Below are 54,729 nucleotides of genomic sequence, written 5' to 3'. Positions count from 1 at the left end.
CGGCTGCTGCCGGGCGGGGCGCTGGCCCGGCTGAGCACCGCCGGCCGCGGACGGCGGCGCGTCCTGGGCGCGGCCCCGGGTGCTGTTGGCGGTCCGGCCGCGCACGATGCCGATCATCTCCTCGACCAGGTCGGTGTGCCGGTCGCGGACCCAGACCAGCGCCACCGAGGACTGGGGCGCGTCGGTGACGACCCGGTACGTCAGGTCCTTGCGGTGGTGCGCCCGGGCCAGCGACTGCGGCACGACCAGCACGCCGACCTCGGCCGCGACCCACTCGACCGCCGCGGCCGTGGTCGCGGGGCGCTCCGCCAGCACCGCGGCCGGGGCGGCGGGCCAGGCCAGCACGTCGTCGAGCGGGCTGAGCAGGGTCTCGTCGGCCAGGTCGGCGACCGTGAGCTCGTCGGCGGCCGCCAGCAGGTGCTCCTTGGGCACGATCGCGACGGTGGCCTCGGTGTACAGGGGAATCGCGTGGAACTCGGTGGTGTCGACCGGCAGCCGAATCAGCCCGGCGTCGGCGCCCGCGGACAGCAGCGCCGGCGCGGCGGCGGCCTCCGCCGGCTCCAGCCGCAGCTCGACGTCCGGCAGCCGCTCCGACCAGACCCGGGTCCACTTGTCGGGGGTGACGCCGGGGACGACGAGCAGACGGAACGTCTCGGGACGGCGGTCCTCGGGCACGGCACCTCCGAAGCAGCGGGCTGACCGGATCGGGGCCGGACCTGGTCAGGGTACCCGCCGCGGGGGTGCGGGCACTGTGACGGCGGCACCGCGGCACGGCGATGTGCCTGCCCGCTCACCGGGTCGCTACCCTGACCCGGTGAGCAAGCCGAAGAAGTCCCAGGTGATGAAGCCCTCCACGGCGGCGCTGAAGCTTGACGTGTATCTGCCCGCGACACCACAGGAGTTCCAGGACGGGATGGTGTCCCGCGAGGAGCTCGACGAGATGCAGCGCAACCCCCCGCAGTGGCTGGCGGACCTGCGCCGCGACGGGCCGCACCCGCGCAACGTCGTCGCCGCCCGGCTGCGGGTGTCCAACAGCGGGCTGGCGCGCGGCGGGATCACCGAGCCGCTCACGACCGCGCAGATCGCCGAGCTGGCCGCAGACCCGCCGCAGTGGCTGGTGCGGGAGCGCGAGACGCACGCGGAGAACAAGCGCGAGGAGCGCCGGCTGCAGGCGCAGCGCGAGGAGGCCGCGGCGGCCGCCGCCGCACCCGCGCCCGCGAAGCGCGCCGCGAAGGCGCAGCCAGCCGCCGGCCAGCGCAAGAAGGCCCAGCCAGCCGCCGGCCAGCGCAAGAAGGCCCAGCCGGCGCAGCGCAAGAAGGCCCAGCCCAACAGCAAGCGGGCCGCTAACCGCTGAGCACCTGCTCGCGCAGGATGTCTGCGTGGCCGCAGTGCTGGGCGAGCTCGCGCAGCACGTGCAGGTAGACCCAGCGCAGCGGCAGCGCCCCGCGGCGGTTGCCCGGCAACAGGTCGTCCAGGCCGAGCGGAGCCGTCGCCCGGCGGGAGGCGTCGCAGGCGTCCCGGTACGCACGCCGTACCGACGCGATCGTGTCCTCGGCGGTCAGCACGAACGACTCGTCGGGCGTCGCCGGGATGCCGATGTGCGCGCGTGAGCGGCCGGTGACGGCCTCGTCGAACCAGACTTGCTCCACGAACGTCGCGTGCTTCACCAAGCCGAGCAGCGTGGTGCGGGACGGCACGAGCGAGCGGCGGGCCTGCTCCTCAGTGAGCCCGTCGAGGGACGCCGCCAGCGCGGCGCGGTGCTCATCGATGAACGCCTCGAGCTGCACCCGCATCGGCGCGGCGTAGTTCGCGTGACGGTGCGGCATCAGGCGACCGTCAGCTCGTACATGGCCGCGACGCGGAACCCGTGCCCGTCGGTGCCGGTGAACCGCACCCGGTGCGCTCCCGGGGGCAGCGGGTCCACGCTCGCCCACAGGCCCCAGACGCGCACGGGGACCGGGCCCCGGCTGCGGGTGACGGGGTTCAGCAGGGCGCCGCGCACCTCGAACGGCTCCGACGCGTCGACCGGCTCGACGGGGTGCCGGACGTCGTCGACGTACGCGTCACCGGTCGTCTCCGGGATCGGCCCGGCGTCGGGGCCCCAGATGTTGAACGCGGGGAAGAACAGCGGGCGGCCAGCCGGGACGGTGCAGTGTTGCTCGACCGCCCCGCCGAAACAGCCGGCGAGGAACCACACGTCGGCGGGCTGCCGGCGGTGCGCGTGCGCGCCGGTGTCGTCGGAGACCGGGTTGCGCAGCGGCCCGGTCGCGGCGACCCACTGCACCCATCGGGCGGCGAGGGCCTCCGGACTTCCGGGCCGGTACGGAAAACTTGTCACGCGACAAGATCGTACTGCGCACCCCCGGACCGCGCTGTCCCCCACCGACCGGCCCTCTCGCGCGCCCGCGGACGGCGCTCCTGCCGCGGCTGCGGGTGCGTCCGGCCGCGGTTACTCAATGTGGCGGTCGACACCGCGGGTTTGTCACCCTGTCCGCTACTTCACCTGCAGTAGACCTTGACTCTTCGCGGCGCTGAGCAGAGATCCGGCGTCATAGCATGCAGATGCACGTGCATCCGGATGCAGGGAGGTGTTCTCGTGACCGATATCGACCAGTTGCTGCTGGCAGGTGCGCCAGCGCTGTTCGGCATCGTCGCCGACCCCGAGGACGACGGCCACCCGTGCGTCGTCGCGTGGGGCCACCAGCTCGCCGACCAGGCCGTGACCAGCTGGTTCCTCGCCGACGGCAGCCTCGAGGTCGCCGTGTTCGGCTCCGCCGAGGCGGCACTGGAGACCGCCGAGACGCTGTATCCGGCGCGTCTCGTCTGGGTGCCACCAGGGTGCTCCGTGTCCTGACCGCTCATGCCCTCCCGGCCGCGGCCGATGGTCCGTCGTGGCTCCGCCTGGGCCACATCGGAGCACGCCGGCGCACAGCCGGTGGTGGCGTGAGGGGAGCGGCACATGCGGGACCGTGCGCTGCTGCGCGACCCGGTGCTGCTCGGCCTCGTCGGGCTGACCGTCGCAGCGGTGCTGTGGTTCCTGCTCGGGCCCGGCGGCACCCGGTCCTCCTGGCTGATCCAGACCGGTCTGGACGTCGCCAGGGTCGCCGCCCTCTCCGGCCAGATCATGGCCGCCCTGTCGGCCCCGGTCGACCTGGACGGCCGGGAGCTGCGCATCGGCGGCAGCGTGGGCGTCGCCACCGGCCCGGCCGGCGATCCCGACCGGCTGCTGCGTGACGCCGACGCCGCGATGTACCGCGTCAAACAGGACCGCAAGGCCGCCGTCTGAGCGCCCGCCGACTGGTCTGCGCCGGTCAGGCGGCCTTCGCGGTGAGGCGGACCAGGCGGTCGCCGTCGCGGGCGTCGACGGTGAGCTCGTCGGACAGCTGCTTGGCCAGCCACAGGCCGCGCCCGTGGACCTGGTCCGGTGGGGGAGGCGCGGCCGGCACGGTGAACTGCCACGGTGCGGTGCCGTGGTCGACGACCTCGACGACGAGCCGGCGGGCCCACATCATGAGCGTCACCACGGCCGTGCCGCCGCCGTGCTCGACGGCGTTGATGACGATCTCGTTCACGGCGACGGTGAACGACGCCACCCGTTCGGGCGACAGGCCGACCTTGCGGGCCGCCTCGCTCACCCGGCGCCGGACCTCGGCGACGCCGGCCACGGTCACCGGAGGCAGCGCCACCAGCACCGGTGCCGTGTCAGAGTCATCCCGCATGTCACATCCACAACGTCGCGCATGGCCTGCGGCGGCGTCGCAAGCGTCCATATTGCGCCGACGCCGCCACTGCGTCCTCGTCGAGTCACCATATAGGGTCGGCTGGCGCTTGTCGTTTTGCGCAAGGGAGGGACCATGGCACTGTCGCTGTCCACCACCCGCGACGATGACACGGTCGTCGTCAGCGTTGCCGGTGACGTTGACCTGTCGACCGCCGCCGAGCTGGACGGTGCGGTGGCCGCCGCGGTCGTCGGCGCCACGGGAAGCGTGGTCGTCGACCTCGCCGGTGTGACGTTCATCGACTCCGCCGGCATCAACGCCCTGCTCAAGGGGCGGCGCCTGGCCGACGACCGGGGGCAGCGCTTCCGGGTCGCCAACCCGGCCGGGGTGGTCCGTGACGTGCTCGAGCTGACCGGGGTCCTGGCTCACTTGTCCGGCTGACAACGAAAGCGACGCAGGCGCCCGCCGGGCATCAGGGCCGGTGCGGCGTGGGGTGCGACACTTACCGTGCGGCTGACAGCCCGGAGCAGGAGGACAGGGACAGGTGCCGATGCGCGGCGGAAAGGCGATGGCCGACAGCGTGGAGAAGCTGCGCCGGCTGCAGGCGGTGACCGACGCCGCACTGTCGCAGCTCGGGCTGGAGGACCTGCTCCAGGAACTGCTGGAGCGGACCCTGGACATCCTGCGCGTCGACAGCGCCGCCGTGCTGCTGCTCGACGAGGGCGGCACCGACCTGGTCGCCACCGCCGCCGCCGGCCTCGGCCGGGAGCTGCAGCACATCCAGCGGATCCCCGTCGGTGCCGGCTTCGCCGGCGGCGTCGCCGTGCGCGGCGAGCCCGTCGCCGTGGAGCGCATCGACCAAGCCGGCGCCCTCGACGCGGCGCTGTTGCCGACGCACACCACCTCCGTCCTCGGGGTGCCGATGCTCAGCAGCGGCCGGGCCATCGGCGTGCTGTACGTCGGCGCCGTGCAGCCGCGGTCGTTCACCACCGACGACATCGAGCTGCTGCAGCTCGTCGCCGACCGGGCCAGCCTCGCCACCCAGGCCCGCCGGTCACGCCTGGACCGCGCCGCGGCCGTGGCGCTGCAACGCAGCCTGCTGCCGGCCCGGCCACCCGCCATCCCCGGCCTGGACGTGGCGGTGCGTTACGTGCCGGGCGCCCAGGTCGGCGTCGGCGGCGACTGGTACGACGTGTTCGACCTGCCCTCCGGCCACGTCGGCATCGTCATCGGCGATGTGGCCGGCAGCGGGCTGCACGCCGCTGTGGTCATGGGCCGGATCCGTAGCGCGCTTCGGGCGTACGCGATGGAGACCGACGACCCGGCGGACGTGCTGACCCGGCTGGACCGCAAGGTGCAGCGCTTCGAGCCGGACGCGATGGCCACCGCCATCTACGCCGTCCTGGACCCGACCCTGAGCACGGTCACGCTGTCCAACGCCGGCCACCTGCCACCGGTGCTGACCGGCCAGGACGCGCCGGGCACGCTGCTCAAACTCAGCCCGGACCTGCCGCTGGGCGCGTTCCGCGACGCGGTACGGCGTGAAAGCCGGTTTCCGCTGGAGCCCGGCCAGGGCCTGTTCCTCTACACCGACGGCCTCGTCGAGCGCCGGGGCCGGCGCCTCATCACCGGCCTGCAGCGGATGGTCGACACGCTGGCACCGGGCAGCGCCGACGCCACCTGCAACGCGGCGATGACCCTGCTGGACAACACCGCCCCGACCGACGACGTCGCCGTCCTCGCCGTGCGCCGCTACTGACTCCCGCCGCGGCTTTATGGCGTGGCGTGGCTGACTGCTCACCGCGGGTGTGCGGCCGTTCACTCGGCGTCGACCGCCACTCGCCGGCCTCAGCGGCTGCTGGCGCCGGAGCGACGCCAGGCACCCCGTACGACGTGCGGCGTGCGTTACCGACTGTGACGGAGCGAGCCGGCTCCACCACTGCACCCACTCATTGGGACTCGGTCCGATCCGTCAGGCGGCTCGGCCGTGATCGTCACGCTGTGTACGCCGTTCCCGCCGACATGCTCTGCGGACCCATGCGCTCTCGCGCCGGAAGCGGATGACATGCGGAGCCCTTCCCGTAGGCGCCGGACGGACCGGGGCGACCCTATGAGATCTTGGTACGGTCGGCACCTGCGCGGAGGTAGGGTGTGACCGAGGTTGCTGTTGTGGGGCCTTGTCGCACGTATGCGGCGGTCGTCGCAACTGCGGCGGTCGCGCTGGGGCTGCTCGCGTTCGCCGCCGACTTTGTCGATGGCGTCGCGGGCCAGGTCATGATCGCGCTCACCAGCAGCGGCTTCGCGTGGGGCCTGGCGGCTTTCCTGGCCGGCCGTTGGGCTGCCGGTGCCCGACGAGCCGCGGTGGGTGCCACTGGGCTGTTGGTGTTGGCGACGCTGCTCTACTACGTGCTGGTGCTGGTGATCAGCCGCCGATGGAGTGGAGCCACCCTGGAGGACGGCACGTCGGCCGATCTGTACGGCCTGCGCTCGGTTGCCGTCATGACCGCGGTATGGCTGATCGGCTCTCTCGTCGCGGGACCGATGCTCGGGCTGCTCGGCCATGCCGTACGAGTCGGCGATGTGTCGCGCGCGGCGCTGGCCGCTGGGGTCGCCTGTGGCCTGCTGTCCGGTGAAGGTTGGCACGCGATGGCGGCGGCACCACTCTGGCAGTTGCTGCCGGTGCCCGACCCGGACCGGGCTGACTTCGTCCGAGGCGTTGTGGTCTCGGAACTGGTCAAGATCCTCCTTCCTCTCGCCGTTCTGTCCGGGCTGGCCACAGCGCACCGTCTCTGGCGCGCATGGCCCATGCTGCTCACCGCGGCCGTCTCGAGCGGCGCGCTGAGTGCACTGCTGTGGTACGTGCTCGCCGCGGCCGCTAACAGTTTTTGAGGCTGGCGCTGCAGACGACACGGAAGTCGTGGGCGCACTGAGCTGCCGCCGATCCGCGCGGTCGGCGTTCAGCGCCCGCGTCTGCCAGCACGCCAGGAAGCAACGAAGCTGATTGGCACGGGCGGAGGTGGCTAGCATGATCATGCGACCCGGCCGGCGACCGGCATCGCCCTCGGCTGGACCGCTGCCGCGTCCCTGGCCAGAGAAGCCGGCCACCAGAGCTGAGTGAGCACCGAGATCAGGCGCACGCGTAGCCGCTGGTCGCTCACCGGGGGCGCGTCGGGTGCGTGCTTTCATGGCAGGGTGGACGACCCGGAGCAGTGGTTTCGGCGTGGCAGTGAGCTCGCCGACGAGGGCGGAGCGGTCGAGGCCGAAGCGCTGGCGTTGCTGAGCGCGGCGGTGGCGGCCGGATACGGACCGGCCAAGGTCCGGCTGGCCGAGTTCCTGCTGCATCAGTGTTCGACGGCCGACGCGGCGTCCCGCACGGAGGCACTGCAGCTGCTGCGGGAGGCCGTGACGGCCGGCGTACCAGGTGCGCGGCACATGCTGGGCGTCACCCTCTGGGATGACGGTGCGCTGGACGAGGCCGAGAACCTGCTGCGGGCCGCGCTCGCGGACGGGGAGCTCGACGTGCAGATGAACCTGGCTGGACTGCTGCATCACAAGGGCGATGACGCCGCGGCGTTTGCCCTGCTGCGCCAGGCGGCGGAGCGCGGCGGCGGCCCGGCCTACTGGATCGTCATGCGGCTGCTGCCTCCAGCCAGCCGGGCCGCGCGGGAGGTGACCATGGCCTACGAGTCGGCGACCCCACCCGAGGAGCGGCCGGTGTGCGTCCTGCTGATCCCTGGCGCATGGGAACTCGACCCGTCGGTGCTACCTGTCGACTGAAATCTCGGTGCTCAGGTATCCGCTCAGGCCGCCGGTCGCGCGCGGCATGTGGACGATGACCGTCGCGCGGGTGTCGTCGCTGTAGCCCAGCATCCCGCTGAACAAGATTCCGAACGGGCATGATGGTGGCGTGCCGGACGAGGGCGTACCACTGCACGACGCGAAACCGGACCTCTCGCACGGACGGTCCGGCTGCTGGACGGGCTCGGCGAGCGCGAAATGGCGCCTGCCCTGGAAGAGCAGGCGTACTACGGCGATTGCCGGTGCCTGAGCGCCGACCGCACCGTGGTCACAGCTGTCGAACTGGACGGCTGACGGTTGACGACTCGCGACTACAACTCCTGGTCGTCTCGTCCTTCCCTTACGAATACGATCGTGCCGCCTGACCTGCCCGGATGACATTCTCGGCAGGTACAAGGTCACCAGGTCTCGATGGCGCCGAGGTGTTCGCCCGCGAAGTGCTCCGGCCGGGGACGCACGTCCGCGATCAGGCAGGCGATCTCCACCGATGGCGGCAGGAAATGGTCGTCATCACGGGTGTCCCGATAGCGTCCGAGTCCGATGGCGCGCATGAACGGCACGATTGCGTCCGGGCTTTCGCCCGCGTCGGCCGGACCGCCGAGCTCCAGCGCCTCATTTCCCGAGTCCCATTCGTACAGCGCGGAGGGTGTGCCGTCGGCAGACCAGCCGAGAAACTCCTCGCCGTCGTAATTCTTGGCGCAGACGACCGCCTGGGTGCCCCGCGACATCGGCGCGAGCCGGTCGACGCCGTCCGTGGCGTCGAGTTCGACGAGCATCACCCAATCATCGATCTGGGCCGTGAACACCCGTTTCGGCAAGTCATCGTTCAGGTCCTGAACCGTCGCGAGGTCCGCGTACCTCATCGGTGCGGTCCGTGCGGCGTCGACGCCCAGCCGCAGCAACGCCTCCCTGGCAGAGATACCCTGCGCCAGCGTGATCGAGTAGTTCTCGTCGACATCGAGCAGGCGGAACCAGTCGGCTGGCAAGCCGCTTCTACGCGGCCGTCGCGGCTTCGCGCGATCCTTCCGCTCACGACGGGCGTACTTCTGCTCCAACTGGTCGAGCCGTGCTTCCTCGGCAGCGGTGCCGCTGCGGTACACCTCCGAGCCGTCGTCCGCGAACAGCACGACGTCGCCGTCGTCGCCGACGACCAGAGCGGAAACCGCGTACGCCACCGGATCCAGGCGCCTGCCGGTCCACTTGGCCAGCACCGTGGAGTCGGTACCGGTCCGCAGAACGCCATCGTGCCCGAGTGTCAGCTCCGCGCCGGCCACCCCGGTACACCGCCAGACCGTCCCGCCCCGAGAGCGGACGAGCACGGTCTCTCCGGCCGGAGTGTGCGACAGGTGATATTTGCCGTTGGAAGACGTGAGCGGTCCGACGAGACGCTGCCCGCGGGTCATCCGGTCACCGGAGGCCGGCTGGTAACTCGCGACGTCGGCGTCCGTCACAGGATCCCGGCTCCAGCGCTGGAAGCCGTCCGGATCCACCAGTACCAGCCGCCCGCTATCGGTCACCACCGCAGCGCTCACCCGCCGGTCGACGCCACCCGAGCGCCAGAGCGGGCGGCCGCTCCCGTCCTCGAGCACGAGATATCCCTCGGGCACGAGAACCAGGCGGCCCGAGCCGTTCCGGGCAGCGCCAGCCCCACCGAGGTGCTGGCCGAACTCCTCGCTACCTACCAGGAGTCCTACGGGCACTGCACTCGTAAAGACCTGGCCGGCAACTCCGCCCCAGCTTTGGAGATCCAGCTCAGCCTCAAGCCCTCGGACGCTCCAGAGGTCACCGGTACGTGTCCGGTTCCGCAACGCCAGTTCCCCGCCGCTGCGGTGCTCCAGCGCAAAAGTACCGTTGACCGACACGAGCGACCCTAGCGAGAGGGCCTCCCCGGCTCGCAGAACGGTCCGATCATCAGTAGACACGTCTCGTATGATGTGCCGACCGGCCCCGCGATTCAAACTCCCATGGCACGGCCCGACGACAGGGCCGTCATGCATGTCTGCTGGCACACGGGTGTGCGTTCGCCTGATTGAACCGGCCCGGCCCTTCATGCGTACCTGTACGAAGGCATCGTCTGCGCATCGTGGACACAAGGGGAGAACACCGTGACGGATGCGAATCAGAGCGTGAAAGGACCGGCCGCGACCAGGAGCGGCGGTGGCTCTGCCCTCGCACATCCGCGGGTCCAGGCCATGGCGGCGTTGTGGGGGGCGGTGATCCTCAACCTGATCATCATTGAGGTGCTGTTCTTCGCCACCGACCCGGCGAAGAACGCGCTGCACGCGACCGGGAAATTCCTCGGCCTGCATGCGGCTCTCGCCATGCTGCTGCAGCTGTTGCTCATCGCCCGGCTGCCGTGGCTCGACCGCCGGCTCGGCATGGACCGGCTGACCTCCTGGCACCGGTGGACCGGCTTCTCGCTGTTCTGGCTGGTGCTGCTGCACCCCACGTTCGTGATGCTCGGTTACGCCCAGGCGTACAACAGCACCTTCCTGAAGCAGGCGGCCAACCTCATCGGCATGGGCCCGACCATGATCGGCTTCATCGCCGTCGGCATCATCGCGGTCGCCGCCGGCGTCTCAGTGCGTCTCGCCCGCCGCAAGCTCTCCTACGAGACCTGGCACGCCGTGCACGTGCTGCTCTACGTGGCGATCGTGCTGGCGCTGATCCACCAGATGTACGAGGCCTCCACGTTCACCGCCACCACCGTGTCCACCGTGTACTGGTGGAGCCTCTGGGCCTTCGCCGGCCTCTCCCTGATCATCGGTCGGATCATCATGCCGCTGCGCCGCAACGCCGGGATGCAGCTGCGAGTCGCCGCGGTCGTGCCCGAAGCGGATAACGTCGTCTCCGTCCACATGACCGGCAAAAACCTCGACAAGCTGGGTGCGCGCGCCGGGCAGTTCTTCATCTGGCGGTTCGTCGGGTACAACTGCTGGTGGAAGGCCAACCCGTTCTCGCTGTCGACGGCGCCCGGCCACAACGCGCTGCGCCTCACCGCGAAGGCCGTCGGCGAGACCAGTGCCGGGCTGCGTAACGTGCCGGTCGGGACGCGGGTCTTCGCCGAGGGGCCGTATGGTGCCTTCACCAGCATCCACAAGACCCGCGAAGGCACGGTGCTGATCGCCGGTGGAGTCGGGGTCACGCCGATCCGGTCGCTGCTCGAGGAGCTTTCCGGGCCGATTGCGGTGCTGTACCGCGTGCAGAGCCCTGCCGACGCGGTGCTGCTCACGGAGATGGAGCATCTCGCACGGATGAAGGGCGCGCAGATCCACGTGCTCTCGGGCCGCACCAGCGCGGGCAACCCGCCGAACATCCCGTTCGCCCCGGAGAACCTGGTGCGCCTCGTCCCGGACATCCTGGAGCGAGACGTGTTCGTATGCGGCCCGCCAGCGATGACCGACGCGGTGCTGAAGAGCCTGCGTCAGCTCAAGGTGCCGGCGCTGCAGATCCACGCGGAGCGGTTCGCGCTGGCGAGCTGAGCCCTTCTTCTCGCAGACCTGCCGCCATCGGCCGCCGTCAGCCACGGCGGCGGTAGGGGCGGTGGACCGGTGCCGCCGCCAGGAGCGTTCCCAGCGTCAGCCTCGTCCACCACCACCAGGCACGAGTGCGGCAAAGGTCGGCGCGCTGCTCGCGGGCGGCCACGGCTGCACAACGATGTATGCCGCCGTCGCGGCAATCGGCGACGCGGAAGCGAGCCGCCGAACGAGTACTCGCGATGCTGACAGTACCGGTACCGGTACCGGTACCGGTTGCGGTCGAAACCGCCTACCTCGGGCGCCAGGAGCGGCACGAGGACGGCACTGCGCAATCATCGATGGTCCGTGACCTCATGCCGTGCGGCCTGGCGCGGTCGGAGCTGCCGACGGCGCTCGCACCAGGATGCGGGCGCCGCCGGGCAGGTGGCTCAGCCGTTGAAGATGTCGTACACGTTGGCCGGCGCCTCGATCACCGCCTTGCCAGTGGGCTTGGCCGGCATCGTGACGGTGCCATAGTTGGTGACGGTCAGCTTGAGCTGGTGCGCCTTCTTGTCGCCCGCGGCCGGCACGTCGATGAGCAGCTCGGTGAACCGCCCTTCGGCGTCGAGGGTAGCGGTGAACGGCACGCTGGCCGCCTTGTCTCCCAGCGCCTTGACGACGTCCTCATCGGTCATCGGCGAGTCTTCGCCCTTGGCGAGGTCGAGCGTGCCGCTGTACTTGTGGTCGCCGGCCGGCTGCACCGACTGCGCGCTCTGCAGCAGTACCTTGAGGTCCAGCATGTCGGTCTCGTCGGCGGCGAGGCCCAGGCTCCCGGCGTCCTTGACCTTGGAACGATCGATGTGCATCCACGTCTTGCCGTTCAGTTGCTGCATCCCCGGCAGCTTGGCCAGCTCGCCCATGTTCATCTTCACGTAGGCGTCCGGCTCGATCAGCAGCACCTCCATCGTAAACTCCGCGTCCGGGTCGGTGGAGACCATCTTGACGTACGCCTGCTTCTTGGGCGCGTCGATCGCGGCCTGCCCGGAGCCGTCGAGCGCGGTGTAGTCCACCGCGTACACGCCCTTGTCGTACTCCGACAGCGAGCCCAGCAACACATCCTTCGCCGCGGGCGCCTTGGAGCTGGTCGCCGCGGCGCCGGGCGTACCGCTGCCGTCGCTGCTGCTGCCGCAGGCGCCCGTCCCGAACATCACCGAGGCCGCGACGATCAGCGCCGCGGCCCGTTCCCATGCAAGTCTCATTGAGCTCTTCCTCGGAGGGGTGTAGACGGCAGATGCTACTGCGCGACGCCCTTGCCGGTCGCCCGGTTTTGATCACCTGTTGGTCACACTGTGCGCCCATCAGCGACCGTCGTGCGGTGCGGGACACCCGCATCTGCCGTGTCTGGTGCGCGAAGGCCAGCTGGAGTTCGTCACAGCGGGTGACCGGCGCTTCTGCCATCGGTGGCCTGAGGCGGCACACAGACACAAGACATTCATGTTTGGCGGCGAACGCGCACCGTTTTTCCTCACTCGGCGGTCGCGCCGACGCTTTGAGGAGCCGAACCGCGCCGCAGTGCTCACTCGTGCCGATGTGCGGTCGCGGCCGGCGGAGTCGCGACGTCGCCCGGCACGTAGCCTTGGACGGTGGATCAACCCTTGGAGATCGTGTGGTCGCGGTCATTGTGCATACGGTCGAGCGCAACGACAGTGGCAGCCTCCGATGTCCTCATCGTGGCAGAGCGACACTCGCGTCTGGTGCGGTTGGATCCGGGGACTGGGACGCTGATGTGGGAGCAGCGCGTCGAGGACTGCTGGGGCACGACCGCCGTCGCGCAGGGACGATGCCTCTATCTGAGCCAGCGGGGTGTCCTGCACTGCTTCGACCTGCAGAGCGGCCGCCCCATGTGGTCGACACCCAATCTGGAGATTCATCGATACTTGAGCATTAGCGGGTCCGTCGTCGTGCTAGGCGGATGGCGCGGCTATCACCCTGTAACATGAGTTGACCTCGCCAGCGGCACACTCGACCCGTTCGATGCACCTTACGCCCCAGGGGAATCGCTGGCCTGGCCAATGCCCATCCGGCTCCAACCAGATCCGGATTCTGCTGTCGACGCGGTACTGCTCGCCAGCGCCGGCCGAACGGAACTGCGACTCGAGGACCCGCAGACCGGGACTGCTGTCGGTGCGCCCAGGAACGCGGCTTCGACCGGCCGCAGCCGGGCGATCAGCGTGTCGACCGGGAACCGGTCGACGAACCGCGCGCCGTCCCGGCCCACCAGCAGCACGGCCAGCGGCAGGTCGCCGCCGAGTGGCAGGTCGGGGTAGACGTCACCGCCCCAGTGCAGGACCGCCGCGTCCTCCTCGGCGTAGCGGCCCGCGCCGGCGAGCATGAGCAGGTCGGTCTGGCTGCCGTACGTGTCGCCATGGTAGTCGTACAGGTAGACCTCGAGGGCGCCGCCGCGGTGGCGGGCGACGTTGATCCCCTGGGCGGCGCGCCCCGCGAGCCGTTGCAGCGGGGTGCCGGCGCGGGCCGCGCGGATGCCGGCGACCGCGGCCGGCGAGCCGGCCAGCCCGGCCAGGTCCCAGTCGGTGCCGGCGCCGTCGGCCGCCCAGCCGGTCCACATCGCGGCTGGGTCGGCGATGACGTCGGGCCCGGGCAGCGGCGTGCGCAGCCACGCGTCGAAGCCGGCCCGTGACATCGGCATCGTGGTCGCCACCATGTACGACCGACCACCCACGAGCCACCTCCACCGATGCGAACATGTGCGGCATGACGGTACGAGGGACGCCCGCCCACGACCAAACCACCGTGCCGCCGCTGGTCGCCGCAGCACTGACCGCCGCGCGCCGGACGGGGTTCGGCAACTCGTGCGGCCCGGAGCACGGTGAGCTGCTGCGGCTGCTGGCCCGCGGGGTCGGCGCCGGTACCATCGGCGAGACCGGCACCGGGTGCGGCGTGGGCCTGGCGTGGCTCGCCGCCGGCGCGGACCCCGGCGCCCGGCTCGTCAGCGTCGAGCGTGACCCGGCCAGGGCGGCGGTGGCCGCGGAGGTGTTCGCCGCCGACCCGCGCGTCACCGTCCTCACCGCCGACTGGCGGGACCTACGCGGGCACGGACCGTTCGACCTGCTGGTCCTCGACGGCGGCGGGCACGGCAAGCACGACGGGGAGCCGGTCGACGTCGAGGTATGGCTGAGGCCCGGCGGTCTGCTGGTCATCGACGACTTCACGCCGTCGCCCGGGTGGCCTCCCGTGCACGACGGCCGCCCCGACCTCGCCCGCCTGCACTGGCTGCAGCATCCGGCGCTGCTCGCCACGGAGCTGCCGGTGACCCCGTCGTCGGCGACCCTGGTCGGGCGGTACACCGGGCCGCGGCCGCCGCTGCCGTAGGGTGGCCGGGTGAGCGCCGACCAGCTGCCCGAGTTTCACTTCGCCTGGCCGGGCCCGCTGCGCGACGCGCTCGTCGCCGCCGTGCTGGACGGCACGAAGACCACCACGACGGGCCTCGTCCAGGACTTCGAGCTCGACGGCGTCCCGCTGCCGGCGGCGGGGGACCGGGCCGCGGTGGTCGACTCCGCCGGGCGGCGGGTCGCGGTCATCGAACTGACCCACGTGCGGGTGCGCCGCCTCGGCGACGTCGACGTCACCCACGCCCGCGACGAGGGCGAGGGCCACGACACCGTCGCCGCCTGGCGGGCCGGCCACGAGGACTTCTGGCACGGGGAGAGCTACCGGGGCTGGCTCGGCGACCCGGGGTACACCGTCGACGACGACACACCCGCGGTGCTGCAACGGTTCCGGGTGGTCGAGCGGCTCTGAGCCGCCGTCGTCAGTATGCGGTGCCGCCATCCTTGGCGAGGGCGGCCGCGACCTCCGACAGTACCGCCCGCCACTGCGCCTCGTCCTGCTTGGGCAGCACGTCGTCCCACAGCGGCAGGCAGCTGCCCCGCAGCTGGGTCAGGCCGGCGGGCCGGCCCATGAACCACAGGTGCAGGTGCCGCGCACCGTCGCCGATCTTCGACGCGTGCACCCGGCCGATCCCGCCGACCGACATGACGGCCCGCTCGACCCGCTGGAGCATCGGCCCGATCTCCGCGGCCCGCTCCGCCGGCAGGTCGCCGAGGTCGTAGTGGCCGATCGGGCACAGCAGCACGACCACCGGCACCGCGGTCGGCCCGCCGGAGTGCCGCAGCATCCAGTGCTCGTCGGCCCACACCGCCCGGCGCAGGCCGTCCTCGCAGATGAAGCAGCCGTCCGGGCCGGCCTCGCCGTTGCGCGGCGGCTCCGGCAGCACGGGCGGGTCGAGCGACTTCACCCGCAGGTCACCGTCGAACGGGAACGTGTCCCAGCCGGGGATGCCGCCCTCGAACGGTACGGCCGGCCCACCGACGGGCAGGTGCGTGAGGAACCGATCGGTCATGGCGACGATCATGCCAGGACCCGGACGGCCCCCGGCCCCGGATCTCAGCGCCCGCCGACCCAGCTCATGTCCGGCCACGGCCCGAAGTCGAACGCCTCGAGGATCCGGATCAGGGTGGGCATGGTCTGCTCGTCGGACGGGTCGTCGTCGAGTTGGGCGGCCACCTCGACGCCGTCGGGCAGGGTCAGGAAGAGCTGCTTCGTCTCGGGCACCTGCCAGCCGTCCCAGTCCTGGATGCGGACGGGGGTGGTGGTGAACGTGTTCGCCAGCCGCATCGCGGCGCTGCTGCCCATGCTGATGAGCAGTTGCCGTCCGCCGGGGCCGCTCACCGTCACGTCCTGGACCCAGTTCGTGTCCTGGTACCCCTGGTACAGCCGCCAGGGTGCCGTGGCGAGGTCCGGTGGCAGCCAGCCGAAGCGGGGGCCGACCCAGGTGGCTTCCGGGTCCGGCCGTACGGAGCGCGCGACCCGCAGCGCCAGGTCCCGCCGGGCGTCGGCCTCGTCACCGGTGTGCACGCTCAGCAGCAGCTGCGGTTGGCCGGGTGGCTGCCAGGTGAGGTACGTGCCGGGAGTCTGCTCGCCGACCTGGACCAGCCGGCCGGGCACGCCGTTGACGTCGACGGTGGCCGCCCGGCCGCCCGGCCGGTCGGGGTCGAGCGACGGATGCCAGTCCGACGGCGGGGCCTCGCCCGCGAGGGCGTCGAAGGCGCTCCGGATGGCATCGGTGTCGATCATCAGTCCTCCCGAACCGGCTGCAAGGCAGCGATCTCGCGCAACTTGGCCAGCGCACGCGACGCCTGGCTGCGTACCGTCCCCTCGGTACACCCGAGCAACGCGGCGATGTCACCGTCGGCCATGTCCTCGTAGAAGTGCTCGGCTGGTTCCGGCGCGGCCTGGCGCAGCAGGATTGGGATCCGCTCGGCTGAGGTGTGTGACAACCTGTCTGGGTGCTGATCGTGATGTGCGGCCTGCAGGGCACCGGCAAGAGCACCATCGCCGGGCAGCTGGCCAGACAGCTGCCCGCGCCGGTGCTGCCCGTCGACCCGGTCGAGGTCGCGCTGTGGGCCGCCGGCATCGACCGTGACCAGCCGACCGGGCTGGCCGCGTTCGTCGTCGTCGGCGCCCTCGCCAGCACCATGCTCAAGCTCGGGCAGACCGTCGTCGTCGACGCCGTCAACGACGCCGAGATGGCCCGCGAGCAGTGGCGCGACCTCGCCGCCCGGCACGAGGTGCCGCTGCGCTTCGTCGAGGTTGTCTGCTCCGACCCGGCCCTGCACCGGCAGCGCCTCGAGGAGCGCCGCGACAACGAGGTTGCCGGCGCCGCCGAGCCGACCTGGGAGTCCGTCGAGGCCCGCCGCGCCGGCTTCGAGGGCTGGGCCGACGACCGGCTGGTCGTGGACTCCGTCGACCCGGTCCCGGACAACGTGCGGCGCGTCCTCGCGTACGTCACCGGCTGACGGCGGCTCCACCGGCAGCAGAGGGAGGAAGCCGTCGCGCACCGCGGCGGCCAGGGCGGCCCGCTTCTGCAGCTCGCGCTCGCGCAGGCCGGGGTCGGTCGCGACGATGGCGCGCCACTGCCGGATGGTGTCCTTGCGGCCCTCGAACCGGGCGCATGATCGGATCGGGCCAGAGCTGTCGGGCGCGGACGGGGCGTCCTCGGCCAGTGTTGATGGTGAAGGAGGGCACATGATCTCGGCACTCAACCGGCTCGTCGACCTCGTCGAGGAGCACCTCACCGAGGAACTCGACGTCAACGCGTTGGCCAAGAAGCTCGGCACCACCGAGTACCACCTGCGCCGGATGTTCTCGTCGCTGGCCGGCATGCCGCTGTCGGAGTACGTACGCCGACGCCGCATGACCGTCGCCGCCGCGGCCGTCGTACGCGGCGAGGACGACCTGCTGAGCATCGCCGTGCGGCACGGGTACGGCTCGACCGAGGCGTTCGGACGTGCGTTCCGGGCGGTCCACGGCGCCAACCCCGGTGACGTACGCCGCGACGGAGGCCCCCTTCGCACACAACCGCAGATCAGGTTCCGCCTGACCGTCGAAGGGAGCATCCCCATGGACACTCGCATCGTCGACCGCCCCGCGTTCCGGCTCGTCGGGCACGCAGCCCGGGTACCGCTGATCCACCAGGGCATCAACCCGCACATCCAGCACCTCATCGCGGCACTGCCACCGGAGGAGCACGCCCGGCTGAAGTCGCTCAGCAACACCGAGCCGACGGGCCTGCTGCAGATCAGCGACGACGTGGACCCCGACGCCACCGAAGGCAGCGCCCTGACGTACGTGCACGGGGTCGCCGTCTCACGGGACACACCGGCCCCCGATGACCTGCACACCATCGAGGTGCCGGCCGGCATGTGGGCGGTCTTCCGCATCGCCGGGCCGTACCCGCAGGCACTGCAGCAGGCCTGGGCTGCGACCGCGACGGAGTGGTTCCCGTCCAACCCGTGGCGCCTGCGGCCTTCCCCGTCGATCGTCTCGATCGTGGAGCGCGCGGACGACTTCAGCACGGCGACCTGCGAGCTGTGGCTGCCCGTCGAACCGACCTGACAGCCCGCGGTCAGGGCTCCAGGCGTGCCTCGTCGTACCAGACGTCCTCGTACCCGGGTGCCAGGACGACGCCCCAGCCGGGTGGCAGCGCCAGGTAGGGTGCGAGTTCGGGGAAGTGCGCGTCGGTGTGCTCGACGTGGACCGGGCTGAAGAACTCGTCGTCGTCCTGCGGGATGTCGTCGCCGCGCCACACGTACCAGCCGTTGGACTGACCGACGGGCGGATGGCGGATGGCGTTGAGGGGCAACAGTTCGGGCCCGCGGCTCAACGCGACTCCCAGCATCGTTCCCTTGCCTGGTGGCAGTGGTGCAGCGTCGAAGCGACGGCAGATCCGGCGTTGTGCCGAGGAGATCAACACGCCACATCCTTGCACCGTTGAGGCCGTACAGGACTACCCGGTGGATCCCTGTGTACCAAACAACAGGGATCCACCGGGTTGTTCCGCGATCCCGGTCGGGTGCGCGTTCATCGGCGTACAGTGTGTGCGTCCGCCGGGCGGGGGACCAGGGCGACGATCAGCGGCAGCGGGATCAGCGCGGCCATGGTGACGGCGAGCCCGACGTGATCCGCGGTCCAGCCGATCAGGGCCGGACCGAGCAGGATCCCGGTGTAGGTGAACGTGGTCAGCCGCGACACCAGCGCCGCCGCAGGTGTCGCCGGCGGTCAACCGGGCGCCAGTCGTCGCGTCAGCCGCTCCAGGCCCTCCCTGATCAGGTGCCCGTACGCGTCGTCGCCGAGCGCGCCGATGCCGGACTGCGCCTGCCGGAGGTGTTCCCGGGCGCGGTCGAGGTCGCCGAGCCTGCGGTGGCATTCGGCCAGGTTGAGGTGCAGCGACGGGTACAGGCCGGCCACGGACAGCGGCACCCCGGCCTGCGCCACCCGGTCATCGGTGAGCAGTCCGGCCGCGGCCAGGGCCCGCTCATCCCAGAGCAGCTCCTGGTGCACATCGTCCTGCACGTCGGCCATCGAGTGCGCGAGCACGCAGACGTGCAGCGGGTCCCCGGCGTCCCCGCCGATCTGCTGCCAGATCTCGGCGAACAGCTCCCGCGCGGCCGCTCGCTGCCCGCGACCATGGTGCAGCTGCACCGCCTCGTTGATGCGTACCATCACCGGATCGCTCATCACGGCTCTGTCAATACCACACTGCGCCCCGCGCGGAGCACGGACCGGCCCAATCACCGAGCCGCCCCCGCGCGGAGCGTCGAGGAGTGCCTACGCCTCCACGTACTTGGCGAGGTGCTCGCCGGTGAGGGTCGAGCGGGCCGCGACCAGGTCCGCCGGGGTGCCCTCGAAGACGAGCCTGCCGCCGTCGTGGCCGGCGCCCGGGCCGAGGTCGATGATCCAGTCGGCGCGGGCCATCACGGCCAGGTGGTGCTCGATGACGATGACGGACTTACCGGAGTCGACGAGGCGGTCGAGGAGCTTGAGCAGCTGCTCCACGTCGGCGAGGTGCAGGCCGGTCGTCGGCTCGTCCAGGACGTAGATGCCGCCCTTCTCGGCCATGTGGATCGCCAGCTTCAGCCGCTGCCGCTCGCCGCCGGACAGGGTGGTGAGCGGCTGGCCGAGGGTCAGGTAGCCGAGGCCCACGTCGGCCATGCGGTGCAGGATGGCGTGCGCGCCCGGGGACTTCGCGTGGCCCGCGGCGAAGAACGCCTCCGCCTCGGTGACGGACATGGCGAGCACCTCGCTGATGTCCTTGCCGCCGAGCTTGTACTCCAGGACCGCGGCCTGGAAGCGCTTGCCCTCGCACTCCTCGCAGACGGTGGCGACGCCGGCCATCATCGCCAGGTCGGTGTAGATGACGCCGTTGCCGTTGCAGTTGGGGCAGGCGCCGGCCGAGTTGGCGCTGAACAGCGCCGGCTTCACGCCGTTGGCCTTGGCGAACGCGGCACGGATCGGGTCGAGCAGGCCCGTGTAGGTGGCCGGGTTGCTGCGCCGCGAGCCGCGGATCGCGGTCTGGTCGACGGAGACGACCCCGGCGCCCTTGGGCACCGAGCCGTGGATGAGTGAGCTCTTGCCGGAGCCTGCCACGCCGGTGACGACGCACAGGACGCCGAGCGGCACGTCGACGCTGACGTCGCGCAGGTTGTGCCGGGTCGCGTTGCGGATCGGCAGGGTGCCGGTCGCCTTGCGCGGATCGGTCTTGAGCGACGCCCGGTAGTCGAGGTGGCGGCCGGTCAGTGTGCCGCTGGCCCGCAGCCCGTCGACGGTGCCCTCGAAGCAGACCGTGCCGCCGGCGCCGCCCGCGCCGGGGCCGAGGTCCACGACGTGGTCGGCGATCGCGATCGTCTCCGGCTTGTGCTCCACGACCAGGACCGTGTTGCCCTTGTCGCGCAGCCGGACGAGCAGCCCGTTCATCCGCTGGATGTCGTGCGGGTGCAGCCCGACGGTCGGCTCGTCGAAGATGTAGGACACGTCGGTCAGGCTCGACCCGAGGTGCCTGATCATCTTGGTGCGCTGCGCCTCACCGCCGGACAGCGTGCCCGACGGGCGGTCCAGCGACAGGTATCCCAGCCCGATCTCGACGAACGAGTCCAGCGTCTGCTGCAGGGTGGCCAGCAGCGGCGCCACCGCGGGGTCCTTGATGCCGCGCACCCAGTCGGCGAGGTCGCTGATCTGCATCGCGCACGCGTCGGCGATGTTGATGCCGTCGATGCGCGAGTCCAGGGCCGCCTTGTTGAGCCGGGTGCCGCCGCACTCGGGGCACGCGGTGAACGTGACGGCGCGGTCCACGAACGCGCGGATGTGCGGCTGCAGCGCCTCCTTGTCCTTCTGCAGGAACGCCTTCTGCACGCGGGGGATGAGCCCCTCATAGGTCATGTTGATGCTCTCGACCTTGACCTTCACCGGCTCCTTGTACAGGAAGTCGTGCAGCTCCTGCTCGGTGTAGTCACGGATCGGCTTGTCGGCGTCGACGAACCCGGACGCGGCGAAGATCCGCACCAGCCAGCCGTCGACGCTGTAACCGGGGATGGTGATGGCGCCCTCGGCGAGGGACTTGTCCCGGTCGAACAGCTCGTCGAGGTCGATGTCGTTGGCGGTGCCCATGCCCTCGCACTTCGGGCACGCACCGGCCGGCACGTTGAAGCTGTAGTGGAACGACGGCCCGGCGCTGGGCACCCCGAGCCGGCTGAACACGATGCGCAGCATCGCGTTGGCGTCGGTCGCCGTGCCGACCGTGGAGCGCGAGTTGGCCCCCATCCGCTCCTGGTCGACGATGATCGCCGTGGTCAGCCCTTCGAGCAGGTCGACGTCCGGCCTGGACTGGCTGGGCATGAACCCCTGCACGAACGCGCTGTAGGTCTCGTTGATGAGCCGCTGCGACTCGGCCGCGATCGTGCCGAACACCAGCGAGCTCTTGCCGGATCCAGACACACCGGTGAACACCGTCAGTCGTCGCTTCGGGATGTCGACGCTGACGTCCTTCAGATTGTTCTCACGGGCCCCGTGGACCTTGATCAGGTCATGACTGTCTGCCACATGCACCGGGCAACTCTAGACGAGGGGTACGACACTTTCCGGCCTTCACACATCCCGGCGGTGGAACGCGACGGCGGCCAGGCCCAGCACGACGGCCCAGGTGACGTACGCGGCGGTGAGGCCGGTCTGGCTCAGGAACGGGTGCCCCTCGAACGCCTCGCTGAACTGGGTGATCAGCGTCGGGTCCTGGAAGGCGTGCTTGGCGCCGCGCCGCAGCCCGTCGGTCGGCAGCGGCGCGGAACACCGCTTCGAGGTCGGCACGCACAGCCACGGCGTCCTTCCGCTCGGCCCGCCCGTCCGCCCGTCGCCACCCGGCGACCGGCGCCGGCGGGGGTTAGCCGTATCGCTCGACGAGCGCGGTGCCGATCCGGGCCAGGTGGTCCCGCACCCCCGCAGGGCCGGTCACCTCGAGCCATTCGACGAGCCCGGCAAGCTCGCCGGCGAGCATGTACTCGTTGTGACCGCGGATCACGAGCTGGACGCGGCCGTCGGGCGTGGCACCTCCTACCTCGAGCCGGCCGCCGAGGGCCATACGGAGCATGCCTACCGCGTGGGGCGCGCACACCGCCTGGATCTGCAGGGGTGTTCGCCTGCGGTCGACCTCGTCGGCGATCTCGCGCCAGCTCTCGGCAAGGTTGAAGTCCTCGGGCCGGTGCACGGGATCGCCGGTCGCGACGACGGATGACACGCGGTCGATCCGGAAGGTGCGCCGGCCGGCGTCGGTGTTGGAGACGAGGTACCAGGAGTGGCCTTTGGCGACGATGCCCAGCGGGTGGACGGTTCGCTCGGTCTCGGCGCCGTTGCGGTCGGCGTAGCCCAGCCGCACCTGGACGCCGCGGATCACCGCGTCCTGGAGTGCGTCGAGGAAGCGGACCGGCCGGCGTTCGACCGGGCTCGACCCCCACCGTTGCGGGTCCGTGACCAGCGACGACGCTGCTGCCTGGGCCTGCACCCGGAAGGGCTCGGGCAGGGCCTGGACGAGCTTGCGCAGGGCTGCCTTCACGGCCGGTGTCGCAGCCGATGCCGGACCGGCGACCAGGAACAGGGCGCGGGCCTCGCTCGCGGTCAACCCGGACAGGTCGGTTCGGGCGCCGCCCACGAGGCGCCAGCCGCCGCCGCGGCCCTGCACGGCGTACACCGGCACCCCGGCCATCGCCAGGGCGTCGAGGTCGCGGCGCGCGGTGCGTTCGGAGACCTCCAGCTCCCGGGCGACCTGCGGTGCGGTCACCTGTTCGCGCTGTTGCAGCAGCAGGAGGAGGGCCATCAGCCGGTCAGCTCGCACCCGGGCAACACTTCCACAAAAACCGGTCATGGGGTGACCGGTATCGGCCGGCAGGATGCCGGCATGACAACCGATTTTCCCGAGCCCATCCGTGTTGCGGTCAACGGTGTGGAGCTGGAGGTCTTCGAAGCGGGCCGCGAACATGCGGCAAGGCCGATCGTGCTGTGTCACGGCTGGCCGGAGCACGCCTATTCCTGGCGCCATCAGGTGCCGGCCCTCGTCGCGGCGGGCTATCACGTCATCGTGCCCAACCAGCGGGGGTACGGCAATTCGTCCCGTCCGGCGGAGGTAACGGACTACGACATCGCGCACCTGTCGGGTGATCTCGTCGCACTGCTCGATCACTTCGGTTACGAAGACGCCACCTTCGTCGGTCATGACTGGGGCGCGTTCGTCGTCTGGGGCCTGACCCTGCTGCACCCGGACCGGGTGGACAAGGTGATCAACCTGAGCCTGCCGTACCAGGAGCGGGGAGAGCAGCCGTGGGTCGAGTTCATGGAAGCCGTGCTCGGCAGCGACTTCTATTTCGTCCACTTCAATCGGCAGCCGGGCGTCGCGGACGCCGTGTTCGAAGCGAACACGTCCCGGTTCCTGCGCAACATGTACCGGAAGAACGTGCCTCCTTCGGAGCCTGAGCCGGGGATGTGGTTGATCCACCTCGCCGGGGCGGAAACGCCGCTCGGTGAGCCCGTGATGAGCGACAGCGAACTGGCCGTCTTCGTCTCCGCCTTCGAAACGTCGGGATTCACCGGCAGCATCAACTGGTACCGGAACCTCGACCGCAACTGGCGCCTGCTGGCGGACGTGGACCCGATCATCCGGCAGCCCACCCTCATGATCTACGGCGACCGGGACGCGGTCCAAAGGTCGCAACGACTGACCGAATTCGTGCCCGACGTGGAAGTGGTCAGTCTGGACTGCGGCCACTGGATCCAGCAGGAGCAGCCGGAGGAGACGAACCAGGCGATGCTGAAGTGGCTGGACCAGCAGGACGCCGCCCAGGGCCGGTGACCGCAGAGGTCTCCGGTGGACGGCCCGGCGACCGAGCCGGGCGTCACACCGGACACCTCGTACGGGCGCAGCCGCCCACCCGTCGCGGCCTCGAACAGTCCACTGAGGACGGTGCGGGCCCACACCGGGTCCGGCGGGCCGCCGGCGAACAGGTCGGCGGTGACCGCGCCAGCAGCTCGGCGTGCCGCTCGGCCGGGTCGCCCGGCTCGTCGTGGGTGGTGTGCGGCGGGAGCCGTCCGGGTACACACGCGCCATGACGCCGGATCGACGCACGGGAGTATGGCGGGCGCTGCCCTGGTCGCTGCGGTACGCCGCCGCGGCCGCCGGATGCGCCCTGGTGGTCGCCGCCGCGGTGTACCTGCTGCTGCGCCTCGCGGTGCTGGTGGCGCCGCTGACCCTGGCGGTGGTCGTCGCGCTGCTGCTGACCGCGCTGCTGCAGCCGGTCGCCGCGCTGGTGTGCCGGCTCGGCGCGCCGCGGGCGCTCGGCGCGCTGGCCGGCGTCCTCGTGCTGCTGGTCGTGCTGCTCGTGCCGGCGCTGCTGATGTGGCAGGCCGTCGCCCAGCAGGCGGGGGAGCTGCCCGGCGAGCTCGGGCAGGGCTGGCAGCGCACGCGCGACTGGCTCGCCGGCACCGTCGGGGTCAGTGAGCAGCGCCTCGACGCCGCCGTCCAGCAGGGCGGTGAGCGCCTGCGCACGGCCGTCGCGCCGAACGCGGCCGCGTACGCGATGAGCGCCGTCGAGGCGTTCGGCGCCGCGCTGCTGTCGCTGGTGCTGGTGTTCTTCCTGCTCAAGGACGGTCCGTCGATCGTCGGCTGGTCGCGGGGGCTGCTGCCGGAGCACAGCCGCGACCGGTGGAGCGAGGCCGCCGCCAACGGCTGGCGCGCGCTGGCCCGCTACGCGCGCGGCACCGTCGCCGTCGCCGCGATCGACGCCGTCGGCATCGGCGCGGCGCTGCTGGTGATCGGGGTGCCGCTCGCGCTGCCGCTGACCGTGCTGACGTTCGTGGCCGCGTTCGTGCCGGTCCTGGGCGCCACCTTGGCCGGGGCCGTGGCCACGCTCGTCGCGCTCGCCGCCGGCGGGCCGGTCGACGCGCTGCTCGTGCTGGCCGCCGTGATCGTCGTGCAGCAGGTCGAGGGCAACGTCCTGGAACCGCTCATCATGGGCCGGGCGCTGCGGCTGCACCCGGCGGTGGTGCTGGTCGCGGTCACCGCCGGCGCCATCACCGGCGGCGTCGCCGGCGCCATGGTGTCCGTGCCGCTCACCGCCGTCGTGTACCAGGTGACCCGCACCGCGCTGCGCGACCGCGACGAACCCGCGCCCGAGACGCGGTAGGGTGGCGAGCGTGGACGACGGCTGGCTGGAGGACACCCAGACCTCGTACGACACAGTGGCCCACAGCTACTCGGAGCTGCTGCGTGACAAGCTGGCCGGGCTGCCCTACCTGCGGGCCGCCCTGGCGCTCTTCGCCGACCTGGTCGCCGGCGGCGACGGCGGGCCGGTCGCGGACGTCGGCTGCGGGCCGGGGCACGTCACCGCGCACCTGCGCGGGCTCGGCGTCGACGCGTTCGGCGTCGACCTGTCACCGGGCATGATCGACGTCGCCCGGCGCGAGCACCCCGGCATCCGGTTCGAGGTGGGCTCGATGACCGCGCTCGACCTGCCCGGCGCTTCGCTGGGTGGGCTGCTCGCGTTCTGGTCGCTGGTGCACGTGCCCGACGCCGAGATCCCGGCCGTGCTCGCCGGGTTCCGCCGGGTGCTGCGGCCCGGCGCCCCGCTGCTGGTCGGCTTCCACGCCGGCGACGGGGCGACGCTGAAGACCGCGGGCTACGGCGGTCATCCGATGCGGGTCCACGTGTACCGGCGCCCGCCGCAGCGGGTCGCGGCGTGGCTGCGTGACGCGGGGTGCCCCGTCGAGGCGCAGCTGCTGCTGGACGAGGACGGCGACAGCCCCGGAGCGGTCCTGTTCGCCCGCCGGCCCGCCTGATCCGGCGGGATTGTTGGCCGGATCCGGTTTCCCACGCCGCAGGTGAGGTAATCCGGTGGGCGTGGGTGACGGGTATTCGTTCGTGGTGGTGGCCAACCGGCTGCCGGTGGACCGCACGACCGGCGAGGACGGCGAGCAGCAGTGGACGCGCAGCCCCGGCGGGCTGGTGAGCGCGCTGGCGCCGATCGCCCGGACGTCCGGCGGCGCGTGGGTCGGCTGGATCGGCGCCCCTGACGACGACACCGGCCCGCAGGAGGTCGACGGCATCCAGCTACGCCCGGTGCCGCTGAGCGCCCAGGACGTCGACCGGTACTACGAGGGCCAGTCCAACTCGACCATCTGGCCGCTGTTCCATGACCTCGTCGAGCCGCCGGTGCACCGGCGGGAGTGGCGGCAGGCGTACGAGGCCGTGAACCGCCGCTTCGCCGAGGCCGCCGCCGAGGTCGCCGCCGACGGGGCCACCGTGTGGGTGCACGACTACCAGCTGCTGCTCGTACCGGCGATGCTGCGGTCGCTGCGGCCGGACCTGCGCATCGGGTTCTTCCTGCACATCCCCTTCCCGCCGGTGGAGCTGTTCATGCAGCTGCCCCGGCGCGCGGAGCTGCTGCGCGGGCTGCTCGGCGCGGACCTGGTCGGCTTCCAGCGGCCCCTCGCCGCGCAGAACTTCCTGCAGCTCACCGGGTCCCTGCTGGGCCTGCAACCGCACGACGACCGGGTCGGGTACGAGGGCCGCACCGTCGTGGCGCGCGCCTTCCCGATCTCGATCGACGTCGCCGAGATCGACCGCCTCGCCGCGGATCCGGCCGTGCAGTGGGAGTCGGACCGGCTGCGCGCCGACCTCGGCGACAACCGGCGGCTCCTGCTCGGCGTGGACCGGCTCGACTACACCAAGGGCATCGAGCAGCGCATCGAGGCGTTCGGTGAGCTGCTCGCCGAGGGTGCCGTGTCCAACGACGAGGTCGTGCTCGTGCAGGTCGCCACCCCGAGCCGGATACGGGTCGCGCAGTACCAGCAGCTGCGCGAACGCGTCGAGCGCGAGGTCGGCCGGATCAACGGCGAGTACGGCGCCGTGGGCCGGGTGCCGGTGCACTACCTGTTCCAGTCGCGCACGCCCGAGGAGCTGGTCGCGCTGTACCTGGCCACCGACGTCATGCTCGTCACCCCGCTGCGCGACGGCATGAACCTGGTCGCGAAGGAGTTCGTCGCCGCCCGCCGCGACGAGCTGGGCGCGATGGTGCTCAGCGAGTTCACCGGCGCCGCCGCCGAGCTGGAGGACGCGTTCCTGGTCAACCCGCACGACGTCGAGGACCTGAAGCGCGCGATGCTCGCCGCGCTGGACGCGCCGCCGGACGACCGCACCGTACGGATGCGCCGGATGCGCTCCCGCGTCCACGGCCACGACGTCGACCGCTGGGCGCGGCAGTTCCTCGACGCGCTCGACGACCCGGACCGCGCCAAGGACTGACCCCGTCCGGCGCTGCCGGTTCAGCTTTTGTCGCGTCCGGCGCGGCCGGTTCAGTGGTCCTGGGTGACACGGTCACGGGCGGCCTGGCCCAGCTCGCCGGACAGTTCGCTCAGGGTGGCGTTGGTCCAGCGCACGGCGGTCAGGTACAGCTGCGCCAGGGCCGCCGGGTCGGCCGCGGTGGCCGGCGGGGCGGGTTCGACCCCCGGTGTCGTGTACGCCCGCACGGCGGTGAGCACCTCGCCCAGCGGGCCGCCGCCGGTCATGAGCGCGTCGGAGAGCGTCGCGTCCAGCGGTACCCCGCTGAGGACCCGGCCGGTGGGCTCGCCGAACAGGTCGGCGACGGCGGACAGCAGCCCGCCGATGTACGCCGGCTCGCCCGGCAGGCCGGCGGACTCCGCCAGCAGCTGGCAGCACCGGGCGCGGATCAGCAGGTCGCTGAGCTGCTCCGGGTCGGCCTCGGTGAGGTCGGCGACCAGCATCAGCGTCACCCACTGGCGCAGCCGGGTCAGGCCGAGCGCGACGACCGCGTCGCGGATCGAGGACACGGTGCGGTTGAGGCCGAACGACGCCGCGTTGGTGGCCCGCAGCAGCCGCATGCTGAGCCCCGCGTCCTGGGCGACGAGGCCGACCAGCTCGTCGACGTCGACGTCCTCGACGCTGAGCGCGGCCATGACCCGCAGGCGGGTGAGGCGCGACGGGGCCAGGGCGACGGCCGAGCTGACGTGCGGGCGGCCCAGGACGTGGCCCTGGAAGAACTCGAAGCCGAGCGACATCGCCAGATCCAGCGCCTCGGGGGTCTCCAGGCGCTCCGCGATGAGCTGCAGGTGCGGGTGCAGCCGGCAGTTGAGGACGGCGGCGCGGATGGTGGCCTCGTCGGCGTCCAGCATGTCGATCTTCACGTACGTGGCGACCTCGAGCAGCCGCTCGTGGCTGCTGCCGAACACGAAGTCGTCCAGGGCGATGGTGTACCCCTGCTCGGCCAGCGCCGTCACGCCCGCGAGGACCTCCTCGTCCACGTCGGTGGTCTCGAGCACCTCCAGGACCGCCTGGCTGCAGTCGAACGGCAGCGGCAGGTGCCCGGTGAGGAAGTCCCGGGTGAGGTTGATGAAGCACACCAGCCCGCCGCACACCTCGTCGAGCCCGAACTCGGTGAACGCGGCGACCAGCACCCGGGCGGTGGCGTGCGCGTCGCGGCGGGAGGCGGTCGACGCGGTCGCGCCGGCGCGGAACAGCAGCTCGTGGGCGATGACCGCGCCCTCGCGGTCGTAGATCGGCTGCCGCCCGACGTGCACCACGTGATCGTCGTCAGGCCCTCCCGTTTCCCGGCTCACCTCGTCATGGTCGCCGAAAAATCCAACGATTGCCGCAAAACGGCGGAATGTGGACCAGGTGCGGCGGCGGGGCGCCGCCGGCCGGCGGTCCGTGGAAGCCGTGCCGCGGGCGGGCGGCCGGGCTCCCGGTGACGCCACTCACCCTTTTCCGCCGGCCGTGAAAACGATTCGCACCGCGTACCGGTGAATTCCGTGCCGCTCGCCGTCACATTGTCGCGCCGGGTCCCGTCAATGCAGTGAGGAATGCATTTCGGACCATGCGGCAGGACCACCGGCACCGACCCTGTCGCGACGACCCGGCCCTGCATGCGACGGCTGACCGGCACCGGTGTGCCCGGTCGTTCAACCATGCCTTCGTCAGCGTGCGCGGACGACGCCGACGCGGTCCGGCACGACGACCGAGCCCGGCCCACCGGGCTCCCGACAGTGGAGTGAGCGCGCATGGCAACGGAAACAACGACCGTCGAACGGCCCGCCGGACGGCCACCATCTCCATCGAGCAACGCCAATCGATACACGCGTCTCGTGGCCGGGCGCCGCAGCAAATGGGTGGTATTCGCGGTCTGGCTGGTCCTCATCATGGTCGGGGGTTCCCTGGCCGCGGACTTCGGCTCCGTGCAGAACAACGAGACCCAGACCTGGCTGCCGGCCGACGCCGAGTCGACCAAGGCGATCAAGATCGCTGAGTCGCAGTTCGCCGACAAGAACATCATGGTGGCCGACGTCGTGTACGTGCGCGACAGCGGCCTCACCGACGCCGACCTCGCGGCCATCGACGGTGACCGCACCGCGCTCGCCGCGCTCGCCGTCGGCGACATCTCCAAGGTCACGGTGTCCGGCGACGGCAAGGCCGCGTTCATCCTGGTGCCGCTGCGCTCCTCGCAGAGCGACAACACGGTGCTCGGCGACGCGGTGGCGAAGGTCCGCACCGAGGTCGAGGGCGGCGCGCCGGACGGGCTCGACGTGCGCATCACAGGCGCGGCCGGCAACGTCGCGGACTACATCGACGTGTACTCCGGCATGGACGCCACGCTGCTGCTGGTGACGCTCGCCGTGGTGGCGGTGTTCCTGCTGGTCATCTACCGCAGCCCGGTGCTGTGGCTGGTGCCGCTGCTCGCGGTGGGGCTGTCCAGCCAGGTGGCGACCGGCCTGGTGTACCTGCTGGGCAAGCACGCCGGGCTGCTGGTCAACGGTCAGAGCTCGTACGTGCTGACGGTGCTCATGCTCGGCGTCGGCACCGACTACGCGCTGCTGCTGATCGCCCGGTACCGCGAAGAACTGCACCGGCACGAGGACCGGCACGAGGCGATGGCCCTGGCGTTGCAGCGCTGCCTGCCCGCCATCGCGGCGTCGGCGGGCACGGTCATCATCGCTACGCTGTGCCTGGTCTTCGGCAGCATGAACTCCACCCGCGGCCTCGGCCCGGTCGTCGCGATCGGCGTCGCCGTGGTGTTCCTTGCCATGACCTCGCTACTGCCGGCGCTGCTGGTCATTTTCGGTCGGTGGCTGTTCTGGCCGTTCGCGCCGCGGCACGCCGCCGGGTACGAGGCCGCCGACATCGAGAAGGACCACGGCGTATGGGCCAGGTTCTCCGCGTTCGTCGGGCGCTGGCCCCGGCTCATCTGGATCGCCACCGCGCTCGTGCTCGTCGGGCTCGCGTTCGGTACCTCGGCGATCAAAACCGGTCAGACCCAGGCGGAGCAGTTCACCAAGACGGTCGACTCGGTCCGCGGCCAGGAACTGCTCGGCCAGCACTTCCCGTCGGGCACCTCGGCCCCGGCGGACGTCTACGTGCCGTCGGCCGCGGCGGACACCGCGGCCGGGATCGTCCGCGGCGTGCCCGGCGTGACGTCGGTGGACACCGCCGGCACCGCCGGCGGCTGGACGCACCTGACCGCCGTGCTCAACGACGCGCCGGACACCGCGGCGGCCCGGCAGACCGTGCAGCGGCTGCGGGCGGCCCTCGACGGCGGCCCCGCCGAGGTGCGGCAGGCGGTCGTCGGCGGCCAGAGCGCCGTGGCGCTGGACACGTCCGAGGCGCAATGGTCGGAGGTGAAGCTGCTCGTCCCGCTGATCCTCGGCGTCGTGCTGCTCATGCTGGTACTGCTGCTGCGCGCGATCGTCGCGCCGGTGCTGCTGCTGGTGTCGGTGGTGCTGTCGTACGCGGCCGCGGTCGGCACGGCGGCGTTGCTCTTCCGGGCGCTCGGCCACCCGAACGTCGACCGGGGCCTGTTCCTGTTCGGCTTCCTGTTCCTGGTCGCGCTCGGCGTCGACTACACCATCTTCCTCATGACGAGGGCCCGCGAGGAGGTCCAGCGGCGCGGTCACCGGGCCGGCATCCTGACCAGCCTCACCGTGACCGGCGGGGTCATCACCTCCGCGGGGCTCGTGCTGGCCGCGACGTTCTGCGTCCTCGCCGTGATCCCGACGGTGCAGTCGCTGCAGCAGGGCGTGCTGGTCGCGGTCGGGGTCCTGCTCGACACGTTCCTGGTCCGCAGCCTGCTCATCCCGGCGCTGTCGCTGGAGGTCGGCCCGCGGATCTGGCTGCCGGGCCGTCCCGCCACGGAGCCTGCGCCGCCGCTGCCGGCGCAGGCCGGGTTGCGGGGCTGACCACCCCGCGTTCAGGACAGACCGGGCCGGCCAGGCGCGCATCCCCCGTTGGGCGCCTGGCCGGCCCGGTCGCCGTGCTGCCCGTGCCGATCGCCTTCGTTGCCTTGCGGCTCGCCACGGCCGGAGCTCGACAACCCGGTGTCTGGCTGTTCGTGGGACACCAGCGATCCACCGGGTTCCAGTAATCCACCGGGTTGATCCCGGCGCCCCGGGGCTGAGCAGGGCCGGCGACGGGGCGTCCGGACAGCTGGGTCCGGCGGCGATGTGCGGGCAGACGGGTCCGCCGGTGAGGCTGGCTCACCGGCGGACGTGATCCCGGGTGGTTCAGCTGACGGCGACCGCCGGCACCCGCGCCGCACGGAGGCGACGGCGGCGGCCCGCGGTGGCGAGGGCGAGGGTGAAAGCGACCGCGCCGATCAGGACGATCATGGTGCCGGAGGGCACCTCGGCGCTGTAGCTGAGGTACATGCCGATCGCGCCGGACAGGGCGCCGATGACCGTGGCGAGGACCAGGGTGGCGGCGAACGAGTCGGTGAGCATGCGGGCCGTCACCGGGGGGATGACCAGCATGGCGGCGACCAGGGTGACGCCGACGACGTTGAGGGTGGACAGGATGTTCAGGGAGAGCACCACCATCAGCATGATGTCGGTGGCCAGGACGCTGACCCCGCTGACGGCCGCGACATCGGGGTCGAAGGTGGCGAACAGCAGCGCGCGGTACCGGACGAACACCAGCGTGACGGTGAGCGCCGCGACGGCGTAGAGCATGTAGATCTGGCCCTGGGAGATGCCCAGGATGCTGCCGAACAGGGCGCTCTCGAAGCTGGGGCCGGTCGCGCCGAAATGGGTCAGCAGGGCGATGCCGAGGGCGAACGAGGCGGTGGTGACCACGCCGATCGCCGCGTCGGCGCCGATGCGGTGCCGGCGGGTCACCGTGATGATGGCGAGGGCGGACATGACGCCCCAGACGCCCGCGCCCCAGAGGAAGAACTGGGCGCTGATGAGCTGGCTGGCGGCGAAGCCGCCGAAGATGGAGTGCGACAGGCCGTGGCCGATGTAGCTCATGCCGCGCAGGGTGATGTAGACGCCGGTCAGGCCGAGCAGCGCCCCGGAGAGGGTCGCGACGAGCAGCCCTTTCTGGAAGAAGGCGTACTGCAGCGGGTGGACGATCGCGTCCAGGAAAGCGTCCATGGTCAGCCCGCCGTCGCCAGGGTGACCCGCGGGTCGACGACCAGTGGGAGGTCCAGGTGCCGCAGCACCTCCATGCGCGCGCCGTAGGTCTGCTCCAGCACGTCGGGGGTGATGACGTCGCTGGGGCCGCCCTGGGCGATGATCGTGCCCTTCACGCAGACCAGGTGCGGCAGGTGTGCCGCCATGCCGTTGAGGTCGTGCGTGGTGAGGATGATGGCGATGCCCTCGACGTGCAGGTCGGCGAGCAGGTGCAGGATGTCGTGGCGGGTGTTGGCGTCCACGCCGGAGGTCGGCTCGTCCAGCACGAGCAGGTGCGGGCGGCGGATCAGGGCGCGGGCCAGAAACATCCGCTGCTGCTGCCCGCCGGACAGCTCGCGGATGTGCCGCCGTTGCAGGTGCCCGATGCCGAGCCGCTCCAGCAGGCGGCCGACCTCGGCACGTTCCTCGCGGCTCGGCCACGGCAGCGCGGAGCGGGACGCGCGCCCCATCAGGACGCACTCGAAGACGGTCAGCGGGAAGTCCCAGTTCACCGTCTCCAGCTGCGGCACGTACGCGGTGCGCAGGCCGTCCCTGCGCCGCACCGTCCCGCCGGACGGCTTGACCGTGCCCAGCAGCAGGCGCAGCAGCGTCGTCTTGCCGGCGCCGGAGGGGCCGACCACCGCGCTGAACTGGTTGTCGTAAACGTCGAGGCTGACGTCGCGCAGCACGACGGTGCCGTCGTAGCCGGCGTCGACGCGGTCGAGCCGCAGCAGGCTGCCGATGTGTGCGCTCATTGGGGGTAGACCGCCTTGTCGGCCGTGGTGCTCTGGGTCAGCGGCACCGCGTCGAGGTTGGTCGTCGTGCCGCCGAGCCCTTTGATCATGGTGATGAAGTCGTACCGCATGAGCCCGAGCCACGAGTGCTGGTCCTGGCCCGGCTCGCCCGGCAGGTCGTCGTCGCGCAGGGTGTCCTCGTAGCGGGCGCCGGTGGCCCGTCCGACCTCCTCGAGGACCTTCGAGGGGAACACCTCGGAGCCGAAGATGGTGCGCACCTTCTCGGCCTTGATCTGCTCGATGAGGTCGGCGACCTCGCTGGGGGAGGGGTCCTCGAAGTTCTCCGGCTGCACCGCGCCGATGATCTTCCAGCCGAAGGTCCGGCCGAAGTAGGCGTAGGCGTCGTGGTACGTCAGCAGCGCCCGCCCGCCGGCGGGGATCGTCTCCTGGTCGAGGCGCAGCGCGGCGGCCAGCCGGTCCGCGGCCGCGGTGAACGCGGCGGTGTTGGCGCGGTAGTAGTCGGCGTTGGCAGGGTCCCGGGCGGCCAGGGTGTCCCGGATGACCTCGGCGTACTTCACCGCGTACGTGGGATCGGTCCACACGTGCGGGTTGGGCTTGCCGTCCTTCTCCGGGAAGGAGAAGTCGAAGATCCAGTCCTCGCGGGGCAGGATGCGGGTGCCGACCTCGACGATCTCGGCGCTGGCGCGCTTGTTCTGCGCGGCGAGCCGCTTCGTCGGGTCCTCCAGGCTCAGCCCGTTGATGAGGATGACGTCCGCCCGGCTCAGGGACTCGGCGATCTTCGGCGACGGGTCGAAGGTGTGGCTGTTGGTGCCCTCGGGCACCACCCCTTCCACCGACGCGCGGTCGCCGGCGACGGCGGAGGTGATACTGGTCAGTGGTGCGACAGTGGTGACGATGCGGAGCTTTCCTGCGTCGGCCTCCGCCGATCGGCTGCATCCGTGCAAGGCGCCGGTCACGGCGCACGCGAGCATGGATACGGCGACGACCTTCGATCGCTGCAGTCTCATGGCGGTCACAGTAAAACGGTGACCCAGCTATTGCATAGCATTTGCAACAGCAGATTCCCTGCAATACATTGAGGCCTCGTACGGTGGACCGTCCTTGCCGTCCACTGTTATCGCCGTCGATGTTCGACTGGGGCGCTTCCCTGGTTGAACACGCCGGATGTGGCCCCTGACCTGCGCAGAAAAGAATTCTGCCGGACGGCGTCACAATCACAGACCTGTGTCCGTCATTACGGGTGACGCGCGATCGCGACCCGTCCGGGGCCGCGTTCATCACCTGCCCAGCGGGGTGATGACGCCTGCATTCGGACGGTTCCGCCGTGCGAACAATCGCGGCCGTGCGGCCCCGGGACAGGACGGAGGAATGCCACGTGATGTGCGGCGGAAATGGTCGAAGTGTTGCGGCTGCGCTGTTTGAGCCGACAGTTCACACGGGCTTCCTACAGCCCTGGCGCCCGTGCTGTCCGGCGCGGCGCGGCGGCGGTCCGTCGCCGCATGGTGCATCGGGCACCGGTTCCCACACCAGGGAGCCGGTGCCCGATTTTCGTCCGCCGGTGCCGGGTCGCGGGGACCCGGGAACGGTGACATCGAGGCAGTGGCGGGAATGCAGCGCTGACGGAGAGGTGCACACGTGGAAACTGCAGTGACCAGCAGGGCGGTCCGGAGTGCCGGCAACGGCGCCGGCGCGGACGGTGCGATGGGCCGGCTGTCCGGCAGGGGCGCGTTCAGCGTGCCGGTGAAGGTGCAGATCGAGCAGTTACTACCGGCCGACTCGCCCCGCCTGGACGGCGAGAACGAGGCGCACGCGCGGATGCTCGCCGAGTCGGAGTCCGAGCTGCCGCCGATCCTCGTGCACCGCGCGACGATGCGGATCATCGACGGCATGCACCGGCTGCGGGCGGCGGTGCTGCGCGGGCGCGACACCGTCGACGTCCGGTTCTTCGACGGCCCGGCGAGCGCGGTCTTCGCCCTCGCGGTGGAGACCAACATCGCGCACGGCCTGCCGCTCTCGCTGCGCGACCGGGAGAGCGCCGCGGCGCGGATCCTCGCCGAGCACCCCGAGTGCTCCGACCGGGCGATCGCGCGGGTCAGCGGGCTGTCGTCGAAGACCGTCGGGGCGATCCGCCGCCGGTCGGCCGGCGACGGGCCGCAGGTCACCGCGCGGATCGGCCACGACGGCCGGGTCCGCCCGCTCAACAGTGCCGACGGCCGGCGCACGGCGAGCGCGTACATCGCCGCGAAACCCGACGCGTCGCTGCGGGAGATCGCCCGGGACGCCGGCATCTCCATCGCCACCGCCCGGGACGTCCGCGAGCGGATCAAGCGCGGCGACGACCCGATCCCGGCCGCCCAGCGGCGCACGAACCCGGCTGCCGCACCTCCTGCCGCGTCACCCCCCGCCGCGCCGAGCGCCGTCCCGAGCGCCGTCCCGAGCGTCGCGCCGGACGCCGCGCCGAAAGCCGTACCGAGCGCCGCGCCAGATGCCGGCTCGAACGCTGTACCGGCCGCCGAGCCTGGCACGTCGACGGTGACCCGCCTGCGCCCCCGCCGCGGCCCGTACGTGTCGAGCCTCGACCGGGCGAAGTCGGTGGTGGCGCAGCTGTGCAAGGACCCGTCGCTGCGCTTCAGCGAGTCGGGCCGGACCCTGCTGCGCTGGCTCGACTCCCGGGTCGCCGAGATGGAGGCCTGCGACCGGCTCTTCGACGCCGCGCCGGTGCACTCCTCCTACCTGCTCATCGAGTTCGCCCAGTGCTACGGCAACAACTGGCACGTGCTGGCCGACCAGCTCAAGACCCGCGTCGACGGCGCCGGTCTCGCCGCGACCAGCCCCTGACCGCCGCCCCGGCCGACCCGTCCACAGTGGACCACGGCGGCCGGCGGCACTGCCACACCGCAGTTTGCACAACCGATCCCGCCGTGCGATTTACGGCGATGGATGGACACGCCAGGGCGCACGTACGTTGCGGATCCGAGCCGGATCGCAACGCCCGCCGTGGAGGACGTGTCCGATGGCTGATGACGACGAGGCCCGCGCGGACGCTGCGCGACGGGCCGACCTTGCCGCGTTCGCCGAGTCCTGGCAGCTGCTGGGAGTCCTCGCGATCGTCCACCTCTGGCCGCCCATGCCGTGGGTGCGCCGCGGCGCACCGGCGACGCCGTCGCAGGCCGGCGCCGGCCGCAAGGCCCGCGCCGGCCGCCGAGGACGGCGCCGCGCAAAGCGTCGCGGCGGCTGGTGGCGGTGCGCCTGCGGCACCAGGCGCTGGCAGCTGCGCCGCTCGGTCCGCGCCGTGCGCGCCGCGGTGGTGAGCGGCCTGGTGTGGTTCGGGCTGAGCACCGGCGCGGGGCTCAGCGCCGATGCCCTCGCCGGCGTCGGGCGCTGGTGCGACGGCATGCGGGAGATCCCCGTGCCGTGCTGCCCGCGGGCGCTGGACGAGCTGGGCCCCGCCGGCAGCCCCGGCTGAGCCGGCCGCCCATCGAAACCGGTGCACGAGCGCTTGACGAAGTCCTGACGGTTCGGCATCGTCAGTCATGCGTAAGTGCTGACAATTGATGTCACTGACAAATTGTCCACCGGACGGACGGGCGGAGCATGCTGATGGCCGACGATCTCACCGCTGTGTTCGACACCCCAGTCGACCAGGTCCCGGACCTCGACGAACTGGTGCGGGCCACCATGGCGTGGCACTTCTCGCCCGGCACCGGCAGCCCGTACTGGGTCGGCAGGCTCGGCGAGCTCGGCTTCGACCCGATCGCCGACGTGAAGGGCTTCGCCGACCTGCACCTGTTCGACGCCGTCACGGTCGACTGGGCCCGCATCCCCGCCGGCCGGCTCATCCCCGCCGGCTGCCGCGGCGAGCGCTTCGGCGTGTACGAGTCCGGCGGCGCCACGGGAGCGCCGAAGCGGGTGGTGGACGCCACCTCCCGCCGGCGCAACGTGGAGTTCCAGAGCCTGCTGCTGGACCAGGTCGGCTTCCCCCGCGGCGAGGGCAGCTGGCTGCACGTCGGGCCCACCGGCCCGCACGTGATGGCGAAGAACGTCACCCACCTGGCCGGGCTGCGCGACTTCCTGTGCCACTACGTCGATCTCGACCCGCGCTGGGTGCGCCGCTGCGTCAGCCAGGGCCGGCAGGACCTGTTCGACCTGTACGTCGAGCACCTCGCCGACCAGGTCCAGGACGTGCTCGCCAGCCAGGACGTGCGCGCCATGTCGTGCACCCCGCGGATCCTCGAGCGCCTGGTGACCCGCCCGGAGCTCTACGACCTGCTGCGCGCGAAGCTGCGCGGGCTGATATGGGGCGGCACCAGCGCCTCCCCGGAGACGCTGCGGCTGTTCCAGGAGGAGGTCTTCCCCGACGCCGTCGTCATGGGCGCCTACGGCAACACCATGATGGGCGTCGCGCCGCAGCGGCCACCGGTCGAGGGCGACACCTACCGGTGCGTGTTCCGGCCGTTCCACCCGTACACGATGGTCGAGGTCATCGACCCGGCCGACCCGTCGAGGCAGGTCGCGCCCGGCGAGACCGGGCAGGTCAAGATCACCACGCTGACCCGGGACCTGTTCGTGCCGCCGACGCCGGAGCGCGACACCGCGGTCCGCCTGGCCCCCGTCGACGGCTACCCGGGGGTCGAGCTGGCCGACGTCAAGCCACGCGAGGCCATCGCCAACACGATCGTCGAAGGGGTGTACTGATGACCCTGCACCGGATCCCGCTCGTGCGCGCCGGGGTGCCGGCGTCCTCCGCGGAGACCGCGCGCCTGGACGCCGTCGACGGCACCCCGCTGGCGCTGGTCGACCAGGCCCCGCCGCTGCTGGCCACGCTCACGGTCGCGGACCTGCGCCGGCGCGGCCCGTCCGGCACGGCGCCGGACGCGGAGGTGTTTCGCCGCGCCGGCGAGCTGTTCGCCACCGCCGAGCTCGACGGCATCGGTCCCGAGCGGTACTGCGAGCTGCAGGCCCGCAGCGCCGGCATCCCGATCTCGACGGCCCGCCGCTCGCTGGCCGACATCCGCGAGGTCTGCACCCACATGGGCGAGCGGGTCGAGGCGGAGCGGCCGCCCGGCGCGGGCAGCGACGTCGAGGCGGGCCGCATCGAGGCCGTCTGGGCCCGCCGCGGCGACGTCCTGGCCGTCATCGCCCCGGGCAACAACCCCGGCGTGCACGTCCAGTGGATCCAGGGCCTCGCCCTGGGCTACCAGCTGGTGATCCGGCCGGGGAGCAAGGACCCGTTCACCCCGGCCCGGCTGGTCGCCGCGCTGCTGGCCGCCGGGGTCGAGCCGGCCCACCTGTCGCTGCTGCCGGGTGGCCACGCCACGGCCGACGCGCTGGTGCGGGCCGCCGACCTGAGCCTGGTGTTCGGCAGCGACGACGCCGTGCGGGCGTACGCCGGCGACCGGACCGTGATCCCGCGCGGCCCGGGGCTGTCGAAGCTGCTGCAGCTGGGCGAGCTCACCGAGCAGGCCCTCGACACGATCTGCACCTCCGTCGGCTACGACGCGGGCATGCGGTGCACCAACGCGAGCGCGGTCTTCACCGACGGCGACCCGATGGCGGTCGGCGCGGCGATCGCGGCGCGGCTGGCGCGGCTCGTGCCGGGCCCGCCGCTGTCGCCCGAGGCGCAGCTGCCGGTCATGCCGATCGGGCGGGCCACCGCGATGCGCGCCCACCTCGACGCCCGGCGGGCCGGCGCCGTCGACGTGGCCGCGCCCCTGTACCCCGACGGGCCGGTCACCGACCTCGGTGACGGCTCGGCGGCGATGCGCCCGGCGGTGCTGGTCTGCGACCGCCCCGACCATCCGGGCGCGGCGATCGAGCTGCCGTTCCCGTGCGTCTGGGTGCTGCCGTGGGATCCGACGGAGGGCTTCGCGCCGCTGCGCAACACCCTCGCCCTGACCATCCTCGGCGGTGACCGCAAGCTCGCCGTGGAGGCACTGCGCGAGCCGACGATCCGCAAGGTGCTCCTGGGACCACTGCCGACGTTCTCGGCCGGCACGACCAGCCCGCACGACGGGTTCCTCGGGCACGAACTGATGGAGGCACGCGGCTACGGGGTCGCGGCCGAATGACCACCCCCGCAGAAGGAGGAGCTCAGATGAGTCGGACCATCGTTGTGACCGGTGGTGGCGTGGGCATCGGCCGCGCCGTCGCGGCCGCGTTCGCCGCCGGTGGCGACCGGGTCTTCATCACCGGCCGGCGCGAGGACGTGCTGAAGGAGACCGCGGCGCAGCTCGGCGGCGACGTCGAGCCGGTCGTGTGCGACGCCACCGACGTGGACCAGGTCGAGGCCCTGCGCGAGCGGCTGCCCGAGGTGGTCGACGTGCTGGTGAACAACGTCGGCGGGACCGCGAACCTGCACCCGGACCTCAGCGGCGACCTGCGCGCCGTGGTGGCGCACTGGAAGGCCAACCTCGACTCCAACCTCATGGGCGCCGTGCTCACCACCACGGTGGTGGAGCCGCTGCTGCCCAACGGCGGCGCGGTGATCCACATCGGGTCGTTCGCGACCGACCGTGGCCAGGGCTCCTACGGCGCGGCGAAGGCGGCGCTCGCGTCGTGGAACCTGCACCTCGCCCGGCGGCTCGGCCCGCGGGGGATCACCACGAACGTGGTGTCGCCCGGGTACATCGCCGACACCGAGTTCTTCGGCGCGCACCTCACCCCGGAGTTCCACCAGGCGCGCACCGCCGAGACCCTGCTCGGGCGGGCCGGTGTCCCCGAAGACGTGGCCGGCGTGGTGCACTTCCTGGCGACCCCTGGCGCCCGGCACATCACCGCGCAGGTGCTGCACGTCAACGGTGGGGCGCTCACCACCCGGTGACGGCAGCGCCCCGCATGCCGGTACCCCGGCGGCCGACATATGATCAGGTCAGGTGATAGTCGATAGTGGGGTCGAACGTGGCGAGGCCGAAGATCGCAACCAGTGCACTGCCCGCCGACGCTGACGAGGCCGGCGCCGGTGCCCCGCGCGCCCCGCAGCTGTCCTCCGCCGTGTCGATGTGGCAGGCGTTCCTGCTGCGCAAGGCCACCCAGAAGGTCACCGCGATGGCCGAGGCGGCCCTCGGGCCGCACGGCCTGACCATGCGGCATTTCGGGGTGCTCAGCGCGGTGGAGGCCGAGCCGGGGCTCAACCAGCGCGTCCTCGGCGAGGGCCTGCGCATCGACCGGTCCACCGTCGTCGCGCTCGCCGACGACCTTGAGCGGGCCGACCTGCTCGAGCGCCGCCGGGGCGTGGACCGCCGCACCTTCTCGCTGCACCTGACCGAGCACGGCACCGAGCGGCTGGTCTACTTCAAGCAGCTGGTGGCAGACGTGCACACCGAGTTTCTGGCGCCGCTGTCGCCGGCGGAGCAGGCGATGCTGCGCGATCTGCTGTTCAAGATCGCGTCGCCCTGACCCGCCGGCCGCGGGTCAGTCGCCGGCGAGCAGCGGCGGCGGGGTGTCGGACCCCTGCGACCAGGGCTTGATGTCCAGCACCGGCGTGCCGTCGACGAGGTCGACCCCCTCGAAGCGGATGACGTTGCCGGTGACGTCCAGCAGCTTGACCAGGCTGAGCCCCAGCCGGTTGGGCCGGTTGGGCGTCCTGGTGGCGAACACGCCGCGGGTCTGCCCGGTGCCCTCCAGGCCGCGCGGGACCACGCGCATCTCGTAGGCCTCCTCGTCGGTCTGGGCGTGCAGCCAGGTCAGCAGCCACGCGTACCGGTGGCGGGCGAGGCCGTCGAGTCCTTCGGCGAACCGCTCGTCCAGCACGACCCGGCCGGGCTCGTCAGGGTTCTCGGTCGCCTGCGGGGGCGTGGCCTCCGGGCGGTCGTAGCCGGTGCGCACGACACCGATCGGGTGCAGCCGCACGCCGGTGCGGTCGGGATCCACGAACTGCTGTGCCACGTCTGTCCTCTCCTGCCTGCGACGGCGGGGCCTGCCAGGCAACGGTATCGGGCGGTGCCGGGCCGTTGACCCGGTACGGCCACTGCCGCATACTTTCAACACGTCAGTGTAGCTGACGATCCTGTGTACTGATTATTCGCTCCAGCGCCGAACAGCTGCCGCCAGGGGGTCGAACGTGAGATCCAGTCCACCGCTGACCGAACCGCCCGCCATCGCCGCGATCGGCGCCTGGCTGCCGCCGCGCCGCGAGGACGCCGCCGGCGCCGTGGCGGCCGGCCGGCTCGACACCGAGACCGCCGAGCGGCTCGGCTACGACGCGCTCGCGGTCAGCGACGAGCACGCCGGCCCCGAGATGGCCGTGCTCGCCGCAGGCAAGGCGCTCGCCGAGGCCGGCTGGTCCGGCAGCGACCTCGACCTGGTCGTGCACTCCTGGATCTACCACCAGGGGCACGACTTCTGGTCCCCGCCGCACTACGTGGCGAGCCAGGTCGGCGCGCACGACGCGCTCGCCGTCGGCGTCCAGCAGACCTCCAACGGCTGCGTCGCGGCGCTCGAGGTCGCGCTGAGCCGGCTGGCCGCCGACCCGGGCGTGCGGCGCTGCCTGGTCACCACCGGCGACCGGTTCGCCGGGCCGGCGTTCGACCGTTGGTTCGGCGACATCGACGTCGCCTACGGCGACGCGGGCACGGCGCTGCTGCTGGACCGCACCGGCGGGCCCTACCGGCTGCTGTCCGTCGCGTCGGTCTGTGTCCCGCGGTACGAGGTGCTCTACCGCGGCGACGACCCGTTCAGCCCGGCACCGCGCACCCCGCGCGATCGCGTCGACGCCCGGCGCACCAAGATGGTGTTCCGCGCCGGCGGCGGCTGGCTGCAGTTCGTCGGGACGCTGCGCAACGCCGTGCAGCGGGCGGTCCGCGAGGCGCTCGCCGACGCCGACCTGACCCTCGACGACCCGCGCGTGCGCTACCTGTACATGCCGCGCATCGGCACCGGCGCCATCACCCAGTTCTACGGCCCGGCGGCCGCCGACATCGGCGTGCGGCACGCGGAGATCGTCGTGGCCGGCCGCGACACCGGGCACCTCGGCGCCGGTGACCCGGCCGCCGACCTCGCGGACATCGACGCCGGCCAGCTGCTCGCCCCGGGCGAGGTCGCGCTGCTGCTCAGCGCCGGCAACGGCTACACCTGGTCGTGCGTCGCCGTGCGGCGCGACTGACCCACACCGTCCACATCAGACGGTTGACAGAGGACATCGCGCGACACGGAGGAACTCGCATGGCACAGGGAATCGACGTGCTGGTGCTCGGGGCCGGCGTCGCCGGTCTCACCACCGCGGTCTGCCTCGCCGAGGCCGGCTGCCGGGTGCGGGTCCGCACCGGTGAGGCGCCGCGGGACACCACGTCGGCCGTGGCCGGCGCCATCATCGGCGGCCCGCTCTTCGCCGACCCGGTCGAGGCCGCCGCCAAGTGGCAGCCGCTGGACACCAACCTCGCCTGGCACCGCGCCGGTCTCGCCGAGTTCGGCGCCCTGGCCGCCGTCCCCGGTGCCGGCGTGCGCATCGCCCGGGGCAGGATGGTCAGCCGGCTCGGCGCCGACGACCAGCCCTGGATGCACGGCCTGCCCGGGTACGCGCCGTGCACCGCCCAGGAGCACGCCGGGTTCCCGGTGGCGTTCCAGATGTCGGTGCCGCTGGTCGACATGCCGCGCTACCTCGGGTACCTGACCGACCGCCTGCTCGCGGCGGGCGGCGAGCTGCTGGTCACACCGGTCGGCTCGCTGGACGAGGCCGCGGCCGAGGCGCCCGTCGTGGTCAACTGCACCGGGGCCGGCGCGCGGGCGCTCGCCGGCGACCCCACGCTCTTCCCGGTGCGCGGCCAGCACGTCGTGGTGGAGAACCCGGGCCTGGAGGAGTTCTTCTTCGAACGCAGCCCCGGCGCCACCTCCACCAGCTTCCTGCCGCACGGCGACCGGCTGCTGCTCGGCGGCACCGCCGACCGCGACGTGTGGAGCCGCACGCCCGACCCGGCGCAGACCGAGCAGATCGTGCGCCGCTGCGCCGAGGTCGAGCCGCGCATCGCCGGCGCGCGGATCCTCGGCGTGCACGCGGGTCTGCGGGCCACCCGCCCGCAGACCCGGCTGGAGGAGGAGCGCCGCGGCGGCGCCCGGGTCATCCACAACTACGGCCACGGCAGCGTCGCCGTCGCCATGTCGTGGGGCTGCGCCCGGGACGTCCAGCGGCTGGTCGAGCAGGCCCCCGCCCGGCCCGCCGCCGTCTCGTAGAACGCCCTCACGGGCATGAAGGAGGAACTCGTGTCGGTCATCGACAGTGCACTGACCACGGCGGGCCCGGTGGGCTCTGCCGGCACGGGAGGGCTCGGCCTGCCCGTGCTGTCCGCGCCGGAGACGGCGCTGCTGCGCAGGCTCGACGGGGTGTTCGAGGGCTGGGGGACGCAGGCCGGCGCCCAGTCGATGATCATGCCGCCGCTGCTGCCGGTCGCGTCGCTGGCCCGGCTGGACTTCTACGACAACTTCCCGCACCAGGCGGTGGTCGTCAGCGCGCTCGACCTGCGCAACGGCCGGCCAGGGGCGGACGGGCCGCCGGTGGCGTTCGCCGGCGACGCCCTGGAGCCGGCGCGGCTGGCCCTGCCGTCGGCCGCCTGTTTCGCGGTGTACCTGTCGATGGAGGGCGCGCGGCTGACCCAGGACACCACGGTCACCGTGCTGGGCCGCTGCTTCCGCCGCGAGGAGCACTACGAGCAGCTGCGCCGGCTGCTGGGCTTCCACATGCGCGAGGTCGTGGCGCTCGGCTCGCGCGAGTTCGTCACCGCGCACCTGTCGCGCTTCGAGGCCCGCATCTCGGCGTTCCTCACCGCGCTGGGGCTGCCGTTCACCAAGGAGGCGGCGACCGACCCGTTCTACGACCGCGGCGGCCAGCGGGCGCTGCTGCAGCGGCTCTCCCCGGTCAAGCACGAGTTCGTGGTCGACGGGCTGGCCATCGCCTCGCTCAACGTGCACCGCAACTTCTTCGGCGAGCGCTGCGACATCCGCCACGGCGACGCCGCCGACCCGGTGTTCACCGGGTGTGCCGCGTTCGGTCTGGAGCGGTGGCTGTCGGTGCTGCGGGGCCGGTTCGGCGACTGGGGCGCCGCCCTGCAGGCCGTCGAGGCGGCCGCCACGGACAGTGCGGTGGCGTCGTGACCGGCGCTCTGGAGCAGGTCACCGCCTGGTTGCTGGCGCGCCACCCCGACCTGAACGGCATCGACCCCGACGACGACCTGATCGAGAACCGGCTCATCGACTCGCTGGGCTTCCTGGAGTTCCTCGCCCTCATCGAGCGGCTCACCGGCCGCCCGGTCGACGTCGAGGCGACCGGCATCGACTGCTTCCGCTCACTGTCCAACCTGGACCGCGCGTTCTTCGCGGCGTGAGGACGACGAACGAGGCCCGCACCGTCCGGTGCGGGCCTCGTCGGCTGTGCCGCTCAGCGGCGCACGGCCTGCGTGACCATCTGCTCGATCTCCCGGGCGCAGCCCCACGACATGCCGATGCCGGCGCCGCCGTGGCCGTAGTTGTGGATGACCCGGGCGTCGCCGAGCGTCTCCTCCTCCAGCCGCGCCTGCGGCCGGGCCGGGCGCAGGCCGACCTCGACGCTCAGCACGGGCGCGCCGGCGATGCGGGGCTCGATCGCGATGCAGCGGCGCAGGATCGCCTCGGTCTGCGCCGGGTCCGGCTCCAGGCTCCAGTCGCCCGGCCCGATCGTGCCGCCGAGAACGAGGCGCTTGAGGTGCGGGATGAAGCTGGTGATCTCGGCGGCCTTGGTGCGCTCGTAGAAGAACTCGGTGAGGCCCGGGTTCTCGACCACCACGTGCTGCCCGCGGACCGGCTTGAGCTGCGGATCGCCGGTGAGGCGCTGCGCGCCGACGCCGGTGCAGTTGACGACCAGCGGCGCCGTCGCGGCCGCCGCCTCCAGGGACTCGACCGCGCCCAGCTGCACCACGCCGCCGGCAATCTCCAGCCGGCCCGCCAGGTACTGCAGGTAGCGCGGCATGTCCACGACGGGCGAGCTCATCCAGAACCCCATCGGGTAGCCGGCGCGCTCGGCCTCGTCGCACTCGGCGAAGTCCGCCATCTGGCGCGCCCACCCGGGGGTGGTGTCCTCGTCGCGGCTGACCGTGCGTCCGCGGGCGATCCGCACCCCGGTGCGCGGGTCCGCGGCGAGGTCCGTGAACTCCCGCAGCGTGGCCCGCAGCCACCGAGACTCGTCGTCCTGCGGGTCGTCGGTGACCGGGCCGGCGATCATCGCGCCGGCAACCGCGGACGTGGTGTCCTGCGGCGACTCGCCGGCCTGGACCCGGACCGGCACGCCGGCCTCGGCCAGGCACACGGCCGTGGTCAGCCCCATCACCCCCGCGCCCACGACCAGGACGTCACCGTGCTGTGCCACCATGTTCCTCCTTGATCCGCGGTGCAGGACCGCGTAGTGCCGACAGTGTTGCGACGCTCGGAAGATATCGCTGCCGGGCGATCTATTCGGCCCGGACCGCGATACACGACCAGGTGAATCCGCCGCCCACGCTGAGCAGCAGGGCCACCTCACCCGGGGCGAGGCGCTGGCCCGCGTGCAGGTCGGCGAGGTTGGCCAGGGAGTCCCCGCCGCCGAGGTGCCCGGTGTCCCGGCCGAGGTTGAGCACCTCGGCGTGGCGCAGCCCCAGCTCGGCGACCGGCTCGTCGAAGGACTCGGCCAGCCCGCTCAGGCCGATGCGGGGCAGCGTCAGGTATCGCACCCGCGGGTCGCCGGCGCTCAGGCCCGCCTCGGCCAGCGCGGTGCGCACCACGTGCTTGACCGCCTGCCGCAGCCGGGCCTCGAACGCGGGCCCGGCGCCGGTGGCCATGAAGGCGCGCTTGGTGCCCCGCACGTCGACGCGGTCGGCGTGCTCGCGGGCGGCCGGGCTGAACAGGTCGTCGCCGCGGTGCATCGCCTCGTACCGGGTGGCACCGTCGGACACCACCGACAGCAGCCGGTAGGGGCCGTCCTCGCGGTCGAGCACCAGGGCGGTGCCGGCGTCGCCGTAGGCGGTGTCGTAGTCGCCGCACCACCGGTCGAAGCCGGGCTCGGCGAACCGGTCGGCGGTCGTCACCAGGCACCGGCGCAGCGACGGGTCCGCGACGAGCCGCGACGCCGCGACCTCGAGGGCCGCGGCGCCACCGTTGCACATCTGCTGGACGCCGACGGCGATGGCGTCGTGGGCGCCGACCTGGCTCGCCACGTAGTGCGGCGGGGACCAGAAGTCGTGCCCCTGGTGGTAGGTCCAGGAGTGCACGACGAGGCCGAGGTCGGCGCCGGACCAGCCGGCCTCGGCGAGGGCCTTGCCGGCGGCCAGGACCGCCATCTCCGGTGCGGCGTGCTCGGTGCTCACCGCCAGGTGCCGGTAGCCGAGCCGCTCGGCGGTCTCGGCGTCGAGCCGGCCCTCCGCGACGGCGCGGGTGGCGTCGTCGCGCTGTGGCGGCAGCCAGGCGCTGATCGCCGCGATCGCCGGTGGCGGGGAGAATCGCATCGTCGCCCTCCTCGGGTCCGGTGGCCTCGGCCGGCCGTTACGCCGCCGCGTCCTGCGCGTAGGCCGTCGGGTTGTAGCTGCCGGGCTCGATCAGCGGGTACACCTCGAACTGCAGGTGCGGGCCGACCGGGCTGCCGTAGAGCACCGACATGAGCTCCTCGTGCGAGCCGACCTCGTAGACGTTGAGCCCGGCCGAAGCGCCGACCAGGATCCACCGGTGCTTGAGCACGCCCCTGTCGAGCAGGTCCTTGGTGTACGCGAAGCCGTCGCTGAGCCGGACCTGGAACTCGTCGGCGGTGATGCCGATTGGTGCCTTCCGCGCGATCACGGCGAACAGGGCCATGGTGCCTCCTCGGTTCAAAGTCGTCAGTTGCATCATTTATCAGTGTTACTGACTGTCTAGCGCCACGGCTTCCGTGTCAAGGACCTCGGCGCCGGGACGCGCGGTGGACCGGGCGAACCGGGCCCGGGCCAGCGCGCCCACCACGGTCACCGGCAGCGTCACCGCGGCGGCGATCGCGAAGAGCGTGCCGAAGGCGCCGCCGTTGGCCAGCCCGGTCACCGCCGCGGTGCCGACCGCGGCGCCGGTGAAGACCGCGCACGCGACCAGCGACGCCACCGTGCCGAGGGTGCCCGGCGCGGCCACCTCGACGCCCCAGGTCTGGATCGTGGACTGCCCCAGCGACAGCGCCATGCCGGCCAGGACGCTCGCGGCGAGGATGCCGCCGAGGCTCTGGCTGTACGCGGCGACGGCGAAACCGGTGAACAGCAGCGTGCCGCCGAGGGCGAACATCGCCGCCTGGCTGACCCGGGTCTCGAGGATCCCCACCAGCGCGCCACCGGCCAGCGCGGCGAGGCCGTAGGAGCCGGTGACCACGCCCGCCACCACCACGCTGCGGCCGTCGGCCTGCAGGGCGGCGTTGAAGAAGTTGAAGAAGCCCAGCATCGCCGCGCCCTCGACGAACGTGAACACCAGCAGGAACCGGAACCAGCCGCCGCGGGACACGGCGCCGATGCGCCGCAGCGCGCCGGGCCCGCCGGCGCCCGCCGTGACCGGCTCCGGCAGCCGGCCGTAGAGCAGGGCGAGGGCCGGGGCGGCCAGGCCGACGAGCAGCACGGCGGGCCGCCAGCTGACCAGGTCGGTGAGCAGCCCGGCGAGGATCGTGGCCAGGCCGCCGCCGATGGCGCCGCTGGCCAGCAGCCCCGCCATCGCGCGCTGCCGCTGCTGGGGGGCGACCCGGTCGCCGATGTAGGCCAGCGTCAGCGGGATCATCGCCGCGCCGAACGCGCCGGCCACCGCCCGGCCCGCGATCAGGACGCCCACGTTCGGCGCGGCGGCGGCGAGCAGGTTGCCGGCGCCGATGCCGAGCAGCGCGACGCGCATGACCTTGACCCGCCCGACGGTGTCGGACAGGCTGCCGTGCACGGGCTGCATCGCGCCGAACAGCAGCAGGTACGCGGTGAGCGCGAACGTGACCGTGCCGAGCCCGACACCGAAGTCCTCGGCGATCGGCAGCAGCAGCGGGTTGATGACGACCAGATCGAAGTCGATGAGGAAGAAGCCGGCGAACAGCACGGCCAGGCCGGTGCTTCCGGCGGTAGATTTGGGCATCGGGATCCTTATCCGGCAGGGCTGGGATGCCGCCCGCTCACGACGGGGCACCGACGACCGTGAGATCTGTCGGCACACTGATTGTCCGGAGCGCCAACGTTACGATCAGTATGGTGAGGGCGATACGCACCGTCAAGGACGGCGGGCGCGGCCCGTGAAGGCCGCACCCGCCGCCGGAGCCGCCCGGCGCTCAGCGCGCCGGGCAAGGGTCTACAGCGGAACCCGCGGCCCGGCCCGCCGGCGCGGCGGGCATCCCGCGCCGGTGGACCGGTGTCCGGATGGGACGCGACCACGCACCGCGCCACCGGATGCGGCCGCGGGTCCAGGGCAGGGCTACCGGTCATGGGCGGGGCCGGGGCAGTGGCGACCGGCCGGGGGTGCGGCCCGGCGATCCGGGTGCGGCGGCCGAGCGGCGTGAACCGCCATGGCCGCGCGACCCGTGGCTCGTGCCGTCCCGCGGTGTCCGGCCGGCGGACGGCGGGGCGGCGGCGACATCGGGGGTCCCGGTCGCGCCCGCCGCCGGCCCGCCCGCGCTCAGTGGTGGTGCGGGTGCGGGTGGGCGCCGGCGTGCGCATGTCCGTTGTCCTGCGGCGACTGCGGGTGGGCGTGCGCGTGGGCGTGGGCGTGCGCCCGCGGGTGGGCGTGGTCGTGTCCGTGGTGACCGTGGTCGGGCGGCAGGACACCGCCGTGCGCGGCGAGGTGGCAGGCGGGGCAGACCATCCGGCCCCGGTGGTTGTGCAGCGTCGCGACGCTGGTCTGGTCGCCGCAGTCCTCGCACGGCTCCGTCGGCCGGACCGCCTTGACCGCCGGCACGTCACCGGAGATCTCCTCGACGAGCAGCAGCTCCTCGACGGGCGCGGCGAGGATCCGGGCGGTGCGCGCCTGCTGCGCCACGGCGAAGGCCGCGCGCTCCTGCGGGCTGGCCACCCCGGCCTCGATCTTCTCCGCGAGGGCCCAGGTCGCCTCGTCACGGTAGGCGTCGCCGCCCGGCCGCGCGGAGACCCGGATGCCGGTGGCGTCGCCGCGCCGCCAGAACGTGAACACGTTCTTGCCGTTGTCCTGGTGGACCAGGTTGCGCTTGCCGTACGTACAGCCGGTCAGCACCTGCACGGCGTCGATCGCGCACGCGTCGGTCTCGCTGACGGCCACCACCTCGTTGCCGGTGTCGTGCCGGCCGAACCGCGCCAGCGCGACCTCGGCGACGCGGGCACCGACGCTCGCGCCGGGGCATTCGTGTCCGTGGAACCGGACGATCTCCGGATACCGTTCGTTGAGTGTGGTCACAGTGCTGCGCTCCTCAGTTCGGGTAGGAGGCGAACGCTCGCCTCACGCCGGTTGTCGCCTTCGTAGAAGGCCCGCAGGGTCGGCTGGTGCAGGTCGACCGCCGAGACGATGAAGACCCACTGGCCGGTGCCGTCGGCCAGGACGCGGTCCAGTGCGGTGCAGGTGTCCCGCCGCGGGTCGTGCGGCCAGGCCACCCGGTGGGTGTGGTAGTTGCCGAACATCGTCCAGTCGTGCTCGTCGCACAGCCGGGCGAAGGCCAGCAGCTCCTGGGGGTGCGCGATCCAGCCGCGCTGCTCGTTCGGCGTCTGCGACGGGATCGCGTGGGCGTCGACGATCTCGTCCATGTCGGCGGCGTGCTGGCCGTCGTGGCGCAGGTTCAGCAGCAGCGGCGCGACCGCCGTCACCTCGAACGCGCCGCCGCGGGGGCGGCCCGCCAGCATGCCGAAGGCCTTGCGCTCGGCGGTCTCGCCCGTCACGTAGTAGCTGGTGAGCTTGCGCACCACGTGGCTCATCACCGTCGCGTACAGCGGGCGCGGCATGAGGATCTCGGTGAGCAGATCGAGGCGCTGCGCCGTGCCGCTCGGCTGCGTGGCGAGCGACATCAGTCCGCCCCTGCCCCGGGCCGGCCGAGCCACTCCTGCGCCCGGGCCACCACCTGCCGGGTCAGCGCCCCGGACTGGCCGAGGTACGCGCCCGGGTCGAAGATCCGTTCCAGCTCGGCGTCGTCGAGCAGCTCGCCGGCCTCGTGCGTGCGGATCAGCTCGCGCAGCGGCACGCCGTCCTGCCGGGAGGCCTGGCTCAGCTCGTACACGTGCTCGTGCGCGGTCTGCTTGCCGACGTGCCGGCCCAGCGCCAGCATCAGCCCTTCGGTGGCCAGCTGCTCGGACACCGCGTCGGCGTTGGCGCGCATCCGGTCGGTGTGCACGACCAGGCCGTCCAGGACCGACCGGACGATCTCCGCGGCGGCGAGCGTGTAGTGCGACACGTCCGGCACGCACACCCACTCGGTGCGCAGCGACCGCGAGTCGCGCTCGTTGTCCCCGGCCATCGCGAACATCGCGGCCGGCATCAGCCCCGCGGTGAGCCGGGCCATGACGACGGCCTGCTCGCACGCCTCCGGGTTGCGCTTGTGCGGCATGGTGCTGCTGCCGACCTTGCCGTGCTGCCAGCCCTCCTCGACCTCGCCGAACTCGGGCCGCGACAGCAGCCGCAGCTCGTCGGCGATGCGCCCCATGGTGCCGGCGACCATCGCGAGGGTCGAGGCGTACTCGGCGATGCGGTCCCGCGCGACGTGCCAGCCGACCAGCGGCGCGCTGAGGCCGAGCCGGTCGGCGAAACCCTGCAGCAGCGGCAGCGCCTGGTCGCCGAAGCCGGCCATGGTGCCGACCCCGCCGAACAGCTGCGCCGCCTGGACCCGCGGCCGCATCTGCGCGATGCGCTGCGTGTGCCGCAGGATCTCGTCGATCCAGCTGGCGATCTTCACGCCGAACGAGATCGGCAGCGCCGGCTGGGCGTGGGTGCGGCCGAGGGCCACGGTGCCGTCGTGCTCCTGCGCCAGCTGCACCAGGCGGGTCACCGTGCCGCGCAGCACCGTCTCGAGCTCGTCGAGCACGTCGCGCATCTCCAGCGACTGGCCGGTGTCCTGGATGTCCTGCGTCGTCGCGCCGAGGTGGATGTACTCCCCGGCGTCGCCGACGGCGCTCTGCAGGACCCGCAGCAGCCCGACGAGCGAGTGCCCGGTCCGGCGGATCTCCAACCGGACCGCGTCGAGGTCCAGCAGCTCCACCTGGGCGGTGCCGGCGATCTGCTTGGCCGCGTCGACGGGGATGATGCCCAGGTCGGCCTGCGTCAGGGCGAGCGCGGCCTCGATGTCCAGCCAGCGTTGGAACCGGCATCGATCGCAGAAGATCCGCTTGGTGGCGGTCGTGCTGTACCGGTGGCCGTAGAACGCCGAGTCGACGATGTGGCTGCGCTCGTGCACGCACGGATCGGTGGTGATGCTCATCGGGCTTCTCCTGTCTGGTCGGCGGTGCGACGGTGCGCGGCGGCGGCGACGCGGTTGCCCCGCGGCCGGCGGCGCGTGGTGACGTACGGGCTGTGCCCGTAGGGCCGGTGGTCCGGCGACACCCGGGCCGCGGCCGCGATGTTCGCGGCGACCCGGCCGGTCGGCAGGCCCGTGCGGCGGGCGTGCTCGACGATGTCCGTCACCAGCTCGGTGACGAGGTTGCCGACGAGGTCGAGGACCTCGGCCGGGGACGGGGTGAGGACCGGGCCGAAGAGCGCCTCCATCGAGGCGGACCCGCCCACGCCGCCGATGAAGTCCGGGATCACCAGCACCCCCCGCTCGTACAGGATCTGCTCCGCCGCGGCGCTCAGGCCGCAGTTGGCGCCCACGACGACGACCGGTACCGGCAGCGCCGCGGCCTGCTGCCCGGTCATCGCGTCCGCGCCGGCGGCCAGCACCAGCACGTCGGCGGGCAGGTCGAACAGCGCCGCCGGGGGGCGGCTGCGGGCGTTCGGGAGCAGGGCGGGCACCGGCGAGGACTGCTCCGTGGCCAGCATGCGCCGCACGTCGAGGCCGCCGGGGTGCACGACGCAGCCGTGCTCGTCGGCGACCGCGCTCACCGCCGCGCCCGCCTCGGCGAGCGACTCGGCGGCGGCCCGGCCGAGGTTGCCGAAGCCCTGCAGGCCGACGCGCAGGCCGCGGGCGGGCCGGCCGTCCGCGCGGGCCGCGGCGAGGGCGGCGTGGGCAAGCGCGTGCCCGGCCCGGCGCTGCCCGACGGTCCGGGTCCGGACCGGGGCGTCGAGGATGGCCATGCGCCGCTGGAACTCCTCGTCGGTGAGCTCCTGCGCGGTGCGCACCGCGTACTTCACCGACGGGATGCCGACCTCGGCGGCGAGCCGCTCGAGCCGCTCGAAGCGGGTCCCCATGTCGCAGCCCATGCTGTACCGCAGGCGCAGCTCGTGGCCCAGCCAGGCCAGGAACCGGCGCAGCACCGCGTCGGCGTCGGCAGCGCGCGGGTCGTGGTCGATGCCGCACTTCGCGCCGTCGACGTTGGTGCCGAGGACCCGCTGCTTGAGGGTCATCCGCGCGGCCAGGGACCGCAGCGTGTCGGCGGTGAGGCCGGGCTGCATGCGGCAGCCGCCGGCGGCCAGCCGGCAGTCGGACCGGTCGTACACGAGAAATCCGGAGCATCCGTTGATCGGGTCGGTGTAGTGCAGCACGTTGCTCAAGGGATCCTCCGAATCGGAGAACAATGCGCGAAACGCATCGCGGAATGTGAATCTGCAGACAGCAGGACGCCACGTCGAGGCGCAGTTCAGCCGACGTGGGCGAGGTGGTGGGGAGGTGGACCGGGCTGCCGTCCAGGACGAACCATACGCACGCGGCGTTCGTTTGTCGTCAATTCGTGAAGGGGTTGCGGCAGCAATGTTCCGGTCGATGTCACGCACGTGCGGCGCACCCGGCGGAGGTGCTGGACGCGGGGTGCGGTGTTCAACGGTGGAGTCTCCACGGTTGAACGCGGGGGCGGGGCGCGGGGGCAACGGCGCGGCATGGCGGCTGCGGGCGCCCGGTGGATCCGGCGCCGGACACGGTCCGGCCGGACGGCCGTGGTGCATGGCCGTCCGGCCGGGGGTGCCTACCGGCGCGCTCGCTGCGGTGGCTAGGCCGGCTGCAGCAGGCCGATGACGTTGCCGTCGGCGTCGGCGAGCGTGGCGATGAGCTTGCCGCCGCCGACGTCCTTGACGTCCTCGGTGACCGTCGCGCCGGCCGCCTTGAGGGCGTCGACCCGCCCGTGGATGTCGCTCACGTGCCAGTAGCTGACCGGGCCGGTCATGCCCTTGCTGTGGCCGTTGGGGTCCAGGCCGAGATCCTGGCCCTTGGCGTCGAACTGCACGTAGTAGGGCTGGTCCATGATCGGGTCCGTCTCGAGCAGCGCGGAGAACACCGCCTTGGCCTTCTCGAGGTCCCGGACCGGGTAGATCACGGTCTTGATGCCTTCGGACATGCCGTCGCTCCTTGCGTACGTGTCACATGTGCAGTGACAGATCGGTCAACAGATACGACAGGTCGAGACGGGAGAATGTGACGCGATGAATCACGACGAATGGTTGGCGGAGCACTTCGAGAGCCACCGGCCGCAGCTGCTGTCAGCCGCCCGCCGCCTGCTCGGATCGGGCAGCGACGCCGACGACGCCATCCAGGACGCGTGGATCCGCATCAGTCGCGCCGATACCAGTGGCGTGGAGAATCCGGCCGGATGGATGACCACGGTCGTGGCACGCGTCTGTTTCGACATGCTCCGCGCGCGCCGGTCGTGGCAGTACGCGCCGAGCGGCGACCCGGAGCCGGTCGCGGACCCGACCGAGGCCGACCCGGAGCAGCGGGCCGTCGAGGCCGACCTCGTCGGGGTGGCGCTGCTGGTGGTCCTGGAGACCCTGACCCCGCCGGAGCGCCTCGCGTTCGTCCTGCACGACGTGTTCGGCCTGCCGTTCAACGAGGTCGCGCCGATCGTCGGGCGGTCGCCCGCGGCGACCCGGCAGCTGGCCAGCCGGGCCAGGCGGCGGGTGCGCGGCGCCGAGCACGAGGCGCCGGCCGACCCGCTGCGGCGGGCCACGGTCGTGCAGGCGTTCCTGGCCGCGTCCCGCGCCGGGGACTTCCAGGCGCTGCTGGACCTGCTCGATCCGATGGCCGAGGCGCGCAGCGACGCCGCCGCCGTCAGCATGGGCTCCCTCGACCGGGTGCACGGCGCGGACGCTGTCGCCGAGTTCTTCTCCGGCCGGGCCAAGGCCGCCAAGGCCGCTCTCATCGACGGGCACGCCGGCGCCGTGTGGTCCCATGGCGACACGCTGAAGGTCGCCTTCCTGTTCACCGTCGCCGACGACCGCATCGTGGCGATCGACCTGGTCGCGGACCCGGGCCGGCTGTCGGCGTTCGACGTGGAGCTGGTCGACGCCTGATCGAGCCCTGATCGAGCCCCGGCGGGCCTGGTCAGAGGTCTGATTGAGCCGGCCCGGCACCGGTCGGGCCGAGCCCCCGCCGTACCGGCGGAAAACCGGCCCTGAGCTGCACCGACGCAGCGGAGTCCGGCCCGTGCGCGGCACCCTGCCCCGGGCCGGGGCCGCCGCCTGCCCCCGGTCCCGTCACATCATGCCCCTCCCATCAGTCAATACAGGAGGAGCAGCGAATTTATCGGGCGGTGCGCCCGACGGTGCGAAGGAGAACGACGATGAAGATGAGCAGCATCTCGGGCGTGGTCTGCTACGTCAAAGACCTCGACGAGACCGCGGCCTTCTACGAGAAGCTGGGCTTCCGGC

General features: G+C 72.3%; 60 protein-coding genes (2 of these 60 running past the window's edge). 30 read left to right on the top strand and 30 right to left on the bottom strand.

Annotation, left to right across the window (positions count from 1 at the left end; genetic code table 11):
- Positions 1-675, bottom strand: the 5' portion of a protein-coding gene (locus AB0H83_RS18175; protein ID WP_360094614.1) for a LysR substrate-binding domain-containing protein. It extends 111 nt beyond the left edge of the window; only the first 675 of its 786 coding nucleotides appear in the window; it begins with the start codon at positions 673-675; its stop codon lies off the left edge, out of view.
- 139 nt (positions 676-814) lie between these two features.
- Between AB0H83_RS18175 and AB0H83_RS18170 the strand changes: the two genes are divergently transcribed.
- Complete coding sequence (locus AB0H83_RS18170; RefSeq protein ID WP_360094611.1) at positions 815-1,354, top strand: DUF5997 family protein; 540 nt, start codon at positions 815-817, stop codon at positions 1,352-1,354.
- Here the strand turns inward: AB0H83_RS18170 and AB0H83_RS18165 are convergent.
- Complete coding sequence (locus AB0H83_RS18165; RefSeq protein WP_360094608.1) at positions 1,344-1,826, bottom strand: DinB family protein; 483 nt, start codon at positions 1,824-1,826, stop codon at positions 1,344-1,346. The two genes, AB0H83_RS18170 and AB0H83_RS18165, sit on opposite strands and share 11 nt — an antisense overlap.
- The gene (locus tag AB0H83_RS18160) at positions 1,826-2,338 is read right to left on the bottom strand and encodes a hypothetical protein (RefSeq protein ID WP_360094605.1); all 513 of its coding nucleotides are present in this window, start codon (positions 2,336-2,338) and stop codon (positions 1,826-1,828) included. Before AB0H83_RS18160 ends, AB0H83_RS18165 begins: the two co-directional genes overlap by 1 nt.
- Positions 2,339-2,596: 258 nt before the next feature.
- Here AB0H83_RS18160 and AB0H83_RS18155 point away from each other — a divergent pair, with 258 nt between their 5' ends.
- Together AB0H83_RS18155 and AB0H83_RS18150 are read left to right on the top strand one after the other, a co-directional pair.
- On the top strand, positions 2,597-2,854 hold the full coding sequence (locus AB0H83_RS18155; protein WP_360094602.1) for a hypothetical protein: 258 nt from the start codon (positions 2,597-2,599) through the stop codon (positions 2,852-2,854).
- A 105-nt stretch (positions 2,855-2,959) separates the two neighbouring features.
- Entirely contained in the window at positions 2,960-3,286 is a 327-nt protein-coding gene (locus AB0H83_RS18150) for a diguanylate cyclase (protein WP_360094599.1), read from the top strand.
- 25 nt (positions 3,287-3,311) lie between these two features.
- Here AB0H83_RS18150 and AB0H83_RS18145 read toward each other — a convergent pair whose 3' ends face one another.
- Positions 3,312-3,719, bottom strand: a complete 408-nt coding sequence (locus tag AB0H83_RS18145; RefSeq protein ID WP_360094596.1) for an ATP-binding protein — start codon at positions 3,717-3,719, stop codon at positions 3,312-3,314.
- A 135-nt stretch (positions 3,720-3,854) separates the two neighbouring features.
- Here AB0H83_RS18145 and AB0H83_RS18140 point away from each other — a divergent pair, with 135 nt between their 5' ends.
- From AB0H83_RS18140 to AB0H83_RS18125, 4 genes are all read left to right on the top strand, one after another.
- Positions 3,855-4,160, top strand: a complete 306-nt coding sequence (locus AB0H83_RS18140) for an STAS domain-containing protein (RefSeq protein ID WP_360094593.1) — start codon at positions 3,855-3,857, stop codon at positions 4,158-4,160.
- A 109-nt stretch (positions 4,161-4,269) separates the two neighbouring features.
- Positions 4,270-5,478, top strand: a complete 1,209-nt coding sequence (locus AB0H83_RS18135; RefSeq protein ID WP_360094590.1) for a GAF domain-containing SpoIIE family protein phosphatase — start codon at positions 4,270-4,272, stop codon at positions 5,476-5,478.
- Between the two features lie 392 nt (positions 5,479-5,870).
- Positions 5,871-6,608, top strand: a complete 738-nt coding sequence (locus AB0H83_RS18130; protein ID WP_360094587.1) for a hypothetical protein — start codon at positions 5,871-5,873, stop codon at positions 6,606-6,608.
- A gap of 225 nt (positions 6,609-6,833) precedes the next feature.
- The gene (locus tag AB0H83_RS18125) at positions 6,834-7,496 is read left to right on the top strand and encodes a tetratricopeptide repeat protein (RefSeq protein ID WP_360094584.1); all 663 of its coding nucleotides are present in this window, start codon (positions 6,834-6,836) and stop codon (positions 7,494-7,496) included.
- Positions 7,497-7,915: 419 nt separating this feature from the next.
- Here AB0H83_RS18125 and AB0H83_RS18120 read toward each other — a convergent pair whose 3' ends face one another.
- Positions 7,916-9,106: a DUF6461 domain-containing protein gene (locus AB0H83_RS18120; RefSeq protein ID WP_360094581.1), complete on the bottom strand. Its 1,191-nt coding sequence runs from the start codon at positions 9,104-9,106 to the stop codon at positions 7,916-7,918.
- Positions 9,107-9,709: 603 nt separating this feature from the next.
- On the opposite strand from AB0H83_RS18120, the gene AB0H83_RS18115 reads away from it, so the two are divergent.
- Entirely contained in the window at positions 9,710-10,999 is a 1,290-nt protein-coding gene (locus AB0H83_RS18115; RefSeq protein WP_360094578.1) for a ferredoxin reductase family protein, read from the top strand.
- A gap of 425 nt (positions 11,000-11,424) precedes the next feature.
- Here the strand turns inward: AB0H83_RS18115 and AB0H83_RS18110 are convergent, their stop codons facing one another.
- Complete coding sequence (locus AB0H83_RS18110) at positions 11,425-12,234, bottom strand: hypothetical protein (protein ID WP_360094575.1); 810 nt, start codon at positions 12,232-12,234, stop codon at positions 11,425-11,427.
- Between the two features lie 384 nt (positions 12,235-12,618).
- On the opposite strand from AB0H83_RS18110, the gene AB0H83_RS18105 reads away from it, so the two are divergent.
- Positions 12,619-12,975: a PQQ-binding-like beta-propeller repeat protein gene (locus AB0H83_RS18105; protein WP_360094572.1), complete on the top strand. Its 357-nt coding sequence runs from the start codon at positions 12,619-12,621 to the stop codon at positions 12,973-12,975.
- Between the two features lie 41 nt (positions 12,976-13,016).
- Here the strand turns inward: AB0H83_RS18105 and AB0H83_RS18100 are convergent, their stop codons facing one another.
- Positions 13,017-13,715, bottom strand: coding sequence for a hypothetical protein (locus AB0H83_RS18100; RefSeq protein ID WP_360094569.1), 699 nt, complete (start codon positions 13,713-13,715; stop codon positions 13,017-13,019).
- A gap of 32 nt (positions 13,716-13,747) precedes the next feature.
- Between AB0H83_RS18100 and AB0H83_RS18095 the strand changes: the two genes are divergently transcribed.
- Both AB0H83_RS18095 and AB0H83_RS18090 read left to right on the top strand, forming a co-directional pair.
- Positions 13,748-14,365 carry a class I SAM-dependent methyltransferase gene (locus tag AB0H83_RS18095; protein ID WP_360094566.1) on the top strand — a complete coding sequence of 206 codons (618 nt, stop codon included), beginning with the start codon at positions 13,748-13,750 and terminating at the stop codon, positions 14,363-14,365.
- Between the two features lie 9 nt (positions 14,366-14,374).
- Positions 14,375-14,794, top strand: coding sequence for an ASCH domain-containing protein (locus AB0H83_RS18090; RefSeq protein ID WP_360094563.1), 420 nt, complete (start codon positions 14,375-14,377; stop codon positions 14,792-14,794).
- 10 nt (positions 14,795-14,804) lie between these two features.
- Here AB0H83_RS18090 and AB0H83_RS18085 read toward each other — a convergent pair whose 3' ends face one another.
- The 3 genes from AB0H83_RS18085 to AB0H83_RS18075 are packed head-to-tail and all read right to left on the bottom strand — an operon-like array spanning position 14,805 to position 16,332.
- Positions 14,805-15,395 (bottom strand): hypothetical protein, encoded by a 591-nt coding sequence (locus AB0H83_RS18085; RefSeq protein ID WP_360094560.1) that lies wholly within the window; start codon positions 15,393-15,395, stop codon positions 14,805-14,807.
- A gap of 44 nt (positions 15,396-15,439) precedes the next feature.
- A complete protein-coding gene (locus AB0H83_RS18080) occupies positions 15,440-16,129 on the bottom strand; it encodes a hypothetical protein (RefSeq protein WP_360094557.1) in 690 nt (229 codons plus the stop codon).
- A complete protein-coding gene (locus tag AB0H83_RS18075) occupies positions 16,129-16,332 on the bottom strand; it encodes a sigma factor-like helix-turn-helix DNA-binding protein (RefSeq protein ID WP_360094554.1) in 204 nt (67 codons plus the stop codon). The genes AB0H83_RS18080 and AB0H83_RS18075 overlap by 1 nt, the downstream gene beginning before the upstream one ends.
- A 9-nt stretch (positions 16,333-16,341) precedes the next feature.
- Here AB0H83_RS18075 and AB0H83_RS18070 point away from each other — a divergent pair, with 9 nt between their 5' ends.
- Positions 16,342-16,851 carry an AAA family ATPase gene (locus AB0H83_RS18070; RefSeq protein ID WP_360094551.1) on the top strand — a complete coding sequence of 170 codons (510 nt, stop codon included), beginning with the start codon at positions 16,342-16,344 and terminating at the stop codon, positions 16,849-16,851.
- Positions 16,852-17,080: 229 nt separating this feature from the next.
- Entirely contained in the window at positions 17,081-17,950 is an 870-nt protein-coding gene (locus AB0H83_RS18065; protein ID WP_360094548.1) for an AraC family transcriptional regulator, read from the top strand.
- A gap of 10 nt (positions 17,951-17,960) precedes the next feature.
- On the opposite strand, the gene AB0H83_RS18060 is transcribed toward AB0H83_RS18065, so the two are convergent.
- From AB0H83_RS18060 to AB0H83_RS18035, 6 genes are all read right to left on the bottom strand, one after another.
- Entirely contained in the window at positions 17,961-18,308 is a 348-nt protein-coding gene (locus AB0H83_RS18060; protein WP_360094545.1) for a hypothetical protein, read from the bottom strand.
- A 107-nt stretch (positions 18,309-18,415) separates the two neighbouring features.
- On the bottom strand, positions 18,416-18,586 hold the full coding sequence (locus tag AB0H83_RS18055; RefSeq protein ID WP_360094542.1) for a hypothetical protein: 171 nt from the start codon (positions 18,584-18,586) through the stop codon (positions 18,416-18,418).
- A gap of 27 nt (positions 18,587-18,613) precedes the next feature.
- Positions 18,614-19,072 (bottom strand): hypothetical protein, encoded by a 459-nt coding sequence (locus tag AB0H83_RS18050; RefSeq protein WP_360094539.1) that lies wholly within the window; start codon positions 19,070-19,072, stop codon positions 18,614-18,616.
- Between the two features lie 90 nt (positions 19,073-19,162).
- Positions 19,163-21,436 (bottom strand): excinuclease ABC subunit UvrA, encoded by a 2,274-nt coding sequence (locus tag AB0H83_RS18045; protein WP_360094536.1) that lies wholly within the window; start codon positions 21,434-21,436, stop codon positions 19,163-19,165.
- A gap of 39 nt (positions 21,437-21,475) precedes the next feature.
- Positions 21,476-21,691, bottom strand: a complete 216-nt coding sequence (locus tag AB0H83_RS18040; RefSeq protein ID WP_360094534.1) for a hypothetical protein — start codon at positions 21,689-21,691, stop codon at positions 21,476-21,478.
- Between the two features lie 73 nt (positions 21,692-21,764).
- A complete protein-coding gene (locus tag AB0H83_RS18035) occupies positions 21,765-22,694 on the bottom strand; it encodes a WYL domain-containing protein (protein ID WP_360094532.1) in 930 nt (309 codons plus the stop codon).
- Between AB0H83_RS18035 and AB0H83_RS18030 the strand changes: the two genes are divergently transcribed.
- The 4 genes from AB0H83_RS18030 to AB0H83_RS18015 all read left to right on the top strand — a co-directional run bounded on the left by AB0H83_RS18030 (position 22,671) and on the right by AB0H83_RS18015 (position 27,170).
- Complete coding sequence (locus AB0H83_RS18030; RefSeq protein WP_360094529.1) at positions 22,671-23,723, top strand: alpha/beta hydrolase; 1,053 nt, start codon at positions 22,671-22,673, stop codon at positions 23,721-23,723. The genes AB0H83_RS18035 and AB0H83_RS18030 overlap by 24 nt on opposite strands.
- Before the next feature lie 253 nt (positions 23,724-23,976).
- Positions 23,977-25,053 (top strand): AI-2E family transporter, encoded by a 1,077-nt coding sequence (locus AB0H83_RS18025; RefSeq protein WP_360094526.1) that lies wholly within the window; start codon positions 23,977-23,979, stop codon positions 25,051-25,053.
- A 1-nt stretch (position 25,054) separates the two neighbouring features.
- Positions 25,055-25,705 (top strand): class I SAM-dependent methyltransferase, encoded by a 651-nt coding sequence (locus AB0H83_RS18020; protein WP_360094523.1) that lies wholly within the window; start codon positions 25,055-25,057, stop codon positions 25,703-25,705.
- Between the two features lie 61 nt (positions 25,706-25,766).
- Complete coding sequence (locus AB0H83_RS18015) at positions 25,767-27,170, top strand: trehalose-6-phosphate synthase (RefSeq protein ID WP_360094773.1); 1,404 nt, start codon at positions 25,767-25,769, stop codon at positions 27,168-27,170.
- Between the two features lie 50 nt (positions 27,171-27,220).
- Here AB0H83_RS18015 and AB0H83_RS18010 read toward each other — a convergent pair whose 3' ends face one another.
- The gene (locus AB0H83_RS18010; RefSeq protein WP_360094520.1) at positions 27,221-28,501 is read right to left on the bottom strand and encodes an HDOD domain-containing protein; all 1,281 of its coding nucleotides are present in this window, start codon (positions 28,499-28,501) and stop codon (positions 27,221-27,223) included.
- A 549-nt stretch (positions 28,502-29,050) separates the two neighbouring features.
- Between AB0H83_RS18010 and AB0H83_RS18005 the strand changes: the two genes are divergently transcribed.
- Positions 29,051-31,111, top strand: coding sequence for an MMPL family transporter (locus tag AB0H83_RS18005; protein WP_360094517.1), 2,061 nt, complete (start codon positions 29,051-29,053; stop codon positions 31,109-31,111).
- Positions 31,112-31,435: 324 nt separating this feature from the next.
- Here AB0H83_RS18005 and AB0H83_RS18000 read toward each other — a convergent pair whose 3' ends face one another.
- From AB0H83_RS18000 to AB0H83_RS17990, 3 genes are read right to left on the bottom strand one after another with little or no spacing between them, the layout of a single operon-like run.
- Positions 31,436-32,302 carry a metal ABC transporter permease gene (locus AB0H83_RS18000; protein ID WP_360094514.1) on the bottom strand — a complete coding sequence of 289 codons (867 nt, stop codon included), beginning with the start codon at positions 32,300-32,302 and terminating at the stop codon, positions 31,436-31,438.
- 2 nt (positions 32,303-32,304) lie between these two features.
- Complete coding sequence (locus tag AB0H83_RS17995; RefSeq protein WP_360094511.1) at positions 32,305-33,075, bottom strand: metal ABC transporter ATP-binding protein; 771 nt, start codon at positions 33,073-33,075, stop codon at positions 32,305-32,307.
- Positions 33,072-34,082, bottom strand: coding sequence for a metal ABC transporter substrate-binding protein (locus tag AB0H83_RS17990; RefSeq protein WP_360094508.1), 1,011 nt, complete (start codon positions 34,080-34,082; stop codon positions 33,072-33,074). The genes AB0H83_RS17995 and AB0H83_RS17990 overlap by 4 nt, the downstream gene beginning before the upstream one ends.
- Before the next feature lie 628 nt (positions 34,083-34,710).
- Between AB0H83_RS17990 and AB0H83_RS17985 the strand changes: the two genes are divergently transcribed.
- The 6 genes from AB0H83_RS17985 to AB0H83_RS17960 all read left to right on the top strand — a co-directional run bounded on the left by AB0H83_RS17985 (position 34,711) and on the right by AB0H83_RS17960 (position 40,470).
- The gene (locus tag AB0H83_RS17985; RefSeq protein ID WP_360094505.1) at positions 34,711-35,913 is read left to right on the top strand and encodes a ParB N-terminal domain-containing protein; all 1,203 of its coding nucleotides are present in this window, start codon (positions 34,711-34,713) and stop codon (positions 35,911-35,913) included.
- 175 nt (positions 35,914-36,088) lie between these two features.
- Entirely contained in the window at positions 36,089-36,541 is a 453-nt protein-coding gene (locus tag AB0H83_RS17980; RefSeq protein WP_360094502.1) for a hypothetical protein, read from the top strand.
- 134 nt (positions 36,542-36,675) lie between these two features.
- On the top strand, positions 36,676-37,770 hold the full coding sequence (locus AB0H83_RS17975; protein WP_360094499.1) for an AMP-binding protein: 1,095 nt from the start codon (positions 36,676-36,678) through the stop codon (positions 37,768-37,770).
- Positions 37,770-39,143 carry an aldehyde dehydrogenase family protein gene (locus AB0H83_RS17970; protein WP_360094496.1) on the top strand — a complete coding sequence of 458 codons (1,374 nt, stop codon included), beginning with the start codon at positions 37,770-37,772 and terminating at the stop codon, positions 39,141-39,143. The genes AB0H83_RS17975 and AB0H83_RS17970 overlap by 1 nt, the downstream gene beginning before the upstream one ends.
- A 26-nt stretch (positions 39,144-39,169) precedes the next feature.
- On the top strand, positions 39,170-39,895 hold the full coding sequence (locus tag AB0H83_RS17965) for an SDR family oxidoreductase (RefSeq protein WP_360094493.1): 726 nt from the start codon (positions 39,170-39,172) through the stop codon (positions 39,893-39,895).
- A 77-nt stretch (positions 39,896-39,972) separates the two neighbouring features.
- Positions 39,973-40,470, top strand: a complete 498-nt coding sequence (locus AB0H83_RS17960; protein WP_360094490.1) for a MarR family transcriptional regulator — start codon at positions 39,973-39,975, stop codon at positions 40,468-40,470.
- Positions 40,471-40,485: 15 nt separating this feature from the next.
- Here AB0H83_RS17960 and tsaA read toward each other — a convergent pair whose 3' ends face one another.
- Positions 40,486-40,959 (bottom strand): tRNA (N6-threonylcarbamoyladenosine(37)-N6)-methyltransferase TrmO, encoded by a 474-nt coding sequence (gene tsaA, locus AB0H83_RS17955; protein ID WP_360094487.1) that lies wholly within the window; start codon positions 40,957-40,959, stop codon positions 40,486-40,488.
- A 175-nt stretch (positions 40,960-41,134) separates the two neighbouring features.
- On the opposite strand from tsaA, the gene AB0H83_RS17950 reads away from it, so the two are divergent.
- The 4 genes from AB0H83_RS17950 to AB0H83_RS17935 are packed head-to-tail and all read left to right on the top strand — an operon-like array spanning position 41,135 to position 44,387.
- Positions 41,135-42,175 (top strand): ketoacyl-ACP synthase III family protein, encoded by a 1,041-nt coding sequence (locus tag AB0H83_RS17950; protein WP_360094484.1) that lies wholly within the window; start codon positions 41,135-41,137, stop codon positions 42,173-42,175.
- A 59-nt stretch (positions 42,176-42,234) separates the two neighbouring features.
- Positions 42,235-43,239, top strand: coding sequence for an FAD-dependent oxidoreductase (locus AB0H83_RS17945; RefSeq protein WP_360094481.1), 1,005 nt, complete (start codon positions 42,235-42,237; stop codon positions 43,237-43,239).
- A 15-nt stretch (positions 43,240-43,254) separates the two neighbouring features.
- Complete coding sequence (locus AB0H83_RS17940) at positions 43,255-44,157, top strand: hypothetical protein (protein WP_360094478.1); 903 nt, start codon at positions 43,255-43,257, stop codon at positions 44,155-44,157.
- Complete coding sequence (locus tag AB0H83_RS17935; protein WP_360094475.1) at positions 44,154-44,387, top strand: hypothetical protein; 234 nt, start codon at positions 44,154-44,156, stop codon at positions 44,385-44,387. Before AB0H83_RS17940 ends, AB0H83_RS17935 begins: the two co-directional genes overlap by 4 nt.
- Before the next feature lie 53 nt (positions 44,388-44,440).
- On the opposite strand, the gene AB0H83_RS17930 is transcribed toward AB0H83_RS17935, so the two are convergent.
- The 9 genes from AB0H83_RS17930 to AB0H83_RS17890 all read right to left on the bottom strand — a co-directional run bounded on the left by AB0H83_RS17930 (position 44,441) and on the right by AB0H83_RS17890 (position 53,420).
- A complete protein-coding gene (locus AB0H83_RS17930; protein ID WP_360094472.1) occupies positions 44,441-45,406 on the bottom strand; it encodes an FAD-dependent oxidoreductase in 966 nt (321 codons plus the stop codon).
- A 79-nt stretch (positions 45,407-45,485) separates the two neighbouring features.
- Positions 45,486-46,514 carry a ketoacyl-ACP synthase III family protein gene (locus tag AB0H83_RS17925; RefSeq protein ID WP_360094469.1) on the bottom strand — a complete coding sequence of 343 codons (1,029 nt, stop codon included), beginning with the start codon at positions 46,512-46,514 and terminating at the stop codon, positions 45,486-45,488.
- A 37-nt stretch (positions 46,515-46,551) separates the two neighbouring features.
- Positions 46,552-46,857 carry a muconolactone Delta-isomerase family protein gene (locus AB0H83_RS17920; RefSeq protein ID WP_360094467.1) on the bottom strand — a complete coding sequence of 102 codons (306 nt, stop codon included), beginning with the start codon at positions 46,855-46,857 and terminating at the stop codon, positions 46,552-46,554.
- Positions 46,858-46,902: 45 nt separating this feature from the next.
- Positions 46,903-48,126: an MFS transporter gene (locus tag AB0H83_RS17915; protein WP_360094464.1), complete on the bottom strand. Its 1,224-nt coding sequence runs from the start codon at positions 48,124-48,126 to the stop codon at positions 46,903-46,905.
- 534 nt (positions 48,127-48,660) lie between these two features.
- Positions 48,661-49,410, bottom strand: coding sequence for an FmdE family protein (locus tag AB0H83_RS17910; RefSeq protein WP_360094461.1), 750 nt, complete (start codon positions 49,408-49,410; stop codon positions 48,661-48,663).
- Positions 49,407-50,012, bottom strand: a complete 606-nt coding sequence (locus tag AB0H83_RS17905) for a hypothetical protein (protein ID WP_360094458.1) — start codon at positions 50,010-50,012, stop codon at positions 49,407-49,409. Before AB0H83_RS17905 ends, AB0H83_RS17910 begins: the two co-directional genes overlap by 4 nt.
- The gene (locus AB0H83_RS17900) at positions 50,012-51,415 is read right to left on the bottom strand and encodes an adenylosuccinate lyase family protein (RefSeq protein WP_360094455.1); all 1,404 of its coding nucleotides are present in this window, start codon (positions 51,413-51,415) and stop codon (positions 50,012-50,014) included. Before AB0H83_RS17900 ends, AB0H83_RS17905 begins: the two co-directional genes overlap by 1 nt.
- On the bottom strand, positions 51,412-52,635 hold the full coding sequence (locus AB0H83_RS17895) for a Glu/Leu/Phe/Val dehydrogenase dimerization domain-containing protein (protein WP_360094770.1): 1,224 nt from the start codon (positions 52,633-52,635) through the stop codon (positions 51,412-51,414). Before AB0H83_RS17895 ends, AB0H83_RS17900 begins: the two co-directional genes overlap by 4 nt.
- A gap of 440 nt (positions 52,636-53,075) precedes the next feature.
- Complete coding sequence (locus tag AB0H83_RS17890; RefSeq protein WP_360094452.1) at positions 53,076-53,420, bottom strand: VOC family protein; 345 nt, start codon at positions 53,418-53,420, stop codon at positions 53,076-53,078.
- A gap of 85 nt (positions 53,421-53,505) precedes the next feature.
- On the opposite strand from AB0H83_RS17890, the gene AB0H83_RS17885 reads away from it, so the two are divergent.
- On the top strand, positions 53,506-54,372 hold the full coding sequence (locus tag AB0H83_RS17885) for a sigma-70 family RNA polymerase sigma factor (RefSeq protein ID WP_360094449.1): 867 nt from the start codon (positions 53,506-53,508) through the stop codon (positions 54,370-54,372).
- A 269-nt stretch (positions 54,373-54,641) separates the two neighbouring features.
- Positions 54,642-54,729, top strand: the beginning of a protein-coding gene (locus AB0H83_RS17880) for a VOC family protein (protein ID WP_360094446.1). It continues 287 nt past the right edge of the window; 88 of the gene's 375 nt are visible here — the first part of the coding sequence; it begins with the start codon at positions 54,642-54,644; the stop codon falls past the right edge of the window.

The organism is Dactylosporangium sp. NPDC050688 (assembly GCF_040654515.1).
In the GTDB taxonomy this organism is placed as follows: Bacteria; Actinomycetota; Actinomycetes; order Mycobacteriales; family Micromonosporaceae; genus Dactylosporangium.
Note: the sequence above shows the minus strand (reverse complement) of the source record. Positions and strands in the feature narration are given on the sequence as shown.

Excerpts from the sequence above, each read along its gene's own strand:
- AB0H83_RS17905 (WP_360094458.1), bottom strand. The coding sequence starts at position 50,012 with ATGTCGCTCGCCACGCAGCCGAGCGGCACGGCGCAGCGCCTCGATCTG.
- AB0H83_RS18145 (WP_360094596.1), bottom strand. The coding sequence starts at position 3,719 with ATGCGGGATGACTCTGACACGGCACCGGTGCTGGTGGCGCTGCCTCCG.
- AB0H83_RS18050 (WP_360094539.1), bottom strand. The coding sequence starts at position 19,072 with ATGAGCGATCCGGTGATGGTACGCATCAACGAGGCGGTGCAGCTGCAC.
- AB0H83_RS18135 (WP_360094590.1), top strand. The coding sequence starts at position 4,270 with ATGCGCGGCGGAAAGGCGATGGCCGACAGCGTGGAGAAGCTGCGCCGG.
- AB0H83_RS18150 (WP_360094599.1), top strand. The coding sequence starts at position 2,960 with ATGCGGGACCGTGCGCTGCTGCGCGACCCGGTGCTGCTCGGCCTCGTC.
- AB0H83_RS17945 (WP_360094481.1), top strand. The coding sequence starts at position 42,235 with ATGGCACAGGGAATCGACGTGCTGGTGCTCGGGGCCGGCGTCGCCGGT.
- AB0H83_RS18140 (WP_360094593.1), top strand. The coding sequence starts at position 3,855 with ATGGCACTGTCGCTGTCCACCACCCGCGACGATGACACGGTCGTCGTC.
- AB0H83_RS18000 (WP_360094514.1), bottom strand. The coding sequence starts at position 32,302 with ATGGACGCTTTCCTGGACGCGATCGTCCACCCGCTGCAGTACGCCTTC.
- AB0H83_RS17940 (WP_360094478.1), top strand. The coding sequence starts at position 43,255 with ATGAAGGAGGAACTCGTGTCGGTCATCGACAGTGCACTGACCACGGCG.
- AB0H83_RS17885 (WP_360094449.1), top strand. The coding sequence starts at position 53,506 with ATGAATCACGACGAATGGTTGGCGGAGCACTTCGAGAGCCACCGGCCG.
- AB0H83_RS18110 (WP_360094575.1), bottom strand. The coding sequence starts at position 12,234 with ATGAGACTTGCATGGGAACGGGCCGCGGCGCTGATCGTCGCGGCCTCG.
- AB0H83_RS17930 (WP_360094472.1), bottom strand. The coding sequence starts at position 45,406 with ATGGTGGCACAGCACGGTGACGTCCTGGTCGTGGGCGCGGGGGTGATG.
- AB0H83_RS18165 (WP_360094608.1), bottom strand. The coding sequence starts at position 1,826 with ATGCCGCACCGTCACGCGAACTACGCCGCGCCGATGCGGGTGCAGCTC.
- AB0H83_RS18115 (WP_360094578.1), top strand. The coding sequence starts at position 9,710 with ATGGCGGCGTTGTGGGGGGCGGTGATCCTCAACCTGATCATCATTGAG.
- AB0H83_RS17975 (WP_360094499.1), top strand. The coding sequence starts at position 36,676 with ATGGCCGACGATCTCACCGCTGTGTTCGACACCCCAGTCGACCAGGTC.
- AB0H83_RS18025 (WP_360094526.1), top strand. The coding sequence starts at position 23,977 with ATGACGCCGGATCGACGCACGGGAGTATGGCGGGCGCTGCCCTGGTCG.
- AB0H83_RS17980 (WP_360094502.1), top strand. The coding sequence starts at position 36,089 with ATGGCTGATGACGACGAGGCCCGCGCGGACGCTGCGCGACGGGCCGAC.
- AB0H83_RS18080 (WP_360094557.1), bottom strand. The coding sequence starts at position 16,129 with ATGATCGACACCGATGCCATCCGGAGCGCCTTCGACGCCCTCGCGGGC.
- AB0H83_RS17900 (WP_360094455.1), bottom strand. The coding sequence starts at position 51,415 with ATGAGCATCACCACCGATCCGTGCGTGCACGAGCGCAGCCACATCGTC.
- AB0H83_RS18085 (WP_360094560.1), bottom strand. The coding sequence starts at position 15,395 with ATGACCGATCGGTTCCTCACGCACCTGCCCGTCGGTGGGCCGGCCGTA.
- AB0H83_RS17990 (WP_360094508.1), bottom strand. The coding sequence starts at position 34,082 with ATGAGACTGCAGCGATCGAAGGTCGTCGCCGTATCCATGCTCGCGTGC.
- AB0H83_RS17925 (WP_360094469.1), bottom strand. The coding sequence starts at position 46,514 with ATGCGATTCTCCCCGCCACCGGCGATCGCGGCGATCAGCGCCTGGCTG.
- AB0H83_RS17890 (WP_360094452.1), bottom strand. The coding sequence starts at position 53,420 with ATGTCCGAAGGCATCAAGACCGTGATCTACCCGGTCCGGGACCTCGAG.
- AB0H83_RS17920 (WP_360094467.1), bottom strand. The coding sequence starts at position 46,857 with ATGGCCCTGTTCGCCGTGATCGCGCGGAAGGCACCAATCGGCATCACC.
- AB0H83_RS17915 (WP_360094464.1), bottom strand. The coding sequence starts at position 48,126 with ATGCCCAAATCTACCGCCGGAAGCACCGGCCTGGCCGTGCTGTTCGCC.
- AB0H83_RS18035 (WP_360094532.1), bottom strand. The coding sequence starts at position 22,694 with ATGGCCCTCCTCCTGCTGCTGCAACAGCGCGAACAGGTGACCGCACCG.
- AB0H83_RS17970 (WP_360094496.1), top strand. The coding sequence starts at position 37,770 with ATGACCCTGCACCGGATCCCGCTCGTGCGCGCCGGGGTGCCGGCGTCC.
- AB0H83_RS17965 (WP_360094493.1), top strand. The coding sequence starts at position 39,170 with ATGAGTCGGACCATCGTTGTGACCGGTGGTGGCGTGGGCATCGGCCGC.
- AB0H83_RS18065 (WP_360094548.1), top strand. The coding sequence starts at position 17,081 with ATGATCTCGGCACTCAACCGGCTCGTCGACCTCGTCGAGGAGCACCTC.
- AB0H83_RS18095 (WP_360094566.1), top strand. The coding sequence starts at position 13,748 with ATGACGGTACGAGGGACGCCCGCCCACGACCAAACCACCGTGCCGCCG.
- AB0H83_RS17995 (WP_360094511.1), bottom strand. The coding sequence starts at position 33,075 with ATGAGCGCACACATCGGCAGCCTGCTGCGGCTCGACCGCGTCGACGCC.